This is a genomic window from Actinomadura sp. NTSP31 (assembly GCF_041951385.1).
In the GTDB taxonomy this organism is placed as follows: domain Bacteria; phylum Actinomycetota; class Actinomycetes; order Streptosporangiales; family Streptosporangiaceae; genus Spirillospora; species Spirillospora napierensis.
This window is the reverse complement of sequence record NZ_JBGNUT010000006.1, coordinates 346379-403337: the sequence shown is the minus strand read 5'-3', so window position 1 is coordinate 403337 and position 56959 is coordinate 346379. Positions and strand designations below refer to the sequence as shown.

At 71.8% G+C, this 56959-nt stretch carries 53 protein-coding genes and 1 pseudogene (2 of these 54 cut by a window edge); 28 read left to right on the top strand and 26 right to left on the bottom strand.

What is annotated here, in order from left to right; genetic code table 11:
• Both ACA514_RS13780 and ACA514_RS13775 read left to right on the top strand, forming a co-directional pair.
• Window positions 1-1349, top strand: partial view of a LuxR C-terminal-related transcriptional regulator gene (locus ACA514_RS13780; protein ID WP_375041482.1) — the end only. Its footprint begins 1483 nt before the window's first position; the window shows 1349 of its 2832 coding nt (coding positions 1484-2832); the start codon falls outside the window, past its left edge; the stop codon is at window positions 1347-1349.
• A 556-nt stretch (window positions 1350-1905) separates the two neighbouring features.
• A complete protein-coding gene (locus ACA514_RS13775; RefSeq protein WP_375041481.1) occupies window positions 1906-2409 on the top strand; it encodes a hypothetical protein in 504 nt (167 codons plus the stop codon).
• 179 nt (window positions 2410-2588) lie between these two features.
• Here ACA514_RS13775 and ACA514_RS13770 read toward each other — a convergent pair whose 3' ends face one another.
• The gene (locus ACA514_RS13770; RefSeq protein ID WP_375041480.1) at window positions 2589-3167 is read right to left on the bottom strand and encodes a DUF5994 family protein; all 579 of its coding nucleotides are present in this window, start codon (window positions 3165-3167) and stop codon (window positions 2589-2591) included.
• Between the two features lie 169 nt (window positions 3168-3336).
• On the opposite strand from ACA514_RS13770, the gene ACA514_RS13765 reads away from it, so the two are divergent.
• Window positions 3337-3507, top strand: coding sequence for a hypothetical protein (locus ACA514_RS13765; RefSeq protein ID WP_375041479.1), 171 nt, complete (start codon window positions 3337-3339; stop codon window positions 3505-3507).
• Window positions 3508-3887: 380 nt separating this feature from the next.
• Here ACA514_RS13765 and ACA514_RS13760 read toward each other — a convergent pair whose 3' ends face one another.
• Together ACA514_RS13760 and ACA514_RS13755 are read right to left on the bottom strand one after the other, a co-directional pair.
• Entirely contained in the window at window positions 3888-4805 is a 918-nt protein-coding gene (locus ACA514_RS13760; RefSeq protein ID WP_375041478.1) for an ROK family protein, read from the bottom strand.
• A 58-nt stretch (window positions 4806-4863) separates the two neighbouring features.
• The gene (locus ACA514_RS13755; RefSeq protein ID WP_375041477.1) at window positions 4864-6075 is read right to left on the bottom strand and encodes an ROK family protein; all 1212 of its coding nucleotides are present in this window, start codon (window positions 6073-6075) and stop codon (window positions 4864-4866) included.
• Window positions 6076-6451: 376 nt separating this feature from the next.
• Here ACA514_RS13755 and mmsA point away from each other — a divergent pair, with 376 nt between their 5' ends.
• The 5 genes and pseudogenes from mmsA to ACA514_RS13730 all read left to right on the top strand — a co-directional run.
• The gene (gene mmsA, locus ACA514_RS13750; protein WP_375041498.1) at window positions 6452-7972 is read left to right on the top strand and encodes a multiple monosaccharide ABC transporter ATP-binding protein; all 1521 of its coding nucleotides are present in this window, start codon (window positions 6452-6454) and stop codon (window positions 7970-7972) included.
• A complete protein-coding gene (gene mmsB / locus ACA514_RS13745; RefSeq protein WP_375041476.1) occupies window positions 7969-9276 on the top strand; it encodes a multiple monosaccharide ABC transporter permease in 1308 nt (435 codons plus the stop codon). Before mmsA ends, mmsB begins: the two co-directional genes overlap by 4 nt.
• 51 nt (window positions 9277-9327) lie before the next feature.
• The gene (locus ACA514_RS13740; RefSeq protein WP_375041475.1) at window positions 9328-10428 is read left to right on the top strand and encodes a substrate-binding domain-containing protein; all 1101 of its coding nucleotides are present in this window, start codon (window positions 9328-9330) and stop codon (window positions 10426-10428) included.
• A gap of 95 nt (window positions 10429-10523) precedes the next feature.
• A complete protein-coding gene (gene manA, locus ACA514_RS13735) occupies window positions 10524-11699 on the top strand; it encodes a mannose-6-phosphate isomerase, class I (protein ID WP_375041474.1) in 1176 nt (391 codons plus the stop codon).
• An 83-nt stretch (window positions 11700-11782) separates the two neighbouring features.
• Window positions 11783-11932, top strand: a pseudogene (locus tag ACA514_RS13730) (SDR family NAD(P)-dependent oxidoreductase); the annotation flags it as partial.
• A 184-nt stretch (window positions 11933-12116) separates the two neighbouring features.
• Here ACA514_RS13730 and ACA514_RS13725 read toward each other — a convergent pair.
• The gene (locus tag ACA514_RS13725) at window positions 12117-12347 is read right to left on the bottom strand and encodes a hypothetical protein (RefSeq protein WP_375041499.1); all 231 of its coding nucleotides are present in this window, start codon (window positions 12345-12347) and stop codon (window positions 12117-12119) included.
• 173 nt (window positions 12348-12520) lie between these two features.
• Between ACA514_RS13725 and ACA514_RS13720 the strand changes: the two genes are divergently transcribed.
• Window positions 12521-13033 (top strand): hypothetical protein, encoded by a 513-nt coding sequence (locus ACA514_RS13720; protein ID WP_375041473.1) that lies wholly within the window; start codon window positions 12521-12523, stop codon window positions 13031-13033.
• Window positions 13034-13125: 92 nt separating this feature from the next.
• Window positions 13126-14175 (top strand): TIGR03617 family F420-dependent LLM class oxidoreductase, encoded by a 1050-nt coding sequence (locus ACA514_RS13715; protein WP_375041472.1) that lies wholly within the window; start codon window positions 13126-13128, stop codon window positions 14173-14175.
• Between the two features lie 21 nt (window positions 14176-14196).
• On the opposite strand, the gene ACA514_RS13710 is transcribed toward ACA514_RS13715, so the two are convergent.
• From ACA514_RS13710 to ACA514_RS13695, 4 genes are read right to left on the bottom strand one after another with little or no spacing between them, the layout of a single operon-like run.
• Complete coding sequence (locus tag ACA514_RS13710) at window positions 14197-15291, bottom strand: methyltransferase (protein ID WP_375041471.1); 1095 nt, start codon at window positions 15289-15291, stop codon at window positions 14197-14199.
• 52 nt (window positions 15292-15343) lie between these two features.
• Window positions 15344-16252, bottom strand: a complete 909-nt coding sequence (locus ACA514_RS13705; protein WP_375041470.1) for an ABC transporter permease — start codon at window positions 16250-16252, stop codon at window positions 15344-15346.
• Complete coding sequence (locus ACA514_RS13700; protein WP_375041469.1) at window positions 16249-17034, bottom strand: ABC transporter permease; 786 nt, start codon at window positions 17032-17034, stop codon at window positions 16249-16251. The genes ACA514_RS13705 and ACA514_RS13700 overlap by 4 nt, the downstream gene beginning before the upstream one ends.
• Window positions 17031-18101 (bottom strand): ABC transporter substrate-binding protein, encoded by a 1071-nt coding sequence (locus ACA514_RS13695; protein WP_375041468.1) that lies wholly within the window; start codon window positions 18099-18101, stop codon window positions 17031-17033. Before ACA514_RS13695 ends, ACA514_RS13700 begins: the two co-directional genes overlap by 4 nt.
• A 321-nt stretch (window positions 18102-18422) precedes the next feature.
• Here ACA514_RS13695 and ACA514_RS13690 point away from each other — a divergent pair, with 321 nt between their 5' ends.
• Window positions 18423-19790 (top strand): helix-turn-helix domain-containing protein, encoded by a 1368-nt coding sequence (locus ACA514_RS13690; protein WP_375041467.1) that lies wholly within the window; start codon window positions 18423-18425, stop codon window positions 19788-19790.
• A 56-nt stretch (window positions 19791-19846) separates the two neighbouring features.
• Here ACA514_RS13690 and ACA514_RS13685 read toward each other — a convergent pair whose 3' ends face one another.
• On the bottom strand, window positions 19847-20485 hold the full coding sequence (locus ACA514_RS13685) for a DsbA family protein (RefSeq protein ID WP_375041466.1): 639 nt from the start codon (window positions 20483-20485) through the stop codon (window positions 19847-19849).
• Window positions 20486-20599: 114 nt separating this feature from the next.
• On the opposite strand from ACA514_RS13685, the gene ACA514_RS13680 reads away from it, so the two are divergent.
• The 3 genes from ACA514_RS13680 to ACA514_RS13670 all read left to right on the top strand — a co-directional run bounded on the left by ACA514_RS13680 (window position 20600) and on the right by ACA514_RS13670 (window position 24863).
• On the top strand, window positions 20600-21199 hold the full coding sequence (locus ACA514_RS13680) for a TetR/AcrR family transcriptional regulator (protein ID WP_375041465.1): 600 nt from the start codon (window positions 20600-20602) through the stop codon (window positions 21197-21199).
• A gap of 137 nt (window positions 21200-21336) precedes the next feature.
• Window positions 21337-23937, top strand: coding sequence for a SpoIIE family protein phosphatase (locus ACA514_RS13675; protein ID WP_375041464.1), 2601 nt, complete (start codon window positions 21337-21339; stop codon window positions 23935-23937).
• 104 nt (window positions 23938-24041) lie between these two features.
• Entirely contained in the window at window positions 24042-24863 is an 822-nt protein-coding gene (locus ACA514_RS13670; RefSeq protein WP_375041463.1) for an SAM-dependent methyltransferase, read from the top strand.
• A 71-nt stretch (window positions 24864-24934) separates the two neighbouring features.
• On the opposite strand, the gene ACA514_RS13665 is transcribed toward ACA514_RS13670, so the two are convergent.
• Window positions 24935-25468, bottom strand: coding sequence for a MarR family winged helix-turn-helix transcriptional regulator (locus tag ACA514_RS13665; protein WP_375041462.1), 534 nt, complete (start codon window positions 25466-25468; stop codon window positions 24935-24937).
• A 93-nt stretch (window positions 25469-25561) separates the two neighbouring features.
• On the opposite strand from ACA514_RS13665, the gene ACA514_RS13660 reads away from it, so the two are divergent.
• Window positions 25562-26506, top strand: a complete 945-nt coding sequence (locus ACA514_RS13660; protein ID WP_375041461.1) for an NADP-dependent oxidoreductase — start codon at window positions 25562-25564, stop codon at window positions 26504-26506.
• A gap of 95 nt (window positions 26507-26601) precedes the next feature.
• Complete coding sequence (locus ACA514_RS13655; protein WP_375041460.1) at window positions 26602-26808, top strand: MMPL family transporter; 207 nt, start codon at window positions 26602-26604, stop codon at window positions 26806-26808.
• 88 nt (window positions 26809-26896) lie between these two features.
• Here ACA514_RS13655 and ACA514_RS13650 read toward each other — a convergent pair whose 3' ends face one another.
• A complete protein-coding gene (locus ACA514_RS13650; protein ID WP_375041459.1) occupies window positions 26897-27358 on the bottom strand; it encodes a MarR family winged helix-turn-helix transcriptional regulator in 462 nt (153 codons plus the stop codon).
• A 124-nt stretch (window positions 27359-27482) separates the two neighbouring features.
• On the opposite strand from ACA514_RS13650, the gene ACA514_RS13645 reads away from it, so the two are divergent.
• Window positions 27483-28979: an MFS transporter gene (locus tag ACA514_RS13645; RefSeq protein WP_375041458.1), complete on the top strand. Its 1497-nt coding sequence runs from the start codon at window positions 27483-27485 to the stop codon at window positions 28977-28979.
• A 54-nt stretch (window positions 28980-29033) separates the two neighbouring features.
• Here ACA514_RS13645 and ACA514_RS13640 read toward each other — a convergent pair whose 3' ends face one another.
• The 4 genes from ACA514_RS13640 to ACA514_RS13625 all read right to left on the bottom strand — a co-directional run bounded on the left by ACA514_RS13640 (window position 29034) and on the right by ACA514_RS13625 (window position 32862).
• Complete coding sequence (locus tag ACA514_RS13640) at window positions 29034-29642, bottom strand: MerR family transcriptional regulator (protein ID WP_375041457.1); 609 nt, start codon at window positions 29640-29642, stop codon at window positions 29034-29036.
• A gap of 37 nt (window positions 29643-29679) precedes the next feature.
• Complete coding sequence (locus ACA514_RS13635) at window positions 29680-30711, bottom strand: MDR family NADP-dependent oxidoreductase (protein WP_375041456.1); 1032 nt, start codon at window positions 30709-30711, stop codon at window positions 29680-29682.
• A gap of 86 nt (window positions 30712-30797) precedes the next feature.
• Window positions 30798-31976 carry an acyl-CoA dehydrogenase family protein gene (locus ACA514_RS13630; RefSeq protein WP_375041455.1) on the bottom strand — a complete coding sequence of 393 codons (1179 nt, stop codon included), beginning with the start codon at window positions 31974-31976 and terminating at the stop codon, window positions 30798-30800.
• Between the two features lie 94 nt (window positions 31977-32070).
• Window positions 32071-32862, bottom strand: coding sequence for an IclR family transcriptional regulator (locus ACA514_RS13625; RefSeq protein WP_375041454.1), 792 nt, complete (start codon window positions 32860-32862; stop codon window positions 32071-32073).
• A gap of 60 nt (window positions 32863-32922) precedes the next feature.
• Between ACA514_RS13625 and ACA514_RS13620 the strand changes: the two genes are divergently transcribed.
• From ACA514_RS13620 to ACA514_RS13575, 10 genes are all read left to right on the top strand, one after another.
• The gene (locus ACA514_RS13620) at window positions 32923-33939 is read left to right on the top strand and encodes an ABC transporter substrate-binding protein (RefSeq protein WP_375041453.1); all 1017 of its coding nucleotides are present in this window, start codon (window positions 32923-32925) and stop codon (window positions 33937-33939) included.
• A complete protein-coding gene (locus ACA514_RS13615) occupies window positions 33936-34937 on the top strand; it encodes an NrtA/SsuA/CpmA family ABC transporter substrate-binding protein (protein WP_375041452.1) in 1002 nt (333 codons plus the stop codon). The genes ACA514_RS13620 and ACA514_RS13615 overlap by 4 nt, the downstream gene beginning before the upstream one ends.
• Window positions 34934-35773 carry an ABC transporter permease gene (locus ACA514_RS13610; protein ID WP_375041451.1) on the top strand — a complete coding sequence of 280 codons (840 nt, stop codon included), beginning with the start codon at window positions 34934-34936 and terminating at the stop codon, window positions 35771-35773. Before ACA514_RS13615 ends, ACA514_RS13610 begins: the two co-directional genes overlap by 4 nt.
• Window positions 35770-36543 (top strand): ABC transporter ATP-binding protein, encoded by a 774-nt coding sequence (locus ACA514_RS13605; RefSeq protein WP_375041450.1) that lies wholly within the window; start codon window positions 35770-35772, stop codon window positions 36541-36543. Before ACA514_RS13610 ends, ACA514_RS13605 begins: the two co-directional genes overlap by 4 nt.
• Window positions 36540-37358, top strand: a complete 819-nt coding sequence (locus tag ACA514_RS13600) for an LLM class flavin-dependent oxidoreductase (protein WP_375041449.1) — start codon at window positions 36540-36542, stop codon at window positions 37356-37358. The genes ACA514_RS13605 and ACA514_RS13600 overlap by 4 nt, the downstream gene beginning before the upstream one ends.
• A complete protein-coding gene (locus ACA514_RS13595; protein ID WP_375041448.1) occupies window positions 37348-38460 on the top strand; it encodes an LLM class flavin-dependent oxidoreductase in 1113 nt (370 codons plus the stop codon). Before ACA514_RS13600 ends, ACA514_RS13595 begins: the two co-directional genes overlap by 11 nt.
• Entirely contained in the window at window positions 38457-39371 is a 915-nt protein-coding gene (locus tag ACA514_RS13590; RefSeq protein ID WP_375041447.1) for an ABC transporter substrate-binding protein, read from the top strand. The genes ACA514_RS13595 and ACA514_RS13590 overlap by 4 nt, the downstream gene beginning before the upstream one ends.
• Before the next feature lie 315 nt (window positions 39372-39686).
• Complete coding sequence (locus ACA514_RS13585) at window positions 39687-41870, top strand: MMPL family transporter (RefSeq protein WP_375041446.1); 2184 nt, start codon at window positions 39687-39689, stop codon at window positions 41868-41870.
• A gap of 8 nt (window positions 41871-41878) precedes the next feature.
• A complete protein-coding gene (locus ACA514_RS13580; protein ID WP_375041445.1) occupies window positions 41879-43138 on the top strand; it encodes a sensor histidine kinase in 1260 nt (419 codons plus the stop codon).
• Window positions 43135-43827: a response regulator gene (locus tag ACA514_RS13575; protein ID WP_375041444.1), complete on the top strand. Its 693-nt coding sequence runs from the start codon at window positions 43135-43137 to the stop codon at window positions 43825-43827. Before ACA514_RS13580 ends, ACA514_RS13575 begins: the two co-directional genes overlap by 4 nt.
• Before the next feature lie 37 nt (window positions 43828-43864).
• Here ACA514_RS13575 and ACA514_RS13570 read toward each other — a convergent pair whose 3' ends face one another.
• On the bottom strand, window positions 43865-45601 hold the full coding sequence (locus ACA514_RS13570) for a BTAD domain-containing putative transcriptional regulator (protein ID WP_375041443.1): 1737 nt from the start codon (window positions 45599-45601) through the stop codon (window positions 43865-43867).
• 172 nt (window positions 45602-45773) lie between these two features.
• Here ACA514_RS13570 and ACA514_RS13565 point away from each other — a divergent pair, with 172 nt between their 5' ends.
• On the top strand, window positions 45774-46541 hold the full coding sequence (locus ACA514_RS13565) for a hypothetical protein (RefSeq protein WP_375041442.1): 768 nt from the start codon (window positions 45774-45776) through the stop codon (window positions 46539-46541).
• Window positions 46542-46637: 96 nt separating this feature from the next.
• Here the strand turns inward: ACA514_RS13565 and ACA514_RS13560 are convergent, their stop codons facing one another.
• The 10 genes from ACA514_RS13560 to ACA514_RS13515 form a co-directional block, all read right to left on the bottom strand.
• Window positions 46638-49457: a sugar-binding domain-containing protein gene (locus ACA514_RS13560; protein ID WP_375041441.1), complete on the bottom strand. Its 2820-nt coding sequence runs from the start codon at window positions 49455-49457 to the stop codon at window positions 46638-46640.
• Window positions 49458-49638: 181 nt separating this feature from the next.
• Entirely contained in the window at window positions 49639-50736 is a 1098-nt protein-coding gene (locus ACA514_RS13555) for an FAD-dependent monooxygenase (RefSeq protein ID WP_375041440.1), read from the bottom strand.
• A gap of 43 nt (window positions 50737-50779) precedes the next feature.
• Window positions 50780-51748, bottom strand: coding sequence for a fumarylacetoacetate hydrolase family protein (locus tag ACA514_RS13550; protein ID WP_375041439.1), 969 nt, complete (start codon window positions 51746-51748; stop codon window positions 50780-50782).
• Between the two features lie 2 nt (window positions 51749-51750).
• Window positions 51751-52680 carry a VOC family protein gene (locus ACA514_RS13545; RefSeq protein ID WP_375041438.1) on the bottom strand — a complete coding sequence of 310 codons (930 nt, stop codon included), beginning with the start codon at window positions 52678-52680 and terminating at the stop codon, window positions 51751-51753.
• Between the two features lie 5 nt (window positions 52681-52685).
• Entirely contained in the window at window positions 52686-52958 is a 273-nt protein-coding gene (locus ACA514_RS13540) for a hypothetical protein (protein WP_375041437.1), read from the bottom strand.
• A 16-nt stretch (window positions 52959-52974) separates the two neighbouring features.
• Complete coding sequence (locus tag ACA514_RS13535; protein ID WP_375041436.1) at window positions 52975-53514, bottom strand: aromatic-ring-hydroxylating dioxygenase subunit beta; 540 nt, start codon at window positions 53512-53514, stop codon at window positions 52975-52977.
• Window positions 53511-54893, bottom strand: a complete 1383-nt coding sequence (locus ACA514_RS13530; protein ID WP_375041435.1) for a Rieske 2Fe-2S domain-containing protein — start codon at window positions 54891-54893, stop codon at window positions 53511-53513. The genes ACA514_RS13535 and ACA514_RS13530 overlap by 4 nt, the downstream gene beginning before the upstream one ends.
• Window positions 54890-56125: an NAD(P)/FAD-dependent oxidoreductase gene (locus tag ACA514_RS13525; RefSeq protein WP_375041434.1), complete on the bottom strand. Its 1236-nt coding sequence runs from the start codon at window positions 56123-56125 to the stop codon at window positions 54890-54892. Before ACA514_RS13525 ends, ACA514_RS13530 begins: the two co-directional genes overlap by 4 nt.
• 46 nt (window positions 56126-56171) lie before the next feature.
• Entirely contained in the window at window positions 56172-56411 is a 240-nt protein-coding gene (locus tag ACA514_RS13520; RefSeq protein ID WP_375041433.1) for a ferredoxin, read from the bottom strand.
• A gap of 458 nt (window positions 56412-56869) precedes the next feature.
• Window positions 56870-56959: the final stretch of a LysR family transcriptional regulator gene (locus tag ACA514_RS13515; RefSeq protein WP_375041432.1), read on the bottom strand. The gene runs 840 nt beyond the window's last position; 90 of the gene's 930 nt are visible here — the last part of the coding sequence; its start codon lies off the right edge, out of view; its stop codon occupies window positions 56870-56872.

Below are 56959 nucleotides of genomic sequence, written 5' to 3'. Positions count from 1 at the left end.
GTTACCAGCAGGCCGCCGAACTGGCCGCGGACGACCGCGCGGCCGCCGCCGCCCTGCGCGGTGCGGCGGGCGCCGCGGAATCCCGGCAGTTCGGCACCGAGGCACTACGGCTGCGCAGAGCCGCCGCCGACGCGGCGATACGAGCGGGCGATCGAGCCGGCGCGGCGACCGATCTGGCCCGGAACGCCGAGCTGATCACCCGCGGTCCCGGGCTGATGACCACCGGGCCGGTGGCCGGGCAGGTGGAGGCGCTGATCGCAGAAGGGCGCGAGCTGGCCGACGACGACCCGGCGGCGCTGGCCCGGCTGCTCACCGCCGAGGCCTTCAACGCCGACACCGCCGATCCGGCCGCCGCCGAACTCGTCGAGCGCGCGCTCACCCTGGCCCGCCGCATCGGCGACCCGCTGACCGAGAGCGCCGCGCTCGACCAGCTCACCGCGATCCAGACGGTGCGGGGCGAGATCAGGGCCGCGGCGGCCAGCGCCTCGCGGCGCACCGAACTGCTGGCCCCACTGCCGGTGACGGCCGAGAGCGGACTGGAGTTCTTCGACGGGTTCACCATGGCCTGCGACTGCGCCGTCGCCGCCGGCGATCTGCCTGCCGCGCGCAGCCACGCCGAGCACTTGCGGGACCTGCCCTTCAACCGGGAGGAGGGCCACCTGGCGAGCGTGCGGCTGCTGGTCGTCACGGCGCTCACAGGTGACTGGAACGAGACGACCGCGCTGGCCGAGCTGTTCCGCGAAGGGTGGGAAAGGGCCGGGCGGCCCCGTGCGGGCAACCTCGCACGCGGCGCGTATGCGGCCGCGACGGTCCACGGGCTGCGCGGCGACGACGACGCCCGGGCGGAGTGGCTGGACATCGTCGACGCCCTCACAACACCGGACCGCTCGATCGCCGATCTAGGCTACGGCGAGTTCTTCGACGCCCTGCTCCTGCTGCACCGCGATCCACCCCAGCACGCGATGCAGGTGCTGGCCACTCCCCCAGAACAGCTGACGCAGTGGTTCAACAGCGCCTGGCGTCCCTGGAACGCCGCGCTATGGGCCGAGGCGGCCGTCCTGTCCGGGCACAAGGACGCCGCCGGACGCCTCGGGCCCGCACGAGTGATGGCGGCGGGCAACCCGATCGCCACCGCGATCGTCGACCGCGCGGCGGCCATGACGGCCTGGACGGGACCGGGCGGCGTCGGACACGATGCTCTACGCGCCGCGGCCGACGCCTTCGCCGACGCCGGATGCCGCTACCAATGGGCCCGCACGCTGGTGTTCCTCGGCGCCGAGCAGCGGGCACAGGGCGAGTCCGAGCTGGCACGAATGGGTGCGGTTCCCATGGCCTGGCCTCCCAAATGATGTTGAACGGGATCTCGGCCGCCCGCCGGATGCAGCGACCATCGGACGCGGCAAGCCGCACCGACCGAGTCGCCTATTTCGTGCAGGTCGAAGCCCGCGAACGTCGACCGCTCGAACGCCCAGGCCATAGCGATCGTGGACGCGCCCAGCCCGCATCCGACGTCGGCCATGCTCACCCTCGCCCGGCAGCAGCCCCGGAGACCGCGGCACCCATGTCGACGAACGCCTGAAATTCGGCCTTCTCGATCGGCGCGGGATCCATCGACGGAGACCAGTTGCGATCGTCATAGGCTTCACCGCTCTTGGACCTGTGCGAGAAAAGTGCGCGCCAGCACGGGAACGCAGCACCCGTACCCACCACGGAATTCACCGATCCGTGGCGGGCACGGATGCCCGGCGTCTCACGGCGATTCAAGCTGGCCCCAGCGGCGAACGTCCGCCGTGTGACCGAACGGCACACGCGATTCGCCCGGGAGGGAAGGCTTGCTTTTCAGCGACGCCGCGCCGGGGGCGAGGCGTGACGGGCAGGAAATGCCTGTCGAAATGAAGGGGAACAATGCGAACGATCATCTCCAGGCCCGTGACGCGGACCAAGGCATGGCGTCCGGCGCTGGTGGCGGCCATGGCCGTCGGCATGACGGCGGCCGTTACCGGAGTCGCCAGCGCGTCCGCTCCGAACCCGGGGTTCTACACCGACCACCCCTTGATCGACACCGCCAACGGGATCATGACGTCGACGGTGCCCGATTTCAGGGTCGGAGACTGCATCCTCTTCGGCAGCGGTTCCCTCTTCACCATCAGGACGCCCGTGAACGGCGTTTCGGACATCTCCTGGACAGGGGCCGTCGAGACCACCCACACCAACAGCGCCGATGTCTGGCATGGCACGTTCATCTTCAAGGACAGCGCCGGAAAGACCCTCGGCCAATCACCACGGCTCGACGGCCTGCCGATGAGCATCGTCGGGAAGATCTACTCCTGGACGATCCCCTCGCGGGTCAACATCAATCCGGTGGTCTTCTCCTTGATCAGGCAGATCACCTGGGAGGGCGAATGCTGACCCCGTAAGCGGGACGCCCTGAGCACAACGGTTGCGGCGACGCGGACGCGCGCCGCCGCAACCGACCCGCAAGAATCGCGAAGCAGTTCCCCACCGGCCCGCATGGCGAGCTGATCTGGGCGTCGCCGGCGCCCTGGGCAGGGAAGCTCCGTGCCCGGACGGCCGGATGACGGGCCGGATCAACGTGCCGCGAGGTCTCCTCGAAGGTGCCCGCCCTCGGATTCCCAGGCGTCCTCCGAGTCGTCCTGGATGCCGGTCCGGTCCGTCCGGCCGGGTGCTGCGGTGAGGGAGGCCAGCAGGCCGGGGGTGTGCAGGTGGTTGTCGGGGTGGGACGCCAGTTCCATCACCGCATCGGCTTCGGCGCGGGTCGTGGAGACCGGGACGGTGAGCAGGTCGACGCGCCGCCCGTCGGCATGGATCGCCGTGAGCAACCCTGCGGGGAGTGAGTCGAACCAGCTCAGCCGTACCACCCGGGTGTCGGTGGGACCGTCGATCCGCAGCCGGCGTGGACGATCGTCCCAGTCGTCCGCCCGGAGCAGGACGTGGGTGATGGGACGATGATCGTCGATGGGACCGTGGTCCTGCAGGGCCAGAACCAACCCCGGCAGCTCCGCTACCGGGTCGGCCGAACGGGGCCACCATGCGCCGTCGAGCGCGGTCCGCGCCGAACCGGGAGAGGCGGCGGGACGCAGCCGCAGCCGTGGTGTCGAGGGTGGTGACAGGCTGATCGTTGTGCGGCGTTCGGTGGTGGTCCACATGACCGGCACCTTCTCTTGAATTTCGATCGATGCGACGGATCGCTTCCTCATCGCCGCGACAGCCCTCGGCCCGGACCACGCCACGCTGGTGCGGGGCACCATCACCGCCCGCGACGCGGGCCGGGTCTCGTGTTGACCGGGCGAGCCGGTGTGACGGAACAACCTCAGAATGAAGATGTCGTCGCAGCCGGACAATTTGATTCTACTCGATAATTCGACAATATTTGCAGATTTTGAAAATGATTTTCCGGAAGGTGTCCGCGAGACTGGTATTGATCGCCGCCCGGCGACGGTTATCGGCGCAAGTGATGGCACGTTCACGCATTTTCTGTTTCCGTGATCAGGCCGCCCCGGCTTGAATGAGAAGTGGCCAGTCGCTGCTGGGGGCCGCGCCGGCTGGTACAGGCGGTGGTCGTGTCCGTTCGCCCGCCCGCGCCCACACCCGGACCGTCCAGCAATGGGCGAGCGTTGGCGATGCCTTGATGAAGCCGGTGCATGTTGGAGAAGGTCTCGAGCTCGCGGAGCCGGGGAGTAGGTGCCGCTGGTTTCGAATCAGGGTGCGGTCGAGCAACTCACGGCGGCAGGTCTGCACCCACCGCTCCATCACCGCGTTCGTCGACGGCGTTGTGCAGGTAGCCGAGGCGGGCCAATCCACACCGAACCCGGAGGCCTCCCTCGTTCCAAGATCATCTGGCCGTTCGACCTCCGTGGACGGAGCGGCTAGGCGGGGGTGGGGAGTTGGGCGGTCGGGAGGGCGCTGCGGGCTGCGCCCAGGAGGCCGGCGGAACGACCGAGCCCGAACGGCGCGACGGTCAGCCGCCGCACGTAGCCGAGGGTGAGGAAGCCTTCCAGGTGCCTGCGCAGCGGCGCGAAGAGCACCTCGCCGGCGGCCGAGAGGCCGCCGCCGATGACGACGCGGTCCAAGTCGCACAGCGCGGCCGTGGCGGCGATGCCGCGGGCCAGCGCTTGGGCGCCGCGGTCGAACGCGGCGAGCGCGGTCGGGTGGCCACGGGCGGCGTCGGCGGACAGAGCGCGGGCGTCGGGTCCCGTCCACCCTTGGCCGAGAGCCCACCTGACCATCGACGGCCCGCTCGCGTAGGCCTCGATGCATCCGGTCCCGCCGCACGAGCACGGTGGGCCGGCGGGGTCGGCGACGACGTGCCCGATGTGGCCGGCGTTGCCGCTCGGACCGAGGTACACCTCGCCGTTGAGGACGAGACCGCCGCCGATGCCCGTGGACACCACGATCCCGAGCATCGCCTCGGCCCCCTGCCCCGCGCCGAGCCAGTGCTCGCCCAGCGCCGCCGCGATGCCGTCTCCGACCAGGACGGACGGGACGCCGGGCATGATGGCGCCGACCAGGTCGAGCAGCGGGAACTCCCGCCACGCCGGGATGTTCACCGGGCTGACGCGACCGCGCGAGGGGTCGACCGGGCCCGCCGAGGCCAGCCCGATCGCGCGCGGTGAGGCGCCGTCGGCCACCGAGCCGAGCAGCTCGCGCATCGCCTCCTCGAGCAGGGGCCCGGTGGCGGGGGTGGCGACTTCGGACTGGCGGTGCACCTGCCCGTCGGCGCCCACGAGACCGGCGCTGATCTTGGTGCCGCCGATGTCCGCCGCGAGTACGACGTCATGGTCCATGAAGAGATCCTCGGTGTGCGAGCGGTGGGTGAGCAGCGGAGGCGACGAACCGCTCCGGTCAGTCCTCCAGGAGCGCCGACAGCTGCGGCGAGTAGGTGGCGTGCAGGACGAGCGAGGCGGCGCCGACGACGGCGGCGTCCGGGCCGAGCGGCGACACCGCGACGTCGGCGACCCGGATGTGCCGTGACAGCGGTCTGGTCGCGAGGGCCTGGGCGACGGCGTCGCGGTAGAGCGCCTCGACGTGCCTGATGCCGTGGCCGCCCAGCACGATCAGGTCGACGTCGGTGATGTTCGCGACGTTGACCGCGACGGACGCGACGCGTTCGGCGGCCTCGCGGATGACCGCGGTGGCCAGCGGGTCGCCCGCGGCGGCGGCGTGCCGCACCGCCGCGTGGTCGACGGTGCCGGGGTCGCTCTGGAAGGGCGCCTCCAGCGCGCTGCCCGTTCCCGCCTCGGCGAGCCTGCGGTGCGTCTCGGCGGTGATGGCGTCGGGGCTGATCAGGCTTTCCAGGCAGCCGTGGTTGCCGCAGTAGCAGCGCGGTCCGTCCGGTTCCACGGACGTGTGCCCGAACTCGGCCGCGTTGAGCGAGCCGCCCCGGTGGACCTGGTGGTTGAGGATCAGGCCGCCGCCGATGCCGGTGCCGAAGAAGAAGTAGGCGAAGTTGGCGACCCCGCGCCCGGCGCCGGACCAGCGTTCGCCGATCGCGGCTGCGGTGGCGTCGTTGTCCAGCGTCACCGGCAGGCCCGCGGCCTCGCTCAGCAGCTGCTTCATCGGTACGTGCGACCAGTTCGCGAGCTTGGGCGGCGCGACGACCATGCCGCGGTTCTGGTCGATCGGGCCGGGGCTGGCCAGGCCGAGGCCGAGCACGCGGTCGCGCGGCACGGCCGCCTCGGCGAGCACGTGGCCGGCCAGGTCCGCCATGGCCGCGACGACCTCGGCGGGCTGCGCGCCGACCGGTGTCGGCGTGCGCTTCAGCACGAGCGGCCGTCCGACCAGGTCGACGACCACGCAGGCGAGCCCGACCGGGTCGAAGTGCAGGCCGACCGCGCAGCCCGCGTCGGCGTTGATCCGCAGCCTCGTGCGGGGCTTGCCGAGCCCGGCGACGCGGCTGGAGCCGTCCTCCCGGACGATCCCCTCGGCGAGCAGCTTCTTCACGATCCCGGAGACCGTCTGCGGGGTGAGGCCCGTGCGCTCGGCGATCTCGGCACGGCTGATGCCGTCGGCGAGCTGGATCTGGTCCAGCACCACCGCACTGTTGTAGCGCCCCACCTTGGGAAGGTTCGTGCCTGCCTGCCGCAACGAAGGTCCTCTCTCCCGGCATCGGGCCGCTGCCCAGCGCCAACAGTATTCTGGCCCCTGCCGTTGACTTTGTAAAACAATTGGATTTAAAGTGCCCCGGTGTAACCCGCGTCATACACGTGCGCCACCAGCGGGTCACGACCGACCCCGTCAGGACCCACGCCCACAGGCGGAGCAGACCACCGGAGACGTTTATGTCAGAGGCACGCCGCGTCCCCCAGAGACCGGACACGCGCAGTCCCGGCGGGCCGCGGGACAGGGGGCATCGGGCATGAGCCCCGCGAAGGACGCAGTCCCCGCCGAGGGCTCCGGCACCGAGGCGGAGACCGGCACGGTCCTGCTGGAGATGCGGTCGATCACCAAGACGTTCCCGGGCGTCACCGCCCTGGCCGACGTCAACCTGTCGGTCCGCGCCGGCGAGATCCACGCGATCGTCGGCGAGAACGGCGCCGGGAAGTCGACCCTCATGAAGGTGCTGAGCGGCGTGCACCCGCACGGCACCTACAGCGGCGAGATCGTCTACCGCGGCGAGGAGGTCCGGTTCGGCGACATCCGCGCGAGCGAGAGCGCCGGCATCGTGATCATCCACCAGGAGCTCGCGCTGGTGCCGGGGATGTCGATCACCGAGAACGTCTTCCTCGGCAACGAGATGCGCCGCGGCGGCGCGATCGACTGGAAGGGCGCCCACCACCGCGCCCTGGCGCTGCTGAAGCAGGTCGGCCTCAAGGAGGACCCCGACACGCTGGTCAAGGACATCGGCGTCGGCAAGCAGCAGCTGGTCGAGATCGCCAAGGCGTTCGCCAAGGACGTGAAGCTGCTGATCCTGGACGAGCCGACCGCCGCCCTGAACGAGGGCGACTCGCAGCATCTGCTCGACCTGCTGCGCGAGTTCAAGCGGCAGGGCGTCACCTCCATCATGATCTCGCACAAGCTGAACGAGATCGCGGCGGTCGCCGACCGGATCACGATCCTGCGCGACGGGCGGACCATCGAGTCGCTGGACGTCAAGGGCGACGGCGTCGACGAGGACCGCATCGTGCGCGGCATGGTGGGCCGCGAGCTGAGCAGCCGCTATCCCGATCGCACCCCCGCCATCGGCGAGGTGTTCTTCGAGGTCCGCGACTGGACCGTGCGCCACCCCGTCTCCGCCGAGCGGCTGGTGGCCAAGCGCTCCAGCTTCACCGTCCGCCGCGGCGAGATCGTCGGCTTCGCCGGCCTCGTGGGCGCCGGCCGCACCGAGCTGGCGATGAGCCTGTTCGGCCGCTCCTACGGGATCTGGGAGGGCGGGCACGCCTACAAGGACGGCGAGGAGATCCACCTGAAGACGGTCTCCGACGCCATCGCGCACGGCCTGGCCTACGTGAGCGAGGACCGCAAGGAGATCGGGCTCAACCTGCTGGACGACATCAAGTCCTCGATCGTCGCCGCCAAGCTGTCGAAGATCACCCGGCGCAAGGTGATCAACAAGTTCCGGGAACACGAGGTGGCCGACCGGTACCGCCGGAGCCTGCGGATCAAGACGCCCACGGTCGACGCCGGCGTCACCACGCTGTCGGGCGGCAACCAGCAGAAGGTCGTCCTGGCCAAGTGGATGTTCACCGACCCGGACCTGCTGATCCTGGACGAGCCGACGCGCGGCATCGACGTGGGCGCCAAGTACGAGATCTACGGAATCATCCAGCGGCTCGCCGGCCAGGGCAAGGGGGTGATCGTCATCTCCTCCGAGCTGCCCGAGCTGATCGGCCTGTGCGACCGGATCTACACCGTGTTCGAGGGGACCATCACCGGCGAGGTGCCGCGCGGCCGGGCCGACCCCGAACTCCTCATGAAGCAGATGACCTCCAACAAGAAGCTGGCGACGCCGTGAGCCGATACCAAGACCTGAAGAAGAGCCTTTTCGGGGGCACCCAGTCCAACGCCCGGCAGTTCGGCATGATCTTCACGCTGGTGGCGATCGTGCTGCTGTTCCAGGTCCTCACCGACGGCCTCACCCTGTCGTCGGGCAACCTCATCGGGGTCGTCAGCCAGTACTCCTACATCCTGATCCTGTCCATCGGCATGCTGATGGTGATCGTCGCCGGGCACATCGACCTGTCGGTCGGCTCGGTCGCCGCGTTCACCGGCATCGTGGTCGCCAAGTCGATGTCGGAGTGGAACCTGCCGTGGCCGGCGGCGATCGCCTTCGGCCTGGTCGCCGGTGCCGCGATCGGCGCCTGGCAGGGCTTCTGGGTCGCCTACGTCGGAGTGCCGGCGTTCATCGTCACGCTGGCCGGGATGCTGCTGTTCCGCGGCGCCAACCAGTACATCGGCAACGCCGACACCGTGCCGGTTCCGGAGGGCTTCCGCAAGATCGGCGCCGGCTTCCTTCCCGAGGTCGGGCCCGACACCGGCTACAACAACCTGACCCTGCTCCTCGGCCTGCTGGCGTGCGTCGCGGTCGTGGCGCGGGAGTGGCGGGCGCGGCAGGTCCGGCAGCAGATGGGCGCGGACCTCACCCCCGTGTGGGTCTCGGCGATCCGGCTGGCCGTCATGCTCGGCGTCATCGTCTTCGCCACGCTGCGCTTCGCCGGCGGCCGGGTCGGCACGAGCCTGCCGATCTCCGGGATCATCCTGGCCGTCCTGGTGATCGTCTACTCGTTCTACACCCGCAACACCGCGGGCGGACGGCACATCTACGCGGTCGGCGGCAACTCCCGCGCCGCCGAGCTCTCGGGCGTGAAGCTCCGCCGGGTCAACTTCTTCGTGATGACCAACATGGGGGTCCTCGCCGCGCTGGCCGGAATGATCTTCGTGGCGCGCTCGGCGGCGTCCGGCCCGCAGGACGGCCTGAACTGGGAGCTGGACGCGATCGCGGCGGTGTTCATCGGCGGCGCCGCGGTCTCGGGCGGTCTCGGCACCGTCGGCGGCTCGATCGTCGGCGGCCTGGTCATGGCCGTGCTGAACAACGGCCTCCAGCTCGAGGGCGTCGGCTCGGACCGGGTTCAGATGATCAAGGGCCTGGTGCTGCTGCTCGCCGCCGCGCTGGACATCCTCAACAAGAAGCAGGGCCGCTTCTCCGTCATCGGGTCGCTCATGCGTCCGTTCCAGCGCGGCGACGCGCCGCCCGCGGACGTGACGCCGCCTCCCTCACCCGAGAACTCCACGGCCGACGAGGCCGCCGCCACCGGCTGACCGGGCGCGGCAGCGAACCCACCCCGCAGTAACCGAGAGAGGTCACCCGAAATGCGCTCCATCCTCACCAAGACCCTTGCGGTCGGCGCGGCAGCCATGCTCGCGCTCACCGCCGCGTCCTGCTCCAACGACCGGGAGGGCTCCGACGGCAAGGGCGGCGGCAAGGGCTTCGCCAAGGACTCCCTCATCGGCGTGGCGCTGCCCGCCAAGACCTCCGAGAACTGGGTCCTCGCCGGCGACCTGTTCACCAACGGCCTGAAGCAGGCCGGCTTCAAGGGCGACGTGCAGTACGCGGGCGCCTCGACCACGGTGGCCGACCAGCAGGCGCAGATCTCCTCGATGGTCACCAAGGGCGCGAAGGTGATCGTGATCGGCGCGACCGACGCCGCGCAGCTGTCCACCCAGGTGGCGCAGGCCAAGCAGTCCGGCGCGGTCGTCATCGCCTACGACCGGCTCATCACCAACACCAAGGACGTCGACTACTACGTCGCGTTCGACAACCTCAAGGTCGGCCAGCTGCAGGGCCAGGCCCTGCTGGACGGCATGCGGAAGAAGAAGCCGAAGGGCCCGTACAACATCGAGCTGTTCTCCGGCTCGCCGGACGACAACAACTCCGCGGTCTTCTTCAACGGCGCGATGAGCGTCCTCAAGCCGGCCATCGACAAGGGCGAGGTGAAGGTCGGCTCCGGCCAGACCGACATCAAGCAGACCGCGATCCAGGGCTGGAAGGCCGAGGGCGCCCAGCAGCGCATGGACTCGCTGCTGACCTCCTCCTACAGCAAGAAGACCCTCGACGGCGTCCTGTCGCCGAACGACACCCTGGCCCGCGCGATCCTGACCTCGGTCAAGGGCGCCGGCAAGCCGCTCCCGGTCGTCACCGGCCAGGACTCCGAGGCCGAGTCGGTCAAGTCGATCATGGCCGGCGAGCAGTACTCCACCATCAACAAGGACACCCGCAAGCTCGTCGCCGAGACCGTGAACATGGTGAAGGCGCTGCAGGCCGGCACCAAGCCGCAGATCAACGACGCCAACAGCTACAACAACGGTGTGAAGGTCGTCCCGGCGTACCTGCTCCCGCCGGTCATCGTGACCAAGGAGAACGCCGCCCAGGCGTACGCCACCGACCCCAAGCTCGCCCCGCTCACCAAGTAGGCGGCCGACGGTCCGGCGGGTCAGCATCGGCCCGCCGGACCGCACGCCCTACCGGCAGTTCGAGCCCCGACTCCCAGGAACCCCAGCCGGACGACATGCACACTGGCACGCAGCTTCAGCTCCACCGGCTGGACAATCCCATCCGCGACTACGCCTGGGGTTCGCGGACGGCCATCGCGGGCCTGCAGGGCAGGCCCTCCCCCACGGCCGGCCCCGAGGCGGAACTCTGGATCGGGGCGCATCCGGCCGCGCCGTCCAGGCTCGCCGGCGGGACCGACCTGCTGACGGCGATCGAGGCGGACCGCGCCGGACTGCTCGGCCCCGGCCACGACCGCCTGCCCTTCCTGCTCAAGATCCTCGCGGTCGCCGAGCCGCTGTCGATCCAGGTGCACCCCGACTCCGAGCAGGCCCGCCGCGGGTTCGCGCGCGAGGAGGCGCTCGGGATCCCCCTCGACTCCCCCGCGCGCAACTACCGCGACGACTGGCCGAAGCCGGAACTGGTCTACGCCGTCACCGCGTTCGAAGCGCTCTCCGGTTTCCGTGCGCCCGAGACCGCCGCGCGCCTGCTGCGGGCCCTGAACGGCCCCCGGCTGCGGCGCCTCGCGGACGTCCTGGAGGAGGGCGGCCCCGAGGCGGCGCTGGGAGCGTTGAACGCCTGGCCCGCCGCCGACCGTTCCGCCCTGGTCGCGGAGGTGCGCGACGCCGGCGCCACCGGCCCCGACCCCGCGCACCGGGCGGCGGCAATGATCGCGGTGGACCACCCCGACGATCCGGGAGTCGTCGCCTCCCTGCTCTTCAACCTGAGCGTGCTGCAGCCCGGGCAGGCCCTCTACACCCCGCCGCGAACCGTCCACGCCTACCTGCGCGGAACGGCCGTCGAGATCATGGCCTCCTCCGACAACGTGCTGCGAGGCGGCCTGACCGGCAAGCACATCGACAGGGCCGAACTCGCCGCAGTCGCCGACTTCACCCCGACGCGGCCCGAGGTACTGGAGCCGTCCACCCTGCCCACGGGCGAGGAGCTGTACCCGGCTCCCGCCGCGCAGTTCCAGCTGACCAGGCTGCGTCCGCGCCCGCCCATCAGCATCCCGGTCCCCGGGCCCAGCACGATCCTCTGCCTCGAGAACACCCTCAGCGTGACGCGCGGCGGCATCACCGAACTGCTCGCACCGGGCGAGGCCCTGTTCGTTCCCTACGAGGGCGCCGGCCCGCTGGTGATCGAAGGCGACGGCATCGGATTCCGCGCATCCATCCCCGAAGCCGACCGCTGATCGACGCACGCGGCGGTCGGGCGTCCAGCGGCATCGGACGTGAGCCGGCCGCGGTGTTCGCCTCGCACGGCTTCGATGTGATCATGGCGGCGGAGGACGACCGGATCACTGAGGCGGGCTCGGGCCGGGTGCTGTTCACCTCGTCGGTCGCCGCGAGCGGTCCGGGCCCCTACCAGGCGACGTGCGCGGCGTCCAAGGCGTTCCTGCACTCCTTCGCGCGGGCGCTGCGCCAGGAGTTGGCGAAACCGGCGTCACCTCGACGGCCCTGCTGCCCGGCCCGACCGAGACCGAGGTGCGGGCCGCCGGGGCACGCGCCGTCCTCGACCCTCTCAAGGCGAAAGCGCAGGGCGAACTCACCGAACCCGGCTCCGCCGACGGCTGAAGGTGCCAGACGGCGGCCACTCGGGCCAAGGGCCTTCAGCCGGCAAGGCGTTGGGCGAGGAATTCCTTGGCCTGCTCGGCGCCCTTGCGGCTCTCGGCCTGTGCGCGGCGGAAGAAGCCGGCCAGTTCCTGGTCGCCGTCGCGCTCGGCGTCGGCGATGTAGGTCTCCAGGCGCAGCACATTGCTCAGGCACGCCTCGGTGAACCAGATGATGTTGTAGTCCTTGTCCTTGGTACCGGTGACCTGGCCGGTCTCTTCGGTTCCCACGGTGCCGCCTCCTCGTGATCGGCTGGGCTTGAAGCCCCTTCTCCGGGGCCCGCGCCCGGGCGACTACCCCAAGGCCCGTCGCCTAACCGCCCTGCGCCGTTTCGCGGGGTCGCTCCGCGAGCGGCGGACAAGGATGCCAGCAGTGCGCGGGCGACGTCGCGTAGCTCACCATCGTGATCGGCGGCGACGGCGCGGACGTCGTCGACCGCACCACGAAGCTCGCCGTCGCGCTCGGCGCCGACTCCGGAACCGTCGCGAAAGCCAAGGCGCACCATGAGGACGCCTCGGCCAAGCTCAAGAAGGCCGTGGCCGCGAACCCCGTCACGGTGACCGCCCTCTACGCCGACGGCGACGGCGTCACCGTCGCCAAGAACCAGGACGACCCGGCACTGCGCCTGTACGCCGGCCTCGGCGTCAAGTACTTCGCGCCGGAACCCGCGGGCTACTACTGGGGCAAGTACAGCTGGGAGAACGCGGGCCAGGTCGGCGGCGACGTGTGGCTGCTCGAACAGAGCGGCTACGACGCCGCGCGCCTGAAGAGGCAGCCGACGGTCGCCGGCAGCCCGGCGCTCACCAGCGGCCAGGTGCACCCCTGGGTCTCCGCCGCCCTCGACTGCACCTCGCAGGCCGGCTGCATGGAACAGCTCGCCGGCTGGATCACCGCCTCGAAGACCGTCGCCAGCTGACCGGTCCGTGGTAGGGAACGGACAGAGCTCTTTTCGGGAGCCTGCCCCCTTGCCGGCGCACTCCCGGCGCCGCGCGGAACGGAGATCGGTCAGTGAGACTCGACGTGCAGTTGGACGGGCGGCCGGACGAGGCCGCGGAGCGCGCCCGCGCCCTCATCGCCGCCGGAGTGGACGGCCTGTTCACCTTCGAGGGCCCGCATGATGTGTTCCTGCCGCTGATCGTCGCCGCCGGTTCGGCGGAGGTGCCGCCGACCGACCTGATGACCAACGTCGCGATCGCCATCCCCCGCAGCCCGATGAACCTGGCCAACATGGCCTACGACCTGCAGCTGCTGAGCAAGGGCCGGTTCCGGCTCGGGCTGGGCTCGCAGATCAGGCCGCATATCGAGAACCGGTACGGCTCGACCTGGAGCAGGCCGGCGGCCCGGATGCGCGAGGCGGTGCTCGCGGTGAAGGCGATTCTGAACTCCTGGCAGGACGGCACGCCCCTCGATTTCCGCGGCGAGTTCACCAGGCACACCCTGATGCCCGCGACGTTCGTTCCCGGACCGAATCCCTACGGCGTCCCGCCCGTCCTGCTCGGCGCGCTCGGCCCGGTGATGACCCGGACCGCGGCCGAGGTCGCCGACGGGCTGCTGGTGATGCCGTTCCACAGCCACCGGCACTTCCGCGAGCGCACCCTCCCGGCCGTGGCCGAGGGGCTGGAACGGGCGGGACGCGAACGCATCGACCTGTACCCGCAGGCGATCGTCGCGATGGGCGACACTCCCGAGGAGATCGAGGCCGCGAGCTTCGGGGTGAAGGCACTCCTGGCGTTCTACGGTTCGACCCCGGCCTACAAGCCGGTCCTGGACATCGAGGGGTGGGGGGACCTGCAGCCCGAACTGAACGCGCTGTCGAAGACCGGCGACATCATGACGATGATCGGCCTGATCGACGACACGATGATGCGGACCCTCGCGGTCGCCGGAACGCCGGCCGAGTGCGCCGCCGAGATCAGGTCCCGGTTCGGCGACGTGGCCGAACGGGTCTGCGCCTATTTCCCCGGATCGACCCACCCGGAAGAGCGGATCGCGTCCCTGGCGAACGAACTCCGCCGGTCCGATGAGGCCTGCGCCGCCCCGGCCGGCCCATCGCGGTGATGCGCTACCCGGCGCCGGCCGCTACACCGGCGATCGGCGCACGGCCTCGATCGCGCTCAGCGGGGTCCGAGGCAGCGAGGTCACGCCGGTGACGTGCAGGCCGGCCTCGTGCAGGACCGCCTTGTACTCCTCCTGGTCGCGCTCCTGCCCGCCCGGGAAGACGGCCATCATCCGGATGTTCAGGTCGAATCCGAAATGCGACTGGCCGTCCGAGGGGAGCAGGATGTCGAGCGCTAGGACGCGGCTGTCCTCGCGCATGGCCTCGCGCACCCGGCGCAGGAGCCGCACGGCGTCCGGGCGGCCGAGGTTGTGGATGACGTTGGACAGCAGGTAGAGGTCGGCCCCTTCGGGCACCGACGCGAAGTAGTCGCCGGCGACGAACTCGCATCGATCGGCCAGTCCCTGTTCGCGGAAGGACTGCTCGCCGCGCCGGACGACGTGCTCGAGGTCGAGCAGGGTGCCGCGGATCCGCGGGTGGGCGGCCATCACGGTGGACAGGACGATACCGGTCCCGCCGCCGACGTCGGTGACGGTCCGGACGTCCCCGAAGTCGTAGCGCTGCACCAGCGCTTCGGCGGTGTCGCGGGAACGGGACGCCATGAAGGCATCGAAGTCGCCCGCGGCCTCGGGGTGCTGCTCCAGGTAGCCGTACATCGAGCCGTACTCGCGGGCGAACGGGGACACACCGCCCAGGACGGCATCGACGACGCCGCTCATGGCATTCCACGACCCCGGCTCACCTGCCGACAGGACCGCCCACCGCATGGAGCCGGGGTCGTCGGACAGCAGGGTGGCGCCCTGGTCGTTCAACGCGTAGGCGTCCGTCGCCTGAGCACCCGGGATGCGGGGCCCGCCGGCGGCGTCGAGGAAGCCCATCGCGACCAGCGCGCGCAGGACGCGGGTGAGCTGGTCGGTCCGGGCGCCGCAGGACTCGGCGAGGTCGGCTGCCGTCCGGGGGCCGTCCTTCAGTAGTCCGGCCAGGTCGAGCCGGGCCATGACGTACAGCGACGAGAACCGGTAGACGCCCTGGACCATCTTCCACACGGCCGCCCGGGGGTCGGCTCCGTCGACCATCAGGGGCGGCTGAGATGGGGTGTTCACGGCCGGTCGAGTCATTCCGGTCTCCTGTTCACGATTTAGGCGAGGACGTTAAAACGGGTCAAGGGGTTCAGATCTTCTGGTGCGCGCGGCCGTGCCGGGCCAGGACGCGTCGCTCCACGGCCAGCAGGGCGGCGTTGAAGGCGAACCCGAGCACGCCGAGGACGACGATCCCGACCCACATGGCCGGGATGTCGTAGGTGCGCTGGGGCTCCAGAAGCAAGCTGAAACCGATCCCGTTGGTCGCGCCGCCCATGAGCTCGGAGACGACCATGAGGATCAGCGACAGCGACAGGCTCAGCCGCAGCCCGGCGAAAATCTTCGGCAGGGCGGCGGGAAGAATGAGGTAGACCAGCCGTTGGGGGCCGCTCAAGTGGAACACCCGGGCGATGTCCTCCTGCGCCGGCTGCACCGCGCGGGCGCCGTCGATGGCGGCCAGCACGACCGGCCAGATCACCCCGAAAACGATCGTGGCTACCTGCATCGGGCTCCCGATGTGCAGCAGCGCGAGCCAGACCGGCAGGACCGCCGGGGGCGGGATGGCGCGGGCGAAATGGATCGCCGGCTCCAGCAGGTCGGCCAGGAAGCGGAGCCGGCCCAGCAGCACTCCGGCCGCGATGCCGGCGGCGGCGGCCAGCAGCCAGGCGCCCAGCAGCCTGGCCAGGCTGGGCGGGACGTTGTCGATCGCCTGCTGGGTGAGCCAGAACCGGTCGGGGGGCCCCGAGAACCACAACTGCCGCAGCCGCGTGGCGATCTGTGCGGGCGGCGGGAAGTAGGAGTCGTCGGCCCCCCGCGCGGCCAGTTCCCATCCGGCGACGACCACGATGATCGGCGCCGTCCGCGCGAGTCCCGTCAGCAGCACCCGCGCGCGGCGTTTCGGCCGGGCCTCCCCACGGCCGGACGCCCGGTCTCCCGCCAGGTGGTCCGCGGGGTCCGTCGAGTCGTGGACTTCCAGTGATGCACCCGTGCGGCCCGTCATCCGGCGGCGCCCTCTTCGTGCCAGCGGAACAGCCGCCGCTTGCCCCACACCAGCAGGGCGTCGACCACAACGCTGAGGCCCCCCAGCCAAACGATCGTCGCCAGGACCACATCGGTCTGGTCGACGCCGCTGTTGAGCGCGATCAGCCAGGTGCCGACGCCGCTGCCGCCACCGGCCATCAGTTCCGCGCTCACCGCGACGATCAGGCCGATGCCGGCGGCGACGCGGATCCCGGTTGCGACGAAGGGGGCCGCGCTGGGCAGCGCGACCCGCCACAGCACCGCCAGGCGGCCGAAGCCGTAGGCGCGCAGGGTGTCGGACGCCACGGGGTCGACGTCGTGCAGGCCGTACATGGTGTGGATGAGGATCGGCCAGGAGGAGGCGTAGGCGATGACCACCACCGTCATGCGGGTGTCGTCCCCGACGATCAGCAGCGTCAGCGGGATCAGGGCGACCGCCGGGATCGGGCGCAGGAACTCGGTGATCGGCCGCAACAGGGCCTCCAACCGGGCCGAGGTGCCGAGGACCAGGCCCGCCGGCACCGCCAGCACGGCGGCGGCGAGCACCCCGGCCCCCCACATCTCCAGGGTGGCCACCACGGACCGCAGGAACTCGGCGTCACCGGCCAGGCGGGCGGCGCGGGCGATCACCGTCGAGGTCAGCGGCAGGACCGAGCGGTCCACCAGCCCCGTCCGGCCGGCGGCCTCCGCGGCCGCCGAGATCACCGCGACGCCCGCCGCCCCGGACACCCACCGGCGCCCGCCGCGACCCACTCGGATCACTTCGCCGCCGAGGGGGCGGGGACGATCATGGGCTTGACGTTCACCTGCTTCTTCACGAAGCCGTACTGCAGCATCAGGTCGGCCACCCGCTGCAGCCGGGTCGGGTTGAGCGAGGTGGGGTAGGTGCCCAGCGTGATCAGCTGCGCGGTGCCGGGATCGATGCCCTTGACGTAGCTGGGCAGGACGCCGGTGACCACCGACCGGTCACCGGCCGCCAGTGCCTGGGCCTTGCCCATGGCCCGCTGGAAGGCCGCCACGGTCTTGGGGCGCTTCTTGGCGTAGTTGTCCAGGACGCCCCAGCCCGCCATCGGGAACGCCTCGGTGGTGCTGCCGGGCTCGGCGGTGTCCAGGACGGTGCGCGCCCCCATGGACTTCTGCATCGCGGTGATGAACGGGTCCGGTGTCCAGACGGCGTCCACCTGGCCCTTCGCCAGAGCCGCCGGCATCTGCGGGAAGGGCATCTCGACGAACTTCAGGTCCTTCTGGTCGATTCCCCGGGTGTGCAGCGACGCCGTGATCATCAGCTGCCCGACCGAATGCAGGGAGGGAATCGCGATCGTCTTCCCCTTCAGATCCTCCGGGGCCCGGACCGAGGACTTCGGGCCGACCAGCACCACGAAGGCGCCCTTGGCGGCCTGGTAGGAGTCCGCGACCAGATGCCAGTGCGCCGCTCCCTGGTCGTCGGCGGTGAAACTCGCCACGTAATTGTCCAGCGAGAAGTCCATGGCACCCGAGCGGAGCTTGGGCACCGCGAAAGAACTCGACTGGAGGACTTCGACCTTGACGGTCAGGCCCTCCTGCCGGAAAAAGCCCTTCTGCTGCGCGATGGCCAGCGGCGCGGCATCCGGGATCGGCAGGATGCCGACGGTGATATTCGACTTCTCCAGGCCATTCACATGTTTCTCGGAACCGCCGCAAGCGGCCGCCGGGGCGACAAGCCCGACGCCGACAATACCTGCGATCACGCGGAACCGCATCGGACGCCGGAAGGAGGGCGAGTGCGACGGGCGCGGGGCCGGCACGCGACCCGGCGAGACCCTCCGCAACCGGTCAGAGAGGAAGGCCATGGAGCGGCTCCGAGGTTTCATGGCGAAGATCTCATCGGAACAGGCGACCCGAAAGCAACAGGCATTTACTATGCATCAACTAGGCGTTTCAACGCCAAGCATGACGCGGACTAGGCGTTCTCGGCACCGGCGGACGCCAGGTCATTCTCCGCCCGGCAACGGCTTCTTGCCTGGTAGGCGCACATGGGCGGGCAGGTAGCGACATTCCCTGGCAAAAAGCGGCAGGGTTGCATCACAGGGCAAAACACCGGAATTGGTGGAATATTGGCCAGGTGGACGCCACAATGTGAGCCGTCCCGGTCGAGCCTTGAGAGGGAGCCGATGACGCCTCGCCCCTGGTTGGCTGACCTGCGCAAAGCCGCCTGTTACACCCAGTCCTCCCTGGCCGAGGAGATCGGGGTGTACGTCACCACCGTCAGCCGTTGGGAGACGGGCGCCACCGAGATCGCCGACCGCCACCGGCGCCCTCTGGCCGCCGCGCTGCAGCTCACCCTGGACGAACTCAACAAGCTGCTCGCCCCGGTCGCCAGGAGGCGGGCACCGGGCGGCGCCGGCGTGCCGGGCGCCCCCGGCGGGCATGGCTCCGCCGCCCCCGCGGCGCACCCGCAGGCCAGGACGGCGGTGGCGCCGGATGTCGAGGGAGCCGCACCCGCCGCCGGGATCCCCGCCGATTCGGTCGAGCGGCTGCGCATCGGCCTCGACCGGTCGGTGCGCACCGCGGACCTCTCCCATCTCGTCGAGGACTGGGAGCTGACGGCCTACGAGCACGCCTGCTCGGTGCGCATCGCGCCGCCCAACGCCGTCATAGGCGACATCGGTGCCGACATCGGCGACCTCCGCGAGCTCATCAACGCCCCGCCTCCCGGCCTCGACGACGCGCACCGGGACGCGGGCATCCACCAGTCCCTGTTACGGGTGAGCGCCCAGCTCTGCGGGCTGATGGCGGTGGCGCTCACCGAGGCCGGCGAGCTCGCGGCCGCGTCCCGCTGGTGGCGCACCGCACGCCAGACCGCCCGAGCGAGCGGCGACCAGCAGCTGCAGACGTGGATCTGCGGGCGACGGGCCCTGGCCGCCCAGGCGACCGGAATGCCCTCGCTGGCGCTGCGGGTCGCCGAGCAGACGCGGAAGCTGGCCGGCGAACGCCCCTGCGCGGGAGCGGCCGAGGCGCACGCGGCCCGCGCCCTGTCGCTGGCCACGTCATTGACCACCTCGAGCAGTGCCGCGCGGGCCCGGCTGGCCATGGCCGAGATAGCCGGGCTGGAGGAGCTGTTCGAGCGGCTCCCCGACGAGGTCCGCACCGAGGAGCACGCCCTCTGGGGCTGGCCGCAGAGGCGATTGCGCTCCACCCGCACCGCCGTGCAGGCCATCCTCGGGCCCGGCACCCCCTACACCGGCCTCGCCGGCGACCTGGAGAGCGACCTCAAGGCCGAACTCCACGAGCTGGAACCGGAGGCCGTCCGCGAACGCGCCGAGGTGAAGCTCAAGACGAGCATGGTCCTCATCCACGCCGGGGAGACCTCCCACGGCCTGGACACCGCGGCCGCCGCGCTGGACGGACTGCCGTCCGACCATCGCACCGCCACGCTGGCCTACCTGGCCCGCCGCGTGTACCAGTGCGTGCCGGAACGCGACCGCGACCGTCCCGCCGCCCACGGCCTGCAAACACTCGCCGGCCAGTACTGGCGATGAGGACGAGGTGCTCGGACCTGCCGGGCCCGGTTCCGGGCACCCGGCGTGCGCGTCGGTCAGAGCACCGGTTCCGCGGTCTGCACGCGGGTGGGGAATGGCCGGCCGCGCCGGCGCGTCGGGGCGGCCCGCCTCAGCTCGCTCCGCAGCGCGGCGAGTGACACGGCCCCGACGAGGACGGTCCCGTCCGGGAACCGGAAGACCGGCACTCGCGGGCCGGGCTCATGGAAGGACCGCGCGGGTTCGGCGCCGGGCCGCTCGCCGCGCTTCTCCTTCCACCGGACACCGATCGCGGACGCCAGGCCCCGCAGCACGTCCGCGTCGGCGATGTCCAGACCGTCGGTGAAGTAGGCGCGGTACAGGCGGGCGGCCATGTCCTCGGCGGTGCCGTGCGCGGACGCCAGCGCAATGAGCCGGTGGGCGCTGGCGGTGTGGGCGGGGACGATCCGGTCGAGGTTCACCACCAGGCCGTCGGCCGCCGCCGCCCCTGCGATGTGCTCGGCCCCCGCGGCGGGACGGGCCTGGAGATGGCCGCGTCTCGGCGGCGTCCCCGCCGAGGAGACCGCGGTCGGGTACGGCCTGAAGACGATTTCCAGTTCGCCGCCGCCCGCCCGGTGCTCCTCGGCGGCCCGCTGGAAGCGGGCGTAGCCGAGCGCCGACCAGACGCAGGCGATGTCGTGGGTGAACTCAACTTTCATGGGGCTCGTCCCTCGCTGGCGGCACGGATCGTTCCGTGCCGCCTCAGCATGCACGCCGCCGCGCACCGAGTCAATACGGAACGTTCCGTGCCGCCTGAGGGCTATGCTGTCCGCATGTCACCGAGACGTCCCGAGCGCCGCAGCGAAGAGGCCGCCAACGCCGTCATCAAGGCCGCCATGGACCTGTGCCAGGAGGTCGGGTACCGCAAACTCAGCATCGAGGGCATCGCCGCCCGCGCCGGCGTCGGCAAGAACACGATCTACCGCTGGTGGCCGTCCAAGGCCCTCGTGCTGCTGGACGGCCTGCTGTCCACATGGAAGACGGACGCCTCGTTCCCCGACACCGGTGACTTCGTCGCCGACATCAAGACGCAGATGGCGGCGGCCTCGCGCATCCTCGGCGACCCGGCCGTCTTCCCGCACTACCGCGCGCTGATCGGCGAAGCCCAGCACGACCCCGACCTGCACCGGGCCCTGTGGGACAGCTTCATCGGGCACCTGGCGGGCGCCGCCGCCGAACGCATCAGGACGGCGCAGCGCGCAGGACAGGTCCGTCCCGACGCCGACCCGGTCCTCGTCACCGAACTGCTCTACGGCGCCGCCTACTACCGCCGGCTGCTCACCCCGCGCACAGCCGACACCGAACACATCAACGCCATCGTCGACCTCGCCTTCACCGGCCTCGCCCCCTCGGCCGGCACCCCCACCCGATAGCACGCCCCCGCTTCCACTTACCGAGGGTAATCGAATGACACGCCTCGGTGATCACAGCTTCGGCCGCCGGTCCGGACCACACTGACCACATGAGTGATCTGGATGCGGAGGAAGGGGCACAGCGGACGTTTCCTCCGTTGCCGGAGAGTGCGGCGCACGCTCGGGGGTTCGTGCGGGACCGGCTGGCGGGCGGCGTCCCCCAGGACGTCGTGTGCACCACCGAGCTGCTGGTCAGCGAGCTGGTGACCAACGCGGTGCTCCATACGCGTTCCGAGATCGGGGTGTCGGTCCGGTCCCTGGGCGGCACGGTCCACGCGCGGGTCGTCGACCGCGAGCCGCGTCGCGGGCTGGTGCCGCGGCGCCGCCATCCGTACACCGACACGGGACGGGGCCTCTACCTCGTCGAGCGGCTGGCGTCCCGCTACGGAGCCGACACCGGCGAGAAGAGCAAGGCGGTGTGGTTCGAGCTGGGCCCGCCGGGACCCCGGTCGGCGGCTTCCGCCGGGTGGGGCCCGGTCGTTCCGATCTCCGGCGACCTCCGCGGCGTGACGCTGGCCGACCTGCCGTGGGCGCTGTGCATGGCCGAGGAGCAGCACCGGCACGCGCTGCTGCGCGAACTCCTCCTCGCCTCGGCCGCCGGCGAGTCGCTCGGCATCCGGTCGGAGGACCTCGCAGCCGCCCACGACGTGAGCAACGTGATCAGCGCATGCGTGGCGGCCGCTGGGGAGGACCGTCCCGCCGACGCCGATGTCCGCACTCTGGCCATCTCGGTGCCGGCGCACGTCTCGCCGGCTCTGCCCGCCCTGCGCCGCGTCCTCGACAGGGCCGAGGAAGCCGCCCGGCTCGAGCACCTCCTGGCCCGGCCCTCCCTTCCGCAGCTCTCCGCCCTGCGGCGGTGGATGCTCGACGAGATCAGCGGGCAGCTCGGCGGAAGCGCCCCCACCGCGTGGACGGTGGTCCCCCGGGAGCCGACCGCCTCGCCCCTGGATCTGAGGCCCTGGGACCTCGAACAGATACGGGCCAGCAGGTTCCCCACCATCGCCATCGACGACCGGAACCAGATCATCGCGGCGAACGAGGCGGCGGCGGACCTGGTCGGCTGGGACGCCGCCGACCTCGTCGGGCGGCGGCTGTCCGTCCTCATCCCCGAGCACCTGCGGGAACGCCATATGGCCGCGTTCACGTCCCTGTTGCTCACCGGACGCCCCCGGATCCTGGGCCGGCCGGTCCCCCTCCCCGCGCTGCACCGCGACGGCCAGCTGATCCCCATTCGCCTGCTCATCCAGGCGCAGGAGATGAGCGATGGCCGCACGGTCTTCGTCGCCCAGCTCGTCCCCCGGACGGCCGCGCCCGAGCCCACGCCCGCCGAGTGGCCCGGGGAGATCCACGAAAGCCGGAAGGCGGCCTTGACCCAACCGCCGCCCTCGCCGGACCCGCAACCGCGCGAGCCCGGCAAGCGGGCGCGCGAACACGACCGGAGCATGTCGGAGCTGGAACGGCTCTCGCTGCTGGCCGAGAGCGCGCGCGCAGCGAGCGAAGCCCAGGACCTGCCGCAGGCTCTTCGCCACGTCGGCCTGCTGCTGACCCGGCGGCTGGCGGACTGGTGCGCGGTGGACCTGATCGACGAGCACGACGAGGTGGAGCGGGCCGTCGTCGTCCCCCACGATCCCGCCCCGTCCTCCTCCGTCTACGAGGGCGCTCTCCCTGCGCTGTCGAGCCCCGCTCGGGGCCCCCTCGCCCGGGCGCTGCGCGGCGCAGGCCCGCTGCTGCTCACCGGCGCACCCCCGACGGGCGCGGGCAGGAGCCCGCTGGACAGCCGGTACGCGGAGCTGTCGGAGCGGCTGGGCGTCAGCAGCGCCGTCGTGGCGCCGCTGCAGGCCCATCGCGAGATCGTGGGCGCGCTCACGGTGGGCCGCCCCGGTCCGGAACAGCCGTTCACCCAGGACGACGTGGAGCTGGTCGGAGAACTGGCCGGGGCGCTCGCCCTCCAGGTGGCGAACCTGCGCAGGTTCACCCGCGTCCGCAACATCGCCGAGCACCTGCAGCACTCCCTCCTCCCGGCGCTGCCCGAGGTCGAGAACCTGCGGCTCTCCGCACGCTACGCACCCTCGACCATCACCGCGCAGGTGGGAGGCGACTGGTATGACGGTTTCCCCCTCCCGGACGGCGGCACGGCCGTGATCATCGGGGACGCCACCGGCAGCGACATCGACGCGACCGCCACCATGAGCCGGCTGAGCAGCATGATGCGCGGCATCTCCGTCGTCTGCCAGGAGCCGCCCGAGGAGGTCCTGCGCCACCTCGACATGGCGAACCGGACCCTGGTCCAGGAGGCCACCGGCACATGCGTCTACGCCGTCGTCAAAGGTTCCGGTGCGGGCCCTTGGGAGCTGTCCTACTCTTCCGCCGGGCACCTGCCGCCACTGCTGACCACCCAGAACGGCGAAACCCGCTACCTGGAGGAGGGCGGCGGCCTCATGCTCGGCACCGGATTCGACCTTCCGCGCCCGGGAGCCCGGATCCCGCTGCCCGCCCATTCGACCGTGCTGATGTACACCGACGGCCTCGTCGAACGCCGCGGCGAGGCCATCGATCACGGCTTGGGCCGGCTCCGCGAACACGCCGCCGCCCTTTCCCTCGCCCCTCTCGAAGTGTTCTGCGACGAACTGCTCATCAGGCTGGGCTCTGACAGCGACGACGACATCGCCCTCATCGCCGTCCGCCCGACCCCACCGTGAACGCGAATCCGCGGCCGGACGTCCTGGCGAAACCGGCCATTTCGGCGATCTTGCCGGTCTAGGCTGGGCCGGAATTCTGCACCGGGGAAGTCTGGAGGCCCGTGATGGCCGAGGAGAAGCCCGCGGACGGCGGGGCGCCGGATGCGCCCACGTTCGACACCAGCGTCGCGCACATAGCCCGGATCCAGGACTACTGGCTGGGCGGCAAGGACAACTACGAGCCCGACCGCGAGGCCGCGGAACAGGCCATCGCGGCGCTGCCCGACATGGTCGCCTCGGTGCGCAACACCCGCGCGTTCCTGGCCCGCGCCGTCCGCTTCCTGGCCGCCGAGCGGGGCGTGCGGCAGTTCCTCGACATCGGCACCGGCATCCCGACCGCCGACAACACCCACGAGGTCGCGCAGGCCGCCGCCCCCGAGAGCCGCGTCGTGTACGTCGACAACGACCCGGTCGTGCTCGCGCACGCCCGGGCCCTGCTCACCGGCACCCCGGCCGGCGCCACCTCCTACATCGACTCCGACATCCGCGACACCGCCACGATCCTGGACGCCGCTCGGCAGATCCTGGACTTCGACCGGCCGATCGCGGTGATGCTGATCGCGATCATGCAGTACGTGCCGGACGAGTCCGACCCGTACGGAGTCGTCCGCACACTGGTCGACGCGGTCCCGAGCGGCAGCTACGTGGCGATCTCCCATCCGGCCACCGACATCCAGGCCCAGAAGATGGCGAACATGGCCGACCGGCTGAACGAGGCCATGGCGCAGACCATCACCCTGCGCAGCCGCGACCAGGTGGGGGCCTTCCTCGACGGCCTCGACCTCGTCGAACCCGGCCTGGTACGGGCCCCGGAGTGGCGCCCGGACGACCCGGCCCTGGCCTCCACCCCGTCCACCATGTGGAGCGGTGTCGCCCTCAAGCCGTGAACCCCCGTCGCGAGCACGGGAGATGCGGATTCACCGACGCCGGCCGGGAGACGCACCCGGTGATGGCGCGATCAGGCTTCACCGTCAGGAGGGCTCTGGCGTGCTGCGCTCTTGCGGCGCGGTTTCGCCGACCGGGGCGGGATGGAGCGCATGTGATCGCGGACGACGGTGAGGACGCGGGCAAGGCCGTCGACGTCCTCGCGCGCGAGCGGTTCGAGGAAGAGCCGTCGTAGGACGTCGATGTGGCCGGGGAACACCCTGGCGAGCACGTCCCGTCCCGCTTCGGTGATGGTCACCGTCACGCCCCGGTCGTCCTCCGCGGACGGGCTGCGAGCGACGAGCCCGGCCTTCTCCAGCAGCCCCACCTGGTAGGTCAGGCCGCTGCGGCTGTACACGACCCCGTCCGCCAGCTCGGTCATGCGCCGGCTGCCGTCCACCGCGTCCCCGAGCGTGGCCAGGAGCTGGAACTGGACGTAGCTGAGGTCGCCGGCGTCGCGCAGCTGCTGCTCCACCGTGTGGCGCAGCAGGCTGCTCACCTCGATGAGCGCGAAGTACGCGCCGAGTTCGGCGGGATCGAGCGGCGGAGGGGGCTCCTCTTCGGTCATGCCGCCATCGTACTTGCTTCGACTTCGAAGCAGTGTTAGCCTCAGGCTAGTGCTTCGAATTCGAAGCACTGTCCTAGGGGAAAGAAGTTCGCCATGAAGGCAGTGCGGTTCCACGAGTACGGCGATGCCGATGTCCTGCGCTTCGAGGACGCGGCGCTGCCCGTCCCCGGCGCCGGCGAGGTCCGCATCCGGGTCGCGGCGACGTCGTTCAACCCGGTCGACGCCGGCATCCGCAGCGGTGGTCTTCAGGGCCCGTTCCCGGTGACGCTCCCCCACACGCCCGGCATCGACGTCGCCGGAACGGTCGACGCGCTCGGTGACGGCGTCGACGCGGTGGCGGTCGGTGACGAGGTCGTCGGATTCCTCCCGATGATCGGCGACGGCGCGGCCGCCGAGTACGTCATCGCGCCCGCCGAGGTCCTGGCGGCCGCGCCTTCGAGCGTGCCGCTCGCCGACGCGGCGGCCCTGCCGCTGGTGGGCCTGACCGCATGGCAGGCACTGTTCGAACTCGGCGGGCTCACCGCCGGGCAGCGCGTCCTCGTCACCGGCGCCGGAGGCGCCGTCGGCGCCTACGCGGTGCAGCTGGCGAAGAACGCCGGCGCGCACGTCATCGCCACGGCGAGCCCGCGCAGCGCGGACCGGGTCCGGGCCGCCGGCGCCGACGAGGTCCTCGACCACACCGCGACCGACGTGGTGGACGCGGTGGCCGAGCCGGTCGACCTGCTGCTCAACCTCGCACCGATCGAGCCCTCGCAGCTCGCCGGCCAGGCCGCTCTCGTGCGGTCCGGCGGGGCCGTGGTCAACACCACGGTGTGGATGCAGGCGCCGAGCGACGAAGCACGCCGCGTGCGCGGGCTCAACGTCTTCGTCCGAAGCGACGCGAAGCAGCTCGCCGGCCTCGTGGAGGCGGTCGACCGAGGCGAACTCCACATCGACATCAGCCGCCGTGTCCGGCTCGAGGACCTCCCGGCGTTCCACGCGGAAGCCGCCGCCGGTGCCGTGTCCGGCAAGGTCGTCGTCCTCGCGCCGACCGCCTGACCCCTCTCACCGAACGGAACGCGGACGTGGCTTCGGCAAGGCGGGGGCGTTTCAGCGCGCTATCCGGCGGTGGACGTCGTCGACCACTCAGCTTCATGCAGATGTTCGGGGTGGGCAGCGGGCTGGCCATCCTCATCGACGCCATCGCCGTGCGCGGCTTCCTCGTGCCCGCGGCGATGCGCCTGCTCGGCCGCTCGGCCTGGTACGCGCCGCCCGTCCTGCGCAGACTCCACGCGCGGTTCGGCCTCAGCGAGGGCGGCACCGAGGCGGCGCCGGTGACCGTGATGGCCGAATCGTCATAGGTCCCGGTGCCGTGTGCCCGCCTCCCCATCGAGGCGGGCGCACGCATGTCCGGCGATCGATCCCTGCCGGCAGCCGCCCGTGGTCGGATCAGCGTTGCGCGTTGACGAGGCGTGTCACCAGCGTCATGAACTGACGCCGCTGGGCGGCCGTCAAAGGCGCCAGGAATTCGTCCTGGACACCGTCGATGACCTTGTCGAGTTCGAGGAGCCGGTCAACGCCTTCCGCCGTGATCGTGACGATGTTCCGGCGCTTGTGGGCGGGATCGGCCGAACGCTCGACCAGGTTGCGCGACTCGAGCTCGGTCAGGGCGGCGGTCACGTCGCTGCGATCGATCCTGGTCTTCCGGCCGAGGTCGGCCTGGCTCGCGGGCCCCCACTCCTCCAGCGCGGCGAGGAGCCGGTAGTGGTAGCCGCGCAGCCCGCCGCCGTGGGCCTCGAACCCGGCGTTCAGCAGCCCGGAAGAGCGTGCGTACGCCCGGCTGACCAGCCAGGTCGCACGTCCTTCGAGCCGGGTGGGAGCGGGGCCGCCGTCGTGGTGGTTCGTGGGCACGCGCCCAGCCTAACAGTTGTGGGGCACGCCAACACTCGCTATGTTGGCCATACCAACACAATTGTCGCGGCGCTCACCGCGTTGGCGACCACGTGACCTCCGCCCCCCGGAAGGAACCACCGGCATGACGCAGCAAGAAGGAGCCACGGCGAGCGGCCCCGCGGCCGTCGCCGAACCGGTGCCGGACCGCCGGCTCGGCGTTGCCACGTGGGTCATCGCCTTCGCGCGGTTCCTGGTCGTGCTCGACGGCACGATCATGATCGTCGCGCTCCCGAGCATCCAGGACTCGCTGAAGATCTCCTCGTCGAACCTCAACTGGGTGATCAACGCGTACTCGCTGACGTTCGGCGGGCTGATGCTCGTCGCCGGGCGGGTCGGCGACGTCTACGGCCGCAAGAGGGTCTTCAGCACCGGCCTGGTGCTGTTCGGCGCGGCCTCGCTGCTCGGCGGGCTCGCGCCCACCGGCGGCGCCCTGATCGGGTTCCGCGCCGTCCAGGGCGTCGGGGCCGCGATCGCCACCCCCGGCGCGCTGTCGCTGCTGATCGCCACCTTCCCCGAAGGCCGGCCCCGCACCAGGGCCCTCGGCCTGTACGGCGGGATGACCGGGCTGGCCTCGGTCATGGGCCTGGTCCTGGGCGGCGTGCTGACCACCTACGCCAGCTGGCGCTGGGTGCTGCTGGTGAACGTCCCGGTCATCATCGGCGTCCTGCTCGGCGTCAACGCCCTGGACGAGGGCGAGCCCGCCGAGCGGACCCGGATCGACGTCCCCGGGGCGATCACCGCCACCCTCGGTGCCGGCTCGCTGGTCTATGCGGTGGACCGGGTCGGCGAGCACGGCTGGAGCGATGCCGTGGTCGTCGGCTGCCTGATCGCCTCGGCCGCCCTGCTGGCCGCCTTCGCGGTCCTCCAGCGCACCGGCCGCGCGCCGATGATCCCGCGGGAGGTCGTCAGCGACCGCGGCCGGGTCGGGGCCAACATCGTCACACTGCTGATGTCGACGGGCAGCTTCGCCACGTACTTCTTCCTGACCCTGTACATGCAGCAGGTGCTGGGCTACTCCGCGCTGCGGACCGGCCTGATGTACCTGCCGCTGGCGGTGGGCTTCGGCATCGCGGCCGGCGCCGTGGGCCCGCAACTGCTCGCGCGCACCTCGGAGAAGGCGGCCCTGTCGCTGGCCCTGGCGCTCGCCGCCGCGGGCACCGCCTGGCTCGGCTTCCTGACGGTGCACTCCAGCGTCTACGGGATGATGCTGCCGGCGTCGCTGGTCACCGGACTGGGCCTCGGCGCCACCGTCGTCGTCGCCACCGGGATCGGTGTTCGCGGGATCGACAGCTCCGAGGCCGGCATCGGCTCCGCACTGCTCACCGCCGGCTCGCAGATCGGCGGCGCGCTGGGCCTTGCGGGGCTGGCGACCGTCGCGGTCACGACGACCCGGCACGCGGCGAAGGGCACCGCCCTGCCGGACGCGCTGGTCCACGGCTACACGGCGGGCTTCAAGGTCGCCGTCGGGCTGTACCTGCTCGGCATCGTGGTCTCCCTGGGCACCGTCACCCCCTACGCCCGCACGTCCCGCGACGGCGAAGAAGGCGGCGCGGGAGGCGACGGACTCCCTGGTGAGTGATCACGGTCGGCGGTCGGCGGTCGGCGGTCGTCACGGATCCGGCACTGGGCGGCGTCAGCGGCCCGCGTCGGCTCGTGGTCGGTGCCGCAGAACACCGCCCAGTTGTTCGACATGGACGCTGAAACCGACTTCGCGGCCTTCCGGTTCGTCCGTGACGAGGACCGTTGGAGCGGCGCCCCCGTCGCTCGGCACGGCGCCGTCAGCGTCCGCGGGTCCGTCCGCCTGATCGGCTGAAAGCGGCGCACGCGAGTCACCGGACCGCCGCCGGCCGGGCGCCTCGTGCACGGACTCCGCGCGTGGCGGGGCGCCCAGGCTGGCGGCGAGGTCTTCGCGCAGCCGCGTCAGGCGGGAGATCTCGGCGTCCAGGGACTGCAGGCGGCGCAGGGCCACGCCGGCCGTCCGCGCGCAGCCCGGACCGGCGTAGTCCGGGAGCGTGTCCCCCTCCAGGAGCTGGAGGCGGTCCGCGCTTTGGCGCACGTCCTCGATCGTCAGCCCGAGGGCCAGCAACTGCCGGATGATGCGCACCCGGTTCACCTCTTCCGGCCCGTACTCGCGCTGCCCGCCGGCCGTGCGGGAGGGCGGTGGAAGCAGACCGCGCTTCTCGTAGAACCTCAGTGCCCGCGGGGTGGTTCCGGCCGCCGCCGCGGCGTCGCCGATCCGCATCCGCCCTCCCATCTCGCCCGGCCGCGGCTGCGCGCGGCTACAACTCCACGACGACGGCGCCGAGGTGGCGGCCGCCGATCACTTCCTGCAACGCCTGCGGGGCGTTTTCGATGCCCGCGACCCGGACGTGCGGGAACGTCAGCTCGCCGGACCGCAGCCAACCGCCGACCGGCTCGGCCCAGCGCCCCCGGGCGTCGTCGTCGACGCCGCCGAAGCCGCGCATCTCGATCCGCTTGACGATCAGCTGGAAGGTGTCGATCTCGACGGGTCCGGTGGTGCCGGACAGACCGGGGGCCATCTGCCCCGCGAGGGCGCCGACGAGGACGAAGCGCGCGCCGGGGCGCGCCGCCGCGACGGCCGCCTGGAGCTGCTCGCCGCCGACGTTGTCGACCAGGACGTCGATGCCCTCGGGGGCGGCCTCCGCGAGCTGCTCGGCGATCGGCCTCCCGCCCGGCCCGGCGTCGCGGATCACGGCGGCGTCGTAGCCGAGCTCCTTGACGAGGCGCTCCGCCTTGGCGGGCGAGCCGGTGCTCCCGATGACCCGTCCCGCGCCGAGCAGCCGGGCGATCTGGCCGGCCAGCGAGCCGACGCCGCCCGCGCCGCCGGTGACGAAGACGGTGTCGCCGCGGCGGACCGGCGCGTCCCGCGTCAGCGCCGTGTAGGCGAGCGCCGCCGACCCGAGATGCACGACGGGATCGGGCAGCGCGCCGTCCACCGGCGTCCACTGGCCGGCGGGGACGGCGGCGTACTCGCGCCACCCGAGGAAGTGCTGGACCAGGTCACCGGGGCGCAGCCCGGTGTCCGCCGGCGCCGAGACGACCTCGCCGATCGCCGCTCCGAACAGGGTGTCCCCCGGCTTCAGCGGAGGGTAGGGGGCGCCGGCGACGCCCCCGCCGAGCAGCGTTCGCAGCGCGGGGAAGACGTGGAAGAACCGGTTGCGGACGAGCACGTCACCGTCGCCGGGCACCGGCGGCGGCGTCCGCTCGATCGTGAAGTGCTCCGGCTTCGGCAGGCCGTCGGGCAGGGCGGCGACTCGGACTTCGCGGACGGACGCGGGCAAGGTCGACACAGGACGCTCCTCTGATCGGAACACCGGCTTGACGCCGGGCGTGGTGACGCTAACCCCTGACCCGCGCGTCAAAGGCAAGCGCTCCGTCACGGCGGGGCGTTCCTTTCGGGAGGGAGCTCGCCGGTCAGGAACTCCCGGCCGACCTCGGTCTGCCTGTAGGCCACCGGGTCATGGAGGGCGCGGGCGTAGTGCCAGAACCGGGCCAGCCCGGGGTTCGACCGGGCCGAGCCGGGACCGGCGAGCTCGAAGACGCGGGAGGCGACCGCCAGCGACGCCTGGACGGCGGCGATCTTGGCGGTGGCGACCAGGACCGCCGGCGCGCCGCACCCCTGCCCGGACGGCCCGGCGCCGTCCGCCCCGTGCAGGGCCGGGCTCAGCTCCTCGACGGCCTGGTCCGCCAGCGCGCGCGCCGCGCGCACCTGGGCCAGCAGGCCGCCGTAGGCGCCGGACAGGTAGGCGTCGCCGCCGTTCCGCCTCGCCTGCCCGAGCGGCCAGGGCCGGGACCTGGCGACCGCGTGCGCACGGGCGGCGTTCAGGGCCCCTTCGGCGATGCCGATGTAGAGCTGCGCGAACACCATCTGGATGGCGGGCGCCATCAGCGGCGCGGTGCCGGCGCGGGCACCGGGCCGGCCGATGACGTCGTCCTCGCTCACGGCGGCCCCGGAGAAGCGGACCTCCCCGTCCCCGGCCCGGACGACACCGGGGCCGGCCGGATCGACCAGGACCATCAGCGGCTCCCCCGTGCCGGCGCGGGTGGCGCCGAGGGCGAGGCGGTCGGCGAGGGCGGCGCCGGGGGCGATCGCCGTCGCGCCGTCCAGGAGGAGGCCGCCGCGCGGGCCCGGCGCCAGCGTCAGGGCGGTCTCGCGCGGGTCGGGCGCGCCGCCCAGGAGCCATCCCCCGGCCACCGCGCGCGGCCAGACCCGCTCGCACGCCTCCTCCGCGCCGAGAAGGGCGGGCGTCCAGGACAGCAGGTAGTGGTGTCCCAGCAGCAGCCCGATGTCGGTGTTGAGGGCGGCGACCTCGCGCAGGACCTGGTAGGCGGTGCGCCAGCAGGCCCCACCGCCGCCGTGCCGCGCGGGGATCGGCAGCGCGAGCAGCCCGGCCCGCCGCAGGGCCTCGGCGCCGCGCGGCTGCGGGCGCCCGGCGTGGCGGCCGTCCGGGTCGTCCACGGCCGGGCCGGCCGCGGTGGTCCGGGCCAGCGCGAGCCAGTCCGCGTGGTCGCGCGGGGAGGCCTGCTGCACGGGCTGGTCGCACGTGGTGGTCACGGTCGTCTCCCAACGGGCCGGAGCATCCGGCGGACGCGGGGAGTGTAGGCGCCCACCGGGTGAAGAATCAAACCAAACCAGTAGGAAATACAGGTTATTGGCGGGGGCCGGGCTGCCCCGGCCAGCCGCGCCGGTCCTCCGGCGGCAGCAGCAGCACCTCCATCGCCCGCGCGCAGGACTGGGCGTGCGCCAGGAACCACGGGACCCGCGCGTCCGAGACGACCTCGGGCGTCGAGCGCAGCGCGAGCGCGTACCGGGCGTGGCCGGCGCGGTCCAGCAGCGGGACGGCGAGGGTGCGCACGCCCTCGGCGGACTCGCCGTCGTTCATCGCGTGCCCGGCGGCGCGGACCCGCTCGACCTCCGCGCGCAGCTCGGCCACGTCCGCGATGGTCCGGCCGGTGAGCGGGCGCAGCGGCGCCAGCCCGGCCAGGTCGTCCGCGCCGGGCCGGGGCCAGGCGAGCAGCACCTTGCCGAGCGCGGTGGAGTGCAGCGGGCGGCGCAGCCCGACGCCGTCCTCGGTGCGCCGCACGGTGCCGCCGGCGAGCAGCAGCGCGTGGTCGCCGCTGCGGGTCGCGAGGTCGGCGGTCGTCCCGGTGACCCGGGCCAGGTGCTCCAGTTCCGGCGCGACCCGGTGCAGGCCCTGCTGGTGGAACGACAGCAGGCCCAGTTCGGTCACCGCCGGGCCGATGCGGTAGCGGGCGGCCGGGTCGCGGACGAGGAACTCCGCGCCCGCGAGGGTCTGCGCGAGCCGGTGCGCGGTCGAGGTGCTGAGGCCGAGGCGGCGGGCGACGCCGGACGCGGTCATCGGCGCTGCGCCGTCGCGGAAGCAGAGCAGGACGTCCAGCGCGCGCCGCACCGCCTGCCCGCCAACGGGATTTTCTGCCATGTTTCCCACCATATGGGATCCATATTGAGTTGGTAGGTTTTGTTGGCAATACTCGCCGGCATGGCCGACACCCGTCCCCGGGACCTCTGGTTCACCCGCTGTCCCGTTCCCACCGCCACCGGCATCGCCGCAGACCAGGGCTGGCTCGCGGCGGAGTTCGCCGCCGACGGCATCACCGTGCGCTCGCTGCAGGAGGCGGGCGCGGCGGCCGATCGCGGCGAGCACTTCCGCCACCGGCTTCCCACCCTGGTGCGCGAGGGCGGCAACGTCCCCGCGCTGTGGGCCCGCTCCAGCGGCGCGCCGACCCGCCTGGTCGGCCTCACCTGGTTCGAGGAGCGGCAGGTCGTGCTGGCCCGCCCGGGCGCGGGGGTGCACGGCCCGGAGGACCTCAAGGGCCGCCGCCTCGCCGTCCCGCGCCGCTCCATCGAGATCGACTTCTGGCGGGCGATGGCGCTGCGCGGCTTCGACGGCGCGCTCCGCCACGCCGGGCTGACCCTGGCCGACGCCGACCTCGTCGACCTCGACGGCGACGCCCTTCCCGGGCAGTGGGAGGCCGAGCTCGCCGCGCTGCGCGACGGCCGCGTCGACGCCGTTTACACCAAGGGCTCGGTCGCCGTGGAGACCGCCGCCCGCTACGGCGCGGAGGTCGCGATCGACCTCGACGCCCTGCCGGACCGCCGCCGGCGGGTCAACAACGGGACGCCGCGTCCCATCACCGTCGACCAGCGGCTGCTCGACGACCACCCCGACCTGGTCGTCCGGTTCCTCGCCGTGCTGCTCGGCGCCGCCGACTGGGCCCGCGACCACCCCGGCGACCTCGCCCGCATCCTGCGGGACGAGACCGGGTCCGGCGCGGAGGGCGTCGCCCGCGCCTACGGCGACGGCTTCCACCGCGAACTGCACGCCGCGCTCGACGCGGACCGCCTCGCCCTGCTGGCCGACCAGGAGGAGTTCCTGCGCCGGCACGGCTTCCACGACGCCCCGGTGGACGTGTCCGCCTGGGCCGACCCCGCCCCCCTCACCGCCGCGCGCGACCTCGTCCCGCGGCTCGCCTTCGTCGCACAGGAGCATCCATGAAGCGCTTCCCCGCCCGTCCGGCCCTGGCCGCCGGCGCCCTCGCGGTCCTGCTCGCCGCCGCGGGCTGCGGCGGCTCGGACGCCGACGCGTCCGGCGGCGGGACGGTCACGATCCGCGTCCCCGACCCGGGCAACTCCGGGGTGCTCGCCGCCGGGAAGAAGGACGGCAGCCTCGACAAGGCGCTGTCGGCGGTGCACGCCAAGGTCAAGTGGACGGGCAGCACCGGGCCGTTCGCGCCCGCCGCGCAGGAGCTGAACGCCGGCGAGCTCGACTTCGCGCAGGGGTCGATCACCTCCGCGATCGCCGCCCTCGCCCAGAAGCCCGGCTTCAAGCTGTTCGCCCAGATCGCCCCCGACAAGATCGGCGAGGGGATCCTGGTGCGCAAGGGCTCCCCGATCCGCACGCCCCGCGACCTGGTCGGCAAGTCCATCGCCGTGAACAAGGGCGGGACCGCCGAGTACCTGCTACTGAAGGCGCTCGCCGCGTCCGGGATCAAGCCGGACCAGGTGAAGCGCGTCTACCTCAACCCCGCGCAGACCGCCCCCGTCTTCAACTCCGGGAAGGTCGACGCGTGGGCGGTCTGGGCGACGTACTCGCTCCCCGAGATGGCCGCGACCGGCGCGCACTTCCTGGTGAACGGCGGGCAGATCGGGTCGCAGAACTACTCGGTGTGGGCCGTCCGGACGAAGCTCGCCGACGCGCACCCCGAGGTCGTCAGGGCGTTCTACCAGTTCCTCCACGACCGGGGGCAGGACCAGATCAAGAACCCCGGCGGCTACGTCAACGTGTTCACCAAGGCGGGCCCGCAGGCCGTCAGCGGCGCCGCCGAGCAGCTCACCGTGCGGAACCTCGCGCAGGGCGCGACCGCCGAGCCCATCGGGGCGCCCGACCTCGCCGGGTTCGCGAGCGTCGCGCAGTTCTTCGCCGACCAGAAGATCACCCCGGTGAAGGTGGACGTCAAGCCGTACGTGGTGACGCTGCCCGGGAGCGGGACATGACCGCCGCCCCCGCGGAGCTCGACGCGCACGCCGATCTCGTCGTCCCGCGCCCGCGCATCCCGAGGCCGCGCCGCCGCGGCGTGACCGTCGCGCTGCGCACTCTCGGCCCGCTCGCGCTGCTCGGCGGCTGGTGGCTGGCGTCCGCGACCGGCGTGCTCAGCCCGGACGTGCTCGCCTCGCCCGCGACGGTCGCGGACGCGGCCCGCGAGCTGTGGGCCGACGGCCAGCTCACCGACGCGCTGCGGGTCTCGCTGACCCGCGCCGTCCTCGGTCTGGCGTGCGGGCTCGCCGCCGGGCTGCTGCTCGGCGTCGTCACCGGCTTCTCCCGGCTCGGCGAGGAGCTGCTGGACTCGCCGCTGCAACTGCTGCGCGCGCTGCCGTTCCTGTCGCTCGTCCCGCTGTTCATGGTGTGGTTCGGGATCGGCGAGTCGGCGCGGATCGTCCTCATCGCCGTCGCGACCACGTTCCCGATGTACGTCTCGACCGCGGGCGGCGTCCGGAACGTGGACCGGCGGCTGCTGGAGGCGATGCGCACGTTCGGCCTCGGCGGGTGGCGGCTCGTCCGCGAGGTCGTCCTGCCCGGCGCGCTGCCGTCGCTGCTCGCCGGGTTCCGGCTGTCGATGACGCTCAGCGTGATCGCGCTGATCGCCGCCGAGGAGATCAACTCGACGTCCGGGATCGGCTACCTGATGACGCAGGCGCAGAGCTTCTCGCGCACCGACATCCTGTCGGTCTGCGTGCTGGTGTACGGGCTGCTCGGGCTGGCCGCGGACCTGCTCGCGCGCGGCGCGGAGCGGCTGCTGATGCCGTGGCGGGCGAAGGAGGCGGCGCGATGAGCACCGCCGTGCACCTGCGGGGACTGCGCCGGGTCTTCGGCACCCGCGCCGTCCTGGACGGGGTGGACCTCGACATCGAGCGCGGCGAGTTCGTCGCGCTGCTCGGCGCCAGCGGCACCGGGAAGACGACGCTCCTGCGCATCCTCGGCGCCCTCGACCGGCCGGACGGCGGCACGGTGCTGGTCCCGGAGGCCCGCACGATCGTGTTCCAGGAGCCGCGGCTGGTGCCGTCGAAGCGGGTCCTCGGCAACGTCGTCGTCGGGCTGCCGCGCGGCGCCGCCGTGCAGGAGAAGGGGAGGCGGGCGCTCGCGGAGGTCGGCCTCGCCGACCACTCCCGGGCATGGCCGCACACGCTGTCCGGCGGCGAGGCGCAGCGCGTCGCGCTGGCGCGGGCACTGGTCCGCGAGCCGGAACTGCTGCTGCTGGACGAGCCGTTCGCCGCGCTCGACGCGCTGACCCGGCTGCGGATGCAGGACCTCGTCGGCGACCTGGTCCGCACGCACCGTCCGGCGGTGCTGCTGGTCACCCACGACGTGGACGAGGCGATCCGGCTGGCCGACCGCGTCGCGGTGCTGAAGGACGGCCGGCTCGTCACCGACGAGCGGGTGGTGGCGCGGCATCCCCGCGACGCCGCCGACCCGGAGTTCACCGCGCTGCGCCGCCGGCTGCTGAGCGATCTCGGCGTCCGGCTCACCGGCTCCGAGCCGGAGCCCGGCGAGGAGCCCGGCAAGGAGAAGGCCGGACGGCCGCAGGAAGGAGCGATACGTTGACCCGCTTGCATGTCGTGGCGCCGACCCGCGCGCCCGGACGGGCCGTGCTGCCCGATTTCGTCACCGACGTGCGGCCCCGCACCGCCGAGCCCGAGCACCGCGCCGTGGGCCGGGCCGCCGAGCTGGGCGGGCTGGACGGCGTGCTCGTCCCGTTCGATCCGGGCGGCCATGACCCGCTGGTGCTCGCGGCGGCGGTGCTGCGCGACACCCGGCACGTCCAGGTGGCGGCCGAGTTCCATCCGGCGATCGCGACGCCCGTCTACGCGGCGAAGCTGTCGGCGTCGCTGCAGCGCTTCACCGGCGGGCGGCTCGCGTGGCGGCTCGCCGTCGACCTCCCGCCCGACGTCGCGCGCGCACACGGCGACTTTCTGGACGGCCCGGCCCGCTACGCCCGCGCCGACGAGTTCCTGACGATCGCGAAGGGCGTGTGGAACGAGCGCCCGTACACCTTCGAGGGCGAGCACTTCCAGGTGCTGGACGGCGGCTTCCCCGGCTCCCGGGTGCCGCGCCCGTTCCCGCGCGTGTACCTGTCAGGGACGTCGCCGGAGGCCCTCGCCCTGTCCGCCCGGCACGCCGACGCGCACCTCATCGGCCCCGACGACGACCCCGGACTCGTCCCGGACGGCGTCGACGCGGCGCTGCGCCTGCGCGTCGACGGGCTGGACGAGACGGCGCTCGCCGACGAGATCGTGCGCCGCGCCGGCGAGGGCGTCGCCGAGTTCATCGTGGAGCCGGCCGCCACGCCCGCCACCGCCTACTGGCTGGCGCAACGCGTCCTGCCCCTGCTGCGGAAGGAGACCGAACGTGCCGGTTGACATCTACTGGCGCATCGCCATGGAGGGCGACGCCCCGGCGCTGCGGCTCGGCGACATCACCCGCGGCGGCTTCGGCCCGTACCTGCCGGGCGCCCTCGGGCCCGGCCTGCGCGACGGCGGACCGGACGGGTACGGCCCGCTCGACTACATGGGAGAGGTCGCGCGGGCGACCGAGCGGTCCGGGTTCGTCGGCGGGCTGATGCCGTCCTTCCCCGAGACCGACGACCCGTGGGCGGCGGCCGCCGCGCTCGCCGGGGAGACCACCGCCTACCGCTTCATGATCGCGTTCCAGCCGGGGTTCCTGCATCCCGTCCAGGCGGCCCGGATGTCGGCGTCGCTCCAGGTGGCGACGGGCGGGCGCGTCGTCTACAACATCATCTCCGGCGGCGGCGGGCCCCAGCAGCTGTGGTGGGGCGACAAGGTCGACCACGACGACCGGTACGCCCGCACGTCGGAGTTCCTCGACGTGCTGAAGGGCGTGTGGGACGGCCCGTTCGACCACGAGGGCCGCTTCTACCGGGTCGAGGGGGCGGCGCTCCCGCCGGAGCTGCGCGGGCAGCCGTTCCCGGAGATCTACTTCTCCGGCTCCTCGCCCGCCGCGATCGCCGCCGCGGGCCGGCACGCCGACTACTACCTGTCCTGGCTGGAGCCGTTCGACGCGCTCGCCGCGAAGTTCGCCCTCGTCCGCGAGCACAGCGACGCTCCCCCGAAGTTCGCCGTCCGGGTGGACGTCCTCGCCCGCGAGACGGAGGAGGAGGCGTGGGAGGAGGTCCGCCGGGGCTGGGCGCGGCTCGGCGACGCGCAGCGCACCCCGGACGCGTCCGAGTCCGTCGGCTGGCAGCGGGGCCGGGCCTTCACCGACGGCGCCGGCTCCGACCACCGCGACCTCGAAGTGCAGCCCAACGTGTGGGGCGGCTTCAACCGGCTGCGGCCCGGGCCGCTGTTCGGGCTCGTCGGCGACTACCACCAGGTCGCCGCGCGGCTCGACGAACTGATCGACCTCGGCGTGGACGCCTTCATCCTCGCGGGCGTCCCGCACCTCGAAGAGGCCCAGCGCGTGGGCCGCCACGTCCTGCCCCTGCTGAAAGGAAAGACATCATGACCCTGCGCGTCGGCTACTTCCCGCAGAACAACTCGCTGTGGGTGCTGCGGCACCGCGGCATCCTGGAACGGTCCGTCCCGGACGTGGAGTGGGTCGATCTGCGGTCGCTGCCCGCCGGCGACCGTCCCGCGCCCACCGAGGGCCTGCCGTCCGGGCACGGCGACCACCTGTTCGACGGCGGCTACGACTTCATCGGCACCGGCTCCACCCCGCCCGTCACGGCGCAGGCGAAGGGGCACGACGTCGTCTACGTGGCGATCTCCGGGCCGCGGGTGGAGAACGGCCGGATCGTCGTCCCGGACGACTCCCCGATCGCCGGCCCCGCCGACCTCAAGGGCCGGCGCGTCGCGCTCGGCCACGGCTCCTGGCAGACCACCCTGCTGCTGCTCGCCCTGGAGAAGGCGGGCCTGACCTGGAGCGACATCGAGCCCGTGGACGCCTACGGCAACGCCGCCGAGCTGTTCCTGAACGGCGAGGTCGACGCCTGGGTCGGCTCGTACCCGTACCTCACCGACGTCGAGAACCGCCGTCCCGTCCGGACGGTCATCGAGACGCCGGGCCTGTTCAGCCACCGCTCGCTCTGGTTCACCACCCGGACGTTCGCCACCGAGCGGCGCGACGAGCTGGCCGCGATCGTCGCCGCGCTCAAGGAGTCGGACGCCTGGGTCGAGGCCGACCCGCGCGAGGCCGCCGCGCTGTTCGCCGCCGACGACGGCGGTGACGTCGACGCCTGGGAGCACGCACTGCGCACCCGCCCCTGGGGCCTGCGCCCGGTGGACGAGGGCTTCGTCGCCGAGCAGCAGCACGCCGCCGACCTCTTCCACGCCAACGGCCTCATCCCGCGCCCGGTCACGGTCGCCGACGCGGTCCTCCCCGAGATCAACGAGCTGGTCGCCGCACCCACTCCCTGACCCCCCTGCTGCGCGGACGTGTCCCACAGTTGCAGCAGTCCGGTTGCCGCCGGCGGTCGCCAGAACATCACCGGACGGCGTCGTTAAGGCCCAAGGCCGCCTAGTGCGTTCGCACTAGGGCAGGTGAGCGGCTGATCCGGGTGCACCAGGGGAAGACGGCGGCGGGAGACGATGCCGGGCGGGGGTGCCGGAGGGAAGTGTTGAAGGCGCGCGAAACTCGCGCATTTCCCCTTCCCTAGCGGTATCTGGAGTGAGCAACAAGTGGCGACATTTCTTTATCGGATCGGGCGGTGGGCTTTTCGGCGGCGCCGGCTCGTGGCCGGTCTGTGGCTGGGCGTTCTGGTGCTGGCCGGGGTGGCCGCCGCGCTGGCGCCCTCCGGGCAGGACGAGGACCTCTCCATGCCCGGCACCGAGTCGCAGAAGGCGTTCGACCTGCTGGACGAGCGCTTCCCCCAGAGCAACTCCCAGGGCGCCGAGGCGCGCCTGGTGTTCCAGGCGCCGGACGGGCAGCGGGTGACGGCCGGGGAGAACAAGGCGGCCGTAGAGAGAACGCTCGGGTCGCTGAAGGCGGGCGGTCAGGTCGCGTCGACCACCGACCCCTACGAGACCGGCGCCGTCAGCAAGGACGGCACCATCGCCTACTCCACGATCACCTACACCGCCGACGCCGTCGACCTGACCGGGCCGACGAAGAGCGCCCTCGAGGACGCCGCGGCAAAGGCCCGGGACGCGGGCCTGACCGTGGAGGTCGGCGGCTCGGCCCTGGACTCGGACGAGGAGCCGGGTGGGACGACGGAGATCATCGGCGTGGTGGTGGCGGCCGTGGTGCTGGTCCTCGCCCTCGGGTCGCTGGTCGCGGCCGGGCTGTCGCTGCTGACCGCCTTCCTCGGCGTGGCCATCGGCTTCGGCCTGGTCAGCGCGCTGGCCGTACCGCTGGGCCTGACGTCCACCGTCGCCATCCTGGCGCTCATGCTGGGGCTGGCCGTCGGCATCGACTACGCGCTCTTCATCACCTCCCGCTTCCGCGACGAGCGCGCCCGGGGAAGCGACCCGGAGGAGGCCGCCGGCCGGGCGGTGGGCACGGCCGGATCCGCCGTCGTCTTCGCCGGCGCGACCGTGTTCATCGCCCTGGTCGGGCTGGGGGTCGTCGGGATCCCCGAACTCACCAAGATGGGCCTGGCCGGCGCGGGCTCCGTGGCCCTCGCCGTACTCGTCGCGCTGACCCTGGTCCCCGCGCTGATCGGCTTCTTCGGCCGGCGGGTCCTGTCCCGCGCCGTCCGCAAGGCGGGCCGGCCCGGAAACGGGTGGACGGTGCCCGCCGCGGCCGGACGGCCCGGGCTCGGCACCCGCTGGGCGCGCTTCGTGCTGCGCCGGCCCGTGACCGTGCTGCTGGTCGCCGGGCTCGGCCTCGGCGCGGTCGCCCTGCCGGCGCTGAGCCTCGAACTCGGGCTGCCCGGCGACGAGTCCAAGTCGGTCGACACCACCCAGCGCCGCGCCTACGACCTGCTGTCGGAAGGCTTCGGCCCCGGCTTCAACGGCCCGCTGACCGTCGTCGTGGACATGTCGAAGTCCGCAGACCCGAAGGCCACCACGGACCTGGTCGTCAAGACCGTCCGGGGAGTGGACGGGATCGCGTCGGTCGGCGACCCGGTTCTCAACCGGGCAAAGGACACGGCCGTCCTCACCGCCGTCCCGAAGACGGCGCCGACCAGTGGCGAGACCAAGGACCTGGTGCACGCCCTGCGGGGGGCGGTCTCCGGAGCCGAGTCCGGCACCGGCGCCGACATCCTGGTGACCGGCACCACCGCGCTGAACATCGACATCTCCGAGGCGATGTCCGACGCCCTCGTCCCCTACCTGACCGTGGTCATCGGCCTGGCGGTGATCCTGCTGATGGTGGTCTTCCGCTCGGTCCTGGTCCCGGTCAAGGCCGCGCTCGGCTTCCTGCTGTCGGTGGGCGCCGCCTTCGGCGTCGTCGTCGCCGTCTTCCAGTGGGGCTGGGCGGCGGACCTGATCGGCATCGAGCAGACCGGGCCGGTCATGTCGCTGATGCCGATCCTCATCATCGGGATCGTGTTCGGCCTCGCCATGGACTACGAGGTCTTCCTCGTCAGCCGGATGCGGGAGGCCTATGTGCACGGCGCCTCCCCCGGCGAGGCGATCGTCGGCGGTTTCCGGCACAGCGGACGCGTGGTGGCCGCGGCGGCGATCATCATGATCAGCGTGTTCACCGGGTTCATCGGGATGAGCAACCCGACCATCCAGACGATGGGCGTCGGCCTGGCGTCCGCCGTCGCCTTCGACGCCTTCGTGGTCCGGATGGCGATCGCGCCCGCGGTCCTGGCACTGCTCGGTCGCAAGGCCTGGTGGCTGCCGCGTAGCCTGAACCGTGTGCTGCCGAATGTGGACATCGAGGGTGAGGCGCTGAGCCGGCGCGTCCCGGCCTCCGCGACCGTGCCGGACGCGGCGGCGCCGCGGCTCCCCGTCGACTGGCGCTGAGCCCGGCCATGGCGAACACCGGTGAGGGCGGGGCGCGAGCACGCGGCACGTGGTGGCGGGAGGCAGCGATCACGGCGATCGCTTTCGCGTTCTGCCTGCTCGGCGGCGCACTGCAGGTCGACGACAAGGCGATATCGGCGCCGCCCGCCGCCGCCTACCTCATCGCCGTGGTGTCCTGTGCCGTGCTGCCGGTGCGGCACAGGGCGCCGCTGGCCGCCCTGGCGGCCACGACGGTGGTCGGCATGCTGGTGCCGCCCTTGGACCTCCTGCTGAGCCCGCCCATCGTGGCCCCCGCCGTGATCATCGCCTACACGCTCGCCGTGCGCACCGAACTGCGCGCGGCGAGCGCGGCGCTGCTCGCCTCGGCGGCGCTGCTGGTCGCCTCCAACCTCGTGTTCGCGTTCGGGTCCCTCTCCTGGCAGGACGCGAGCCGGATCGCGGCGGTGGCGGCGTTCCCGCTGGTGGCCGGCATCCTCGGTCACTCGACGCAGAACCGGCGGGCCTATCTGGCGGCCGTGGAGGAGCGGGCCCTGCGGGCGGAGAAGAGCCGGGACAGCGAGGCGCGCCGGAGAGTGGCCGAGGAGCGGTTGCGCATCGCCCGGGAGCTGCACGACCTCGTGGCCCACCAGATCACTCTGGCCAACGCGCAGGCCACCGTCGCCGCCCACCTCTTCGACACCCGCCCGGAGCAGACCCGCAAGAGCCTGAGGGAGCTCGTCGAGACCACCGGCGACGCGCTCGACGAACTGCGGGCCACGGTCGGCCTGCTGCGCCACACCGGGGACGCGGCCGCGCCCGCCGAACCGGCGCCCGGGCTGTCCCGGCTTCCCACGCTCCTCGAATCCTTCCGCCGCGCGGGACTGGAGGTGTCGGTGCACCAGGAGGGCACGGCGAGGCCGCTGCCGCCGGGAGTGGACCTCACCGCCTACCGCATCGTCCAGGAGGCCCTGACCAACGTGACCAAGCACGCCGGTACCAACAGCGCCCGGGTGCGCCTCGGCTGGAGCCGCGATCGCGTGGCCATCACCGTCGCCGACGACGGAGGGGACGCCCATTCGGCGCCGGCCGCCACCCTGCCCGACCGTCCACCCGGTTACGGCCTGATCGGGATGCGGGAACGTGCCACCGCGGTCGGGGGACATCTCTCCGCGGGCAGGCGCCCGGAGGGCGGCTTCCTCGTCTCCGCCGAACTGCCCCTCCCGCCCGCCAAGGACAGGGCGCACAGCCCTGCCGGGGAGAGGCCGACGGCCGACGGAGACGCGCTGTGACGCTCCGCGTGCTGCTCGCCGACGACCAGGCCCTGCTGCGCGGTGCCTTCCGGATGCTCCTCGAAACCGCCGACGACATCGCCGTGGTCGGCGAGGCCGCCGACGGCAGGGAGGCGGTGCGACTCACCCGGGAGCTGCGGCCGGACGTGGTGATCATGGACATCCGCATGCCCGAGGTGGACGGTCTCGCCGCCACGTCGCAGATCTGCGCGGACCCGGACCTGCGCGCCACCCGCATCCTGATCCTCACCACGTACGAGACCGAGGAGTACGTCGCGCAGGCGCTGCGTGCGGGGGCCAGCGGCTTCATCGGCAAGGGCATCGGCGCCGAGGACCTGCTGGACGCCGTGCGGACGATCGCCGACGGCGACACCCTCCTGTCCCCCGCCGCGACCCGCTCCCTGGTCGCCCGTTTCCTGGCCACGCCGGACGCCGCCCCGCCGCACGACGCCGAACAGCTCGCCGTGCTCACGCCGCGCGAACGCGAGATGGTGGCCCTGGTCGCGACCGGCCTGTCCAACCAGGAGATCGCCGAGCGGGAGTACCTCAGCCCGTTCACGGTCCGCGCCCACGTGCAGCGCGCCATGGCGAAGCTGGACGCCCGCGACCGGGCGCAGCTCGTCGTCATCGCCTTCCGGACGGGCCTGGCCCGCGCAGCCCCCGACCCCGGCACCGACCGCACGCCGTGAGCCGCCCAGAAGATCTCGAGTAGCCCCGAGTCGAGCCCTATCCCGGCGCGGGTCGCGAAGGCGGGACGGCTTTATGGGGTGGCTCGACCGCGGGCAGGGCGATGAGGACCTCGTTCAGGGCGCGGACGATCGGGGCTGGCAATACACCCTGCGCGATGAGGTCCTCGGGTGACGTCAAGCGGCGCGACCGCCGCGCCGCCACGATCAGCTTCGCGTGGTACGGGTCGACGCCCGGGAGGGACGCGAGGACGTGTTCCGGAACGGCGTTGAGGTCCACCAGCCCCCCGTCGTCGAAGTCGCGCGGGAGGTCGGGGCGTCCGATACCGAGTTCGCGGGCCATCGCCGGATGGTGCAGGAGCAGCGAACGCGCCTGCTCGCGGCGCGTGCGGCGCTCGATGTGGTCGACCATCGCCGGTGCGGGCGGCTGCGGCGCGGCGGCCGGACGGGCCGGTCCCGGGTCGGCGGTCAGGACGGCGACGTGGACGGCGCCGCCGAACACGGTCACGAGCCAGGCGCCCATCGCCACGCCGTCCAGCGCGGACACCGTGTCGGCGTCCTCGCTGGTGACGATCGCGAGGAAGACCGTGAAAAGGACGAGGTAGCCGGCCGCGGCCGCCCCGAGGGGCACGCTCCGGCGCCGTCCGGCGAAGTAGGCGATCATCGCCCAGGTGCAGACGCCGAGCGTCACGACCGGGAGGGCGCTCGCCGCGAGCCGCAGCGGCCACGGGTGCCGGCTCGCCGGGCGGTCGACCGCGGCGACGCCGCCGTAAGGCAGCGGGACCATCCAGCCCAGCTCGGGTGGTGCGGCCGGAATCGCGTCGTCGGCCCATGGGACGGTGGCCGGTCCAGACGCTTCCGGTAAATCCGGCCGGGAGAGGGCGGAGCCCGCCGGGTTCGCTGGTGTCGGCGCGGCGGACGCGAGGAGCTCTTCCGCATGCAGTGGGGTGAAGGCGTGCGGGGCCGGCGGAGGCTCGGCCTGGTGGGGGTCCAGAGGGAAATCGCCGCGCAGGATGCTCATGTGGAGGTGCTGGAGGCGTTCGCCGGGCTCGACCCCGAACTCCTCGGTGAGGAAGGTCCGGGCGTTCCGGTAGGCGGCCAGGGCCTCGGCCTGCCTGCCGGACCGGTAGAGGGCGAGCATCAACAGGTGGCGCAGCCCTTCCCTGAGAGGGAAGTCGGCGACGAGCCGGTTGAGCTCCGGGACGAGTTCGGCGTGCCGTCCGAGGTCGAGGTCGATCTCGGCGGCTGCCTCGGCCGCCGCGGCGCGTTCGTCGGCGAGGCGTTCGCGCGCCGCGTCGAAGAAGCGGCCGTGGACGTCGTGCAGCGCTTGGCCGTGCCACAGGCCGAGCGCTTCGGACAGCAGGGCCCCGGCCTTTTCGAGCTCGCCCCGCGCGCGGACGGCCAACGCCTCCCGGACGTCGTCGCGGAAGACCTCCGCGTCGAGGGCGCCCCGGTCGACGTGGAGCGAATACCCGGCGCTCGTCAGGACGAGGAGGCGGCTCGGGGCGCGCGGTGAACGATCCGGTTCCAGCACGCGGCGCAGTCCCGCGACGTACTTCTGGACGACGTTCGCCCCGTTGTCGGGCGGCTCCTCGGCCCAGACGGCGTCCACGATGGCCTGGGTCGAGACCGCCCGGTTCGGTTCCAGCAGGAGGACGGCCAGCACCGCGCGCTGCTTGCCCGGCCCGAGGTCGAGTTCCCGCTCGCCCCGCCAGGCGCGGAGCCTCCCGAGGATCTCGAAGCGCGGTGCCTGGGCGGGAAGGGGATCGGCGGCCATGGGCACCCCCTCTGATCGGTCTCCCCTGCGGCCGTCCGGCGGCGGCGCAGTGGGACCGCAGCCGTCCGGCAGTGCGTGCGGGGTAAGCCGAAGCATAACGACAGAGATCCGGCATCGGCACTCCTCAGGCTCCTCGGTGAGACCTTCCGACCGACCTGAAAGAGGGGGACCGATGCGCATCCACACCGTGCCGGTACTGCTGATCGCGGCCGCGCTCGCGCTCATGCCCGCGACCGCCTGCGGACCGAAAGAGCACAACGGGGCGAAGAAGACGTCCGGAACGACGAGCCCCGCGTCCACGGCCCGCACCGCAGCGCCGTCGCCCACCCCGAGCGCGAACGGGGTGGGGAAGCTGCGCGCCGCCGAGATCCTGAACCGCGCCCGCAAGGCGACGGTGGCGGCGCGGAGCGTCCGGGTGCACGGGACGCTCCACGAGGAGGGCGAGGCCATGGCGGTGGACTTCCGCTACGCGGGCGCGAAGCGCGCCGTCGGCGATGTGACGATGGGCGGCCAGCGGATCAGCGTCGTCCGCATCGGCCGGTCCGTGTACCTCAAGGGCGACGCCGCGTTCCTGAAGTCGGTCGGGGGCAAGGGAGCCGTCCAGCTGCTGAACGGCAGGTACCTGAGGACGACCTCGAAGGACGAGGGCTTCGCCGAGCTGGCCTCGTTCAGCGACCCGGCGAAGTTCTTCCCGGAGCTGCTCACTCCTGACGGCACGGTGTCCAAGGGGAGGCAGGAGGTGATCGCGGGGACGCCCGCGATCGCGCTCGAGGACGGGTCCGGAGGGAAGCTGTACGTGGCGACCCGGGGCGAGCCCTACGTCCTGCGCATCGACGGCGGCCCGGGGAACCGCCTGGACTTCGACGGTTACGGCGTGGCGGTCCAGATCACGACTCCGCCCGCCGCTCAGGTCGTCGACCTGTCGGACCTGAAGGACTGAGTTCGCCCCGGCCGCGTGCAGGCAGCCGCCCTGCACAGCGACCAGACGCGTGGAAGGCCGGACGGGCTCGCTGCCCGTCCGGCCTTCCGCTCGGGTTCAGCCGGCGTGGCGGGTCTGCTCCGGGACGTTGAAGCCGTTGACGCGGACGTCGGGCTTCGCGGACGTGGCGGAGTAGCGGGCGGTGATGGTCTCCTGCTCACCGGGCCAGAGCGTGACGTCGTTGTCGCTCCAGCGGATCGGCAGCACCTGCTTGCCGCCGGCGAACAGGTCGGCGCGGGTGAACAGGGCCGGGGCGCCGCCGTGGCCGACGTTGCGGACGGTCACGCTCGTCACCGTCTCGCCGCCCTCGCGGCGGGTGGTGGCCTGGACCTTGATGTCGGCGGGCTTGAGGGCGCGCAGGCCGGTCAGGTCGGCGTAGCCGTCCTTCTGGAAGACCGCGAACCCGTTGGACGGGGTGTACTTGCCGGGCGCGTGGGTCTTCGGCCAGTCCACCTGGTCGGCCTTGGTGGACAGCCAGTACACGTTGCGGCTGACGACCTCGGAGCCGCGGGTGAGGGTGAGCTTCTCGAAGTAGGTCTTGGAGATTCCGGCGGGGACCTTCGGGTGCAGGACGGTCCGGACGTCCTGGCTGCCCAGCGCGCCGACAGGGGCGCTGGCGGTGGCGCGGACCTTGCCGTCGAGGTCGATGATCTGGGCGGTGGCACGCAGCCCGTCCTGGCGGGCGCCGGTGAGGTTGGCGGCCTTGATGGAGCCGTCGGCGTAGGAGTACATGATGTGCACCGGCTCGTTGGCCTTCTTCGCGCCGAAGTAGACGCCGGGCTGGTCGAAGTCGGAGCCGTACATGCTCCACTGCAGCGACGGCCACGCCTTGTTCAGCATCCAGTAGATGATCCCGGTGCTGGGGTTCGCCTTGTCGGTGGAGTTGCCGATGTACGACTCGAACTGAGCGCGCGTGACCTCGTACTGACCGAGCTGGACGGTCTTCTGGTAAGAGCCGGCGTCCTTCCAGGGGCCGTACCGGTGCCACAGCGGGGTGTTGTAGACGCCCATCCGGGACAGGCGCGTGTAGTCGGAGTAGAAGAACGTGTGGTACATGTCCTGGCCTGCGGTCTGGCCCTGCGCGGTCGCCGGGTCCCAGATCTTCTTCTGCTCATCCGGGGACAGGAAGCGGTTCAGCGAGTCCTGCGTCGGAATGGTGTTGCCGGTGCTGACCTCGGTGTCGAAGCCCCAGGCGCTGCCGGTCATGCTGAGCGTCGGGTCGTTGGTGTTGACGGTCTCGCGCTTGTTGTTCCACAGGGCGTTGGGCGGGAAGTAGTTGTAGCCGCCCTCCTTGGTGCCGGCCGGGCCGAGCTTGGGCGACGACTTGTACTCCGCCGCGGCGACCTGCGGGAGCCGGAAGTCGGCCTCCTCGAACGCCTTCAGGAAGAGGGCCTCCTTCTCCGGGTCGGGCGCCTCGTCGCTGCCCTGGAAGAAGGTGAAGACGCTCGGGTGGTCGCGGAGCCGCTCCGCCATGGTGCGGGCCTGGTTCGACGCGTTGGCCTTGACGTCGTCCGACCAGGTCGACGACTTGTTCTCCCACAGCGCGCAGCACTGCCAGCCCGGCATGGCGAGGACGCCCGCCCGGTCGAGTCGCGCGAACATGTCGTCCGGCGGGAAGTTGCCCTCGAACCGGACCGCGTTCAGGCCCATGTTCCGGATGTAGGAGACCTGGTCGGCGACGTTGGACGGGGAGTAGCGCAGGAACAGCTCCGGCGACCATCCGGCGCCGCGGATGACCAGCGGCCTGCCGTTGACGATGAACTGCCGGTAGCCGTCCTTGCCGTGGGTCTTGCCCGGGACGGGCTTGGTGAGGCGCGACGTCACGGTGCGGATGCCGAAGTCGTCGGCGGCGCTGCTGGAGACCGTCCCGCCCACGGACGCGTCGAGCGCGAGGTGGTACATCGGCTGGTCGCCCATCTGGTACGGCCACCACACCGCCGGGTGCTTCAGGTGCAGGCCGGGGCAGTCCGCCTTGGTGATGGCGACGGTCCGGGTCGCGTGGGCGGGCACCGTGACGGTGGCCTTGCAGGCGATGCGGGTCGAGCCGTGCGACACCGTCCCGGCGACCGTGACCTGCTGCGGCGTCCCGGTGTTGTTGCGCACGTCGGCCTTGACGGTCAGGTCGGCGGTGGACAGGTCGGGCGCGTCGTCCTGCAGGTCGTGCGCGTTGCGGACCGAGACCGGGCCCTCCTGGACGATCTGCGGCGCGTACTGCAGCCCGGTGTTCTGGTCGGGCGCCATCGGGTTCCAGTCGACCTGGTTCTGGGTCAGGTACCGCATCGGCGTGTCGAACTTGGTGATGTCGGAGTCGTTGCGGGAGACGTCGAGCGCGATGGCGTTCGCGCCGTCCCGGACGTAGGGCGTGATGTCGTACTCCAGCCGGGCGTACGAGCCCTGGAACTGCGCGCCTCCGGCGATCTTCTTCCCGTTGACCCAGAGGTCGGCCTTCCCGGAGACGCCGTTCATCACCAGGAAGGTGCGGCCGTCCTTTCGGGGGTGCACGGTGAGCTGCTCGCGGTACCACCAGTTCACGTCGAACTGCTTGGCCGGGACCTTCGCCATGGTGTCGTTCTCGAAGATCTTCGGGTACCGGCCGTTCTCCAGCAGGCCCGCCATCAGCGTCTCCGGCCGCGACAGCGACAGCCACCCCTTCGTGGAGTAGTCCGGCGCGGAGATCTCAGCGCCGGTGTCGCGGGTGTCGGCGGACGACCGGATGGCCCAGCCGGAGGTGAGTTCCGTGGTCCCGGAGGACGCGATCTTCTGCGCCGCCTGCCGGTGCCCGGCGAGCGCGTGGGCCGGCACCGCGGGAGCGAACGTCCCAGCGAGGGCGAGCACGGCGCACAGCGCCGTGGTGGTTCGAATCCTGGACCCGCTCATGTGTCCGTCACTCCTTCGTGCGGCCGGAGCCGGGCGCTTCCCGGCGGCGTGTGCCTTCATGCTCGGGCCGAGGGCACCCGCCGGGCCGTAGGGGCAGGACGTCAATGGGGGTAGGGCTAGACCCACTTTCCGGGACCGGGGACGGCGCCGCCGAAGCCGGTGCGGAGCGGACGCACTGAGGCTAGGGACGGTCGCTCATGGCGACGGCGATCCTTCCCATGAGGCCGGCTATGTCGGCGTCCGGTCCCGGATGCATCTCCCAGTGCGCGATCTGGACGGAGCCTTCGACGATGGTCCGGACCCGGTCGAAGCGGCGTTCCGTGAACGCGTCGAACAGCGTCTGGTCGGCCGTGCCCCGCTCGCGGAGCAGTTCGGCGAACACCAGGGAGTCCTCCAGGCACTGGGCCGCGCCCTGGGCGAGGGTCGGTGGGCAGGCGTGCGCGGCGTCCCCCATGATCACCACGTTGCCGCGGTTCCAGGGGCGCTCGACCAGGAGCGACTCGAACCACGTGTAGTTGATGGGGGCGGAGCCGGTGATGTCCTGCTTGATGTCGTCCCAGGGGCCGCCGTAGGGCTCGGCGAGCGCGCGCATGGCGGTGGCGTACTCGGCGGGCGCGAGGGACGTCCTGTCCTGCGCCTCCTCCAGCAGGTACGCGTAGAGGGTGTCCTCGCTGGTGGGGCAGTACCCGGCGAGGTAGCAGGGGCCGCCGAGGACGAACTCGGTGCGTTCGACGCTCTTGGGGCGGCGGGCGTGCACGCGCCAGGCGCCGATGCCGACCGGCCGGGGCCGGGTGTCGATGCCCAGCATCGCGCGGACGGAGGAGTTGATGCCGTCCGCGCCGATCACCAGGTCGTAGTCGCCGGTGGTGCCGTCGGAGAAGCGGACCGGGTCGACCGAGGTGACGGTGGTGCCGAGCATGAGCCGGGCGCCGGCGCGTTCGGCGGCGTCGACCAGGATCGCGCACAGGTCCGGCCGGAACATGCCGAGGGTGGCGGGCAGGTCGGGGCCGCCTGACCTGATGTCGTCCTGCTCGGTGATGAGCCTCCCGTCGACGGTGCGTATGGCGACCGAGTCGAAGGCGTAGCCCTTGGAGCGGACCTGGTCCCACACGCCCAGCTCGCGCAGGACGCGCAGCGCGTTGCCCTGCAGCGTGATGCCGGAGCCGAGCACGCTCCACTCCGGACGGCGTTCGGCCACGTCGACCGTCATCCCGGCGCGCGCGAGCAGGATGGCCAGGCTCGTTCCGGTGATGCCGCCGCCGACGATGAGAACTCTCATGGTGCCTCGCTGTTCGATGACAAAGGGGGGTGGAGAGGGCCGATCAGGCGGTCACGCAGCGATTGCGCTGGGCGCCGATCCCGTCGATGGCCGCCTCGATGACATCACCTGAGCGCAGGAAGCGGTTCCAATGCCCGCCATTGCCTCGCGGACTTCCGGTGAGGATCAGGTCGCCGGGGAAAAGAGGAACCGACGCCGACGCCTCGGCCACCAGACGGGCCACGTCGTGGACCATGTCCCCCGGAGTGTCGTCCTGCATGACCTTGCCGTTGAGCGACATCGTCAGCCGCAGGCCCGCCGGGTCGCCGAGCACATGCGCCGGGACGATGAAGGGACCGGTCGGCAGGAACGTCGGCTGGTTCTTGGCCCGCAGCCAGTCCCCGCCGAGCGCGCGGTGCTCGGGCGAGAACTGCCAGTCCCGCGCGCTGATGTCGTTGCAGACGGTGTAGGCGGCGACATGGTCGAGGGCCTCCTCGACGGGGACGTGCCGTGCGGGACGGCCGATCACGGCGGTGAGTTCGACCTCCCAGTCGGGCCGGGACGCGCCCTGCGGCAGGACGACGTCGTCGTAAGGCCCGCACATGGCCGCCGGAAGTCCGATGAACAGGAACGGACGGCCTTCCGCCATCCGCTGGATCTCCTTTCGGGCGGCCTCGGCCGCCTGATCCTCGGACATTCCCTCGCTCTCGAATTTGGCCGATGCCATTTCGTAGAGGTGCGCCCGGTAATTGGCGCCGGCCTGGATGATCTGCCGCGGTTTCAGCGGCGGGAGCACGCGCAGCGCCGAGAGCTCGAGCCACTCGTCCTCATCGCCGGCCGTGCCCGCGAGTTCGCTGAGCACGGGGAGCACCGCGTCCCATTCCTCCAGGAGCCCGCGCACCGTGACGGGGCGTCCGGAGAGGATTTCATCGTCCAGGGGCCGCACGCGGTCCCCCGCGACCAGGCCGGCGAACTCGTCCCCGCCCTCGGTCGCGAAGGTGCCCAGCGCGAACCAGCCGTCCCTCTGCGGCACGGTCAGCTCTCCTTGTAGGGGCGGACGGTCTCGTTGGGCTGCATGGTGAAGTGATGGCCCCACATCTCGGGCCTCTTGCCTTTGCGGAAGTCCACGTACTCAACGGATCGGGGATCGGACTCCTTGATGGGCAGCCCGTCCCAGCCGTACTCGATGAAGAAGCCGGCCGGAGTATGGAGGTAGTAGGACACGGTCTGGTCCCCGACATGGCGTCCCAGCTTCATCAGCATGTCGGTGTTCTCGTCACCTCCGAGGACGTCGTAGTAGGAGTAGCCGACGTCGTCCAGGGACCGGCATTCGATGTAGACGTGGTGCAGCCCGAGCATGCCGGGCATCTCCAGGAAGGCCACGTTGTGATGGCGCGGGTTGGCCCGCAGGAACCACATCTCCCCCAGCGGCTCATTCAGCCGGACGATGTCGCTGGGCTTGAACCCGAGGACGTCGATATGGAAGTCCACGGCCTTGCGCACGTCCGGGACGACGAACACGATGTGCCCGAGGCCCTGCTCGCCGGTGACGAAACCCTGATGGGGCCGCGGCGGGTCCCAGACCTTGTAGTCGGCGGACTGGTAGCAGTACGCCTCGTACGGTTGCCCGAAGGGGTCCTCGAAGGTCACCAGGTCCAGCACGCCGCGGGACTCGGCGAGCTCGCGCGACGCCCGCCGCGGGTTCGCCCCGGCCTTCTCGAGCTTGGCGACCAGCGAGTCCAGGTCCCTGTGGGACAGGACCTCCCAGCCGACATAGGCCAGTTCGTGCTCGTCCCCGGGGTGGATGGACAGGCGGTAGTCGAAGTCGTCCAGCTTGACCCGGACGGCGCCGTCGTCACCGTCGGGGCCCAGCATGCAGGCGAAGACCTCGGGCGCCCAGGTACGCCACTCCTCATAGGAGGGCGACCTGACCCCGACATATCCCAGCTTCGCGATCTCTTGCATTTCTTTCACGCTTCCTTTTCAGTCGGGATGGGCCGGCCGTCTCCGGAACGTTCCTCGTCCAGCGAGGCGACCAGGCGCGACAGTTCCTCCGGCGTGAAGCACGTCAAGGCGTCGAGGACGACGGGATCCAGCAGGACCCGCCGACGGCGTTTCGGCGACTCCAACAGCAGCCGCTCGCCGTTGCCGGTCAACACTCGGGTGAACGTGATGAAGGCGAACTCGTTCGACACGCTCTGGGCCGGTCCGAGCGATCGCTGTTCGTCGCCGCTGGTGCTCACTGTTCAGTTGCCCCTTTCAGAACAGGAACGACAGAACCGCTCCGGGAAGTACGGCGTGGTTGAGGTACACGGTGCGCTGGGCGAGCCGGAAGTCATCGCCTTCCTTGCGCAGGACGTCGTGCCGCTCGCCCACCCATAGTTCCGGGGTGAAACGCAGACGCTCGCGGTGAAGGTGAAAGGCGCTTCGGACGTTGACATGCGCCTCGTCGCCGCCAGGAGTGACCACGATCCCCGTGACGACGCGCCGTAGCCGCGACGGCGGGTCCTCTGCCCATGCATGCTCGCCGTCGAGCCGGTCGATGCGCATTTTCAGGGTGAACCAGTTGTCGTACATGTGGTACGAACCGTCGGGGTAGTCCGGGAGATTGCTGGTGAATTCGCGTGGCACGAGCACCGGTACCTGATAGACGACGTCCTGAGCAAGGAGGTCGTGCCACTCGTGAAGCCGGCGCATGTCGTCCAAGAGCATGGACTCGTAGTCCAACCAGGAGCGCACGACCGTTTCGGTCTCCGGCGAGACCCGGGCCCGGCCTGTCCGGCGCAGGGGCGCCGTCATCGGTCCTCCTCGAGCCGACCCGCGTCGCCCGAGCCGGCGCCGGCAGCGTTCATCTGGTCGAGCCAGTGGCGCTGGAAGGCGCGAATATTTCCCTCGGTGAAGGCGGAGTCGTAGGATTCGCCCGGTCCTGGATGGTCCCCGATGGGGCCGCCCCTGCTCATCCCGGGCAGACCGGCCTGATAATTGAGTCCCATTTCGCGGTCGCGCGCGAACCGGCTGCGGCCGACGCGGGAGGGCCCGTTCCAGAGAGTGAAATCGTCCTGTTCGAGGATGCCCGGGGCATTGAGGACGAAAAGGCCGTCACGGTAGGACTTGGTTCGATATTCTTCAGGCTCGGCCACGTGGAACACCAGCCACGACAGAACCTCGGTCTTGGTCGCACCGCGCGGCTGGTACAGCCGCAGTTGGGTATGGACCATGACGCGCCGGGAGACGGGGTCGAAGGAGAACCCGCGAAAGAAGCCGAAATTGGGAAAGACCAGCCCGGCCAGCGGCATGCGTTCCGCGTTGAACCGCTGCTGATCGGCCGTCAGTTTCCCTTGGTCGAACAGGTCCCATACCTGCTTCGGGTATCCCCACGGCGCTTCGACCGGCAGGCCACTGCGCTCGAGATTCCATGCGAAGGTCGCATGGCCTTTCCCGGGGCTGAACATCGAGTACATCTCCTGCTCGCGCAGCAGCTGCTCGGCAATCCCGAGGTCTTCGAGGCTCTTGTGGGTGTGCGCCACATGGAGCGCGTCACCGCAGTAGTTCTCGGCGCCCGTCTTCCAGTTGGCCTCCAGCAGGGCCCGCTCGGGCTCGCCCATGACGACCATGCCGCGGGAGTCCAGACCGAACATGGTCTCCAGATACCAGGCCATGTCGCCCAGATAGTCGTCGAAAGACGGGGCCGCGGGGTCGGGGCTGGCAAAGACCAGACCCCATCTCACCGCGACATGCGGGGCCGCGAGCAGTCCCCAGTTGGCGGTGTCGAGATTCTTGTACACCAGCGTCTTGCGCGGCGCCGACGCCCATGTCCCGTCATTGCGGTAGGTCCAGCCGTGGTAGGGGCAGCGAAAATGGGAGCTGTTGCCCTTGGCGCCGCGGCAGACGGGCGCGCCCCGGTGACGGCAGGCGTTGTAGAGCACGTGGATCCGGCCGTCCTCGTCGCGGGTGACGATGACCTCGTCCTCGCCGAGGTGGCGCAGCACGTAGTCGCCGGGTTCGGCGATCTCGCTCTCGTGGGCCACGAACAGCCAGGACTTGGCGAAGATGCGGTCCAGTTCGGCCTGGTAGACGGCGTCGTCGGCGAACGCCTCGACGGGGAAGGTGCCGTGGGCGGCGCCTGAGGCCGCCGTGGCCAGTACGGCTTGGACCCGGTCGGACGAGGTGAGCGTCATGTGCTCTCCAAGGGGTGGTGGGATTTCCCGGTGGCGCGCCGATGCGGCGGGCCAGTAAGCAGGTGGAGTGCGGTGGCCGGGTCGGCGCGTCCCGCCACCTGGCGTGCGAGCCGCGCCGACCAGCCGGCGGCCCCGATCGTGAGCGCCCCGGTCAGGACGCCGTCGCGGGAGTACAGCGCCGCGAGCCGCGCGCCGTCCCGGTGGACGGCGTGGACCGTGTCGCCGGGCTGCAGGTGACCATGAAACTGGATCTTCGTACCGGCCTGGTCGGACCAGAAGTAGGGGACGAAGGCGGCGGACGCGGAGCCGTCCCCGCAGATCGCGGCCGCTATCACGTCGGCGTGCCGCACCGCCCCCTGGCGGTGCTCCACGCGCATCGAACGGCCGAACAGGGGGTTGTACCAGCGGCAGACGTCACCGGCGGCGAACACCCGCGGGTCCGACACCGATCGGCAGGCGTCGTCGCAGACCACGCCGTCGCTGATGTCCAGTCCGCTGCCGCGCAGCCATGAGGTCGCGGGGGCCGCGCCAGCCCCCACGACGAGGAGGTCCGTGTCGATCACCGTCGCGTCGTCGAGGACGACGCGTTCCACCCGGCCGTCGCCTTCGACCGCGACGATCCTGCGACCGGTGCGCATGTCGATGCCCTGGTGCCGGTGGAGTGCCGTAACGGCGCGGCCGACCTGTTCCCCGAATCGGTGCAACGGGCTGGGTGCGCCTTCCACGACGATCGGGGTGCGTCCCAGCGTGGCGGCGGCGGTGGCGACCTCGAGCCCGATGAAGCCGCCGCCAAGCATCACCGGACGTCTCGCCTGCCGCAGAGCCGCGTGCAACGCCACGGCGTCGTCCCATGTGCGCAGTGCCGCGATCCCGGCCAGCGGCGGCAGGGACGAGGGCCGGCGTGGCGCTGCTCCGGTGGCCAGGACCACCTGGTCGAACGCCTCCGCGGTGCCGTCCTCGAGGAGGACGCGGTCACCGGCGAGGTCGAGGCCGCATGCCCGGACGCCCAAGCGCGTCCGCACGTCGAGGTCGGCCAGCTCACCGTCTCCTGCCAGCGCGATGGCAGCCGCGCTCACATCGGAGACGGCATCCCCGAGCAGGATCTGCTTGGACAACGGCGGCCTGTCGTAGGGGCGATGGGCTTCGGCGCCGATCAGGACCAGTTCGCCCCTGTGCCCGGCCTGGCGCAGGGCCCGCACCGTACTGAGCCCGGCCAGTGACGCTCCGACCACGACGACACGGGACGCTGAGCCGTCCGTTGACACATGCGGCATTCGACTAAACGATCGTGATCGCGCGTTCGGGGCAGCCGCGCACCGCGGCGTTCACGGCGGCCTCCTGCCCCTCGGGCCGCTGCTCGGTGCGCAGGACGGCCAGTCCGCTCTCGTCGTCGATGTCGAAGATCTCCGGCGCTTCCAGAGCGCACACGCCATGGCCGGCGCATTTTCCGGAATCGAGCTCTATCTGCATCACGTCTCCCAGATTCCCGGTCAGGTGGAATTCTTCGCGGACGCCCATTCGCGATCCTTCTCCGGCGACGGCTCGGCGACGAGAAGAGGACCGGAATGTTTCCAACGTGTATACGAAGCGATGCTAGGAGCAGAGCTGTTCGTTGAGAAATCAATGTGGCTGATGACAGGTATCCGATAGTGAATACACGTGAGGGCTGGCCGGGTTCCTGCCTGCGGGCGAGCATGGGAGCACCACGGCCTCGCCAAGCCGGGCGAGGCGGTCTCTCCTGCCGGCGCGTTCTCAAGGCGCTGCCCGGAGATTTCTCTCTACGGACGAGGAGTACAGCTCGCCATGTCCTGCCGCCACGCTCTGATCCGTCCGCGCCGGCGGGCGTGCGCGTGACCGCCGGTCTCGGCGACCTGCCGGCCGAGGCCGACGCGGTGTCGCTGCACTGGTCGACCCCGAGGCCTACCGGGCGGCCGGGCGGAGGCGGGCATGACGGTCCTGCCGCTCCGCCCATGACCTCAGTCGTCGCCGGGGGCCTGAACCTGGGCAACGGCGAAGAGCTGTTCGCGCAGCCACACATGCCCGGGGTCGCCGTCCCGGCGGGCGTG

Coding starts and splice junctions, on each gene's coding strand:
- ACA514_RS13775 (WP_375041481.1), top strand. CDS start 1,906: ATGCGAACGATCATCTCCAGGCCCGTGACGCGGACCAAGGCATGGCGT.
- ACA514_RS13770 (WP_375041480.1), bottom strand. CDS start 3,167: ATGTGGACCACCACCGAACGCCGCACAACGATCAGCCTGTCACCACCC.
- ACA514_RS13765 (WP_375041479.1), top strand. CDS start 3,337: ATGAAGATGTCGTCGCAGCCGGACAATTTGATTCTACTCGATAATTCG.
- ACA514_RS13760 (WP_375041478.1), bottom strand. CDS start 4,805: ATGGACCATGACGTCGTACTCGCGGCGGACATCGGCGGCACCAAGATC.
- mmsA (WP_375041498.1), top strand. CDS start 6,452: ATGCGGTCGATCACCAAGACGTTCCCGGGCGTCACCGCCCTGGCCGAC.
- ACA514_RS13740 (WP_375041475.1), top strand. CDS start 9,328: ATGCGCTCCATCCTCACCAAGACCCTTGCGGTCGGCGCGGCAGCCATG.
- manA (WP_375041474.1), top strand. CDS start 10,524: ATGCACACTGGCACGCAGCTTCAGCTCCACCGGCTGGACAATCCCATC.
- ACA514_RS13710 (WP_375041471.1), bottom strand. CDS start 15,291: ATGACTCGACCGGCCGTGAACACCCCATCTCAGCCGCCCCTGATGGTC.
- ACA514_RS13705 (WP_375041470.1), bottom strand. CDS start 16,252: ATGACGGGCCGCACGGGTGCATCACTGGAAGTCCACGACTCGACGGAC.
- ACA514_RS13695 (WP_375041468.1), bottom strand. CDS start 18,101: ATGGCCTTCCTCTCTGACCGGTTGCGGAGGGTCTCGCCGGGTCGCGTG.
- ACA514_RS13690 (WP_375041467.1), top strand. CDS start 18,423: ATGACGCCTCGCCCCTGGTTGGCTGACCTGCGCAAAGCCGCCTGTTAC.
- ACA514_RS13685 (WP_375041466.1), bottom strand. CDS start 20,485: ATGAAAGTTGAGTTCACCCACGACATCGCCTGCGTCTGGTCGGCGCTC.
- ACA514_RS13680 (WP_375041465.1), top strand. CDS start 20,600: ATGTCACCGAGACGTCCCGAGCGCCGCAGCGAAGAGGCCGCCAACGCC.
- ACA514_RS13670 (WP_375041463.1), top strand. CDS start 24,042: ATGGCCGAGGAGAAGCCCGCGGACGGCGGGGCGCCGGATGCGCCCACG.
- ACA514_RS13665 (WP_375041462.1), bottom strand. CDS start 25,468: ATGACCGAAGAGGAGCCCCCTCCGCCGCTCGATCCCGCCGAACTCGGC.
- ACA514_RS13660 (WP_375041461.1), top strand. CDS start 25,562: ATGAAGGCAGTGCGGTTCCACGAGTACGGCGATGCCGATGTCCTGCGC.
- ACA514_RS13655 (WP_375041460.1), top strand. CDS start 26,602: ATGCAGATGTTCGGGGTGGGCAGCGGGCTGGCCATCCTCATCGACGCC.
- ACA514_RS13645 (WP_375041458.1), top strand. CDS start 27,483: ATGACGCAGCAAGAAGGAGCCACGGCGAGCGGCCCCGCGGCCGTCGCC.
- ACA514_RS13640 (WP_375041457.1), bottom strand. CDS start 29,642: ATGCGGATCGGCGACGCCGCGGCGGCGGCCGGAACCACCCCGCGGGCA.
- ACA514_RS13625 (WP_375041454.1), bottom strand. CDS start 32,862: ATGGCAGAAAATCCCGTTGGCGGGCAGGCGGTGCGGCGCGCGCTGGAC.
- ACA514_RS13620 (WP_375041453.1), top strand. CDS start 32,923: ATGGCCGACACCCGTCCCCGGGACCTCTGGTTCACCCGCTGTCCCGTT.
- ACA514_RS13615 (WP_375041452.1), top strand. CDS start 33,936: ATGAAGCGCTTCCCCGCCCGTCCGGCCCTGGCCGCCGGCGCCCTCGCG.
- ACA514_RS13610 (WP_375041451.1), top strand. CDS start 34,934: ATGACCGCCGCCCCCGCGGAGCTCGACGCGCACGCCGATCTCGTCGTC.
- ACA514_RS13605 (WP_375041450.1), top strand. CDS start 35,770: ATGAGCACCGCCGTGCACCTGCGGGGACTGCGCCGGGTCTTCGGCACC.
- ACA514_RS13590 (WP_375041447.1), top strand. CDS start 38,457: ATGACCCTGCGCGTCGGCTACTTCCCGCAGAACAACTCGCTGTGGGTG.
- ACA514_RS13580 (WP_375041445.1), top strand. CDS start 41,879: ATGGCGAACACCGGTGAGGGCGGGGCGCGAGCACGCGGCACGTGGTGG.
- ACA514_RS13570 (WP_375041443.1), bottom strand. CDS start 45,601: ATGGCCGCCGATCCCCTTCCCGCCCAGGCACCGCGCTTCGAGATCCTC.
- ACA514_RS13565 (WP_375041442.1), top strand. CDS start 45,774: ATGCGCATCCACACCGTGCCGGTACTGCTGATCGCGGCCGCGCTCGCG.
- ACA514_RS13560 (WP_375041441.1), bottom strand. CDS start 49,457: ATGAGCGGGTCCAGGATTCGAACCACCACGGCGCTGTGCGCCGTGCTC.
- ACA514_RS13555 (WP_375041440.1), bottom strand. CDS start 50,736: ATGAGAGTTCTCATCGTCGGCGGCGGCATCACCGGAACGAGCCTGGCC.
- ACA514_RS13545 (WP_375041438.1), bottom strand. CDS start 52,680: ATGCAAGAGATCGCGAAGCTGGGATATGTCGGGGTCAGGTCGCCCTCC.
- ACA514_RS13535 (WP_375041436.1), bottom strand. CDS start 53,514: ATGACGGCGCCCCTGCGCCGGACAGGCCGGGCCCGGGTCTCGCCGGAG.
- ACA514_RS13530 (WP_375041435.1), bottom strand. CDS start 54,893: ATGACGCTCACCTCGTCCGACCGGGTCCAAGCCGTACTGGCCACGGCG.
- ACA514_RS13520 (WP_375041433.1), bottom strand. CDS start 56,411: ATGGGCGTCCGCGAAGAATTCCACCTGACCGGGAATCTGGGAGACGTG.